This window comes from Streptomyces sp. NPDC093984 (genome assembly GCF_044764595.1).
Taxonomy (GTDB): Bacteria; Actinomycetota; Actinomycetes; order Streptomycetales; family Streptomycetaceae; genus Streptomyces; species Streptomyces cynarae.
Genome location: NZ_JBIWIM010000010.1, coordinates 227,736 through 268,906, shown reverse-complemented (window position 1 = coordinate 268,906; position 41,171 = coordinate 227,736). Strand labels below are relative to the sequence as shown.

32 protein-coding genes and 1 pseudogene are annotated in these 41,171 nt (G+C 70.7%); 17 read left to right on the top strand and 16 right to left on the bottom strand.

What is annotated here, in order from left to right:
- Together ACIRC0_RS30600 and ACIRC0_RS30595 are read right to left on the bottom strand one after the other, a co-directional pair.
- Positions 1-701 (bottom strand): maltotransferase domain-containing protein (locus tag ACIRC0_RS30600; RefSeq protein ID WP_403622349.1); only part of this gene is annotated, 701 nt, incomplete at its 3' end.
- Between the two features lie 233 nt (positions 702-934).
- Positions 935-2,137 (bottom strand): S8 family peptidase, encoded by a 1,203-nt coding sequence (locus tag ACIRC0_RS30595; protein WP_403622346.1) that lies wholly within the window; start codon positions 2,135-2,137, stop codon positions 935-937.
- A 408-nt stretch (positions 2,138-2,545) separates the two neighbouring features.
- On the opposite strand from ACIRC0_RS30595, the gene ACIRC0_RS30590 reads away from it, so the two are divergent.
- Positions 2,546-5,170, top strand: a complete 2,625-nt coding sequence (locus tag ACIRC0_RS30590) for a glycosyltransferase family 1 protein (RefSeq protein ID WP_403622343.1) — start codon at positions 2,546-2,548, stop codon at positions 5,168-5,170.
- A gap of 86 nt (positions 5,171-5,256) precedes the next feature.
- Here the strand turns inward: ACIRC0_RS30590 and ACIRC0_RS30585 are convergent, their stop codons facing one another.
- The 7 genes from ACIRC0_RS30585 to ACIRC0_RS30555 form a co-directional block, all read right to left on the bottom strand.
- Positions 5,257-5,763 (bottom strand): DUF1990 family protein, encoded by a 507-nt coding sequence (locus ACIRC0_RS30585; RefSeq protein WP_403622340.1) that lies wholly within the window; start codon positions 5,761-5,763, stop codon positions 5,257-5,259.
- A 66-nt stretch (positions 5,764-5,829) separates the two neighbouring features.
- Positions 5,830-7,488, bottom strand: a complete 1,659-nt coding sequence (locus ACIRC0_RS30580) for a M4 family metallopeptidase (protein ID WP_403622337.1) — start codon at positions 7,486-7,488, stop codon at positions 5,830-5,832.
- A gap of 241 nt (positions 7,489-7,729) precedes the next feature.
- Complete coding sequence (locus tag ACIRC0_RS30575) at positions 7,730-9,772, bottom strand: M4 family metallopeptidase (RefSeq protein WP_403622334.1); 2,043 nt, start codon at positions 9,770-9,772, stop codon at positions 7,730-7,732.
- A gap of 348 nt (positions 9,773-10,120) precedes the next feature.
- The gene (locus ACIRC0_RS30570; RefSeq protein ID WP_403622331.1) at positions 10,121-11,875 is read right to left on the bottom strand and encodes an ABC transporter ATP-binding protein; all 1,755 of its coding nucleotides are present in this window, start codon (positions 11,873-11,875) and stop codon (positions 10,121-10,123) included.
- Positions 11,872-13,602: an ABC transporter ATP-binding protein gene (locus tag ACIRC0_RS30565; RefSeq protein WP_403622328.1), complete on the bottom strand. Its 1,731-nt coding sequence runs from the start codon at positions 13,600-13,602 to the stop codon at positions 11,872-11,874. Before ACIRC0_RS30565 ends, ACIRC0_RS30570 begins: the two co-directional genes overlap by 4 nt.
- A gap of 50 nt (positions 13,603-13,652) precedes the next feature.
- Positions 13,653-15,521, bottom strand: a complete 1,869-nt coding sequence (locus ACIRC0_RS30560) for an ABC transporter ATP-binding protein (protein WP_403622325.1) — start codon at positions 15,519-15,521, stop codon at positions 13,653-13,655.
- On the bottom strand, positions 15,518-17,413 hold the full coding sequence (locus ACIRC0_RS30555) for an ABC transporter ATP-binding protein (protein ID WP_403622322.1): 1,896 nt from the start codon (positions 17,411-17,413) through the stop codon (positions 15,518-15,520). The genes ACIRC0_RS30560 and ACIRC0_RS30555 overlap by 4 nt, the downstream gene beginning before the upstream one ends.
- A gap of 287 nt (positions 17,414-17,700) precedes the next feature.
- Here ACIRC0_RS30555 and ACIRC0_RS30550 point away from each other — a divergent pair.
- Positions 17,701-17,884: pseudogene (locus ACIRC0_RS30550) on the top strand (response regulator transcription factor); the annotation flags it as partial.
- Positions 17,885-17,909: 25 nt separating this feature from the next.
- On the opposite strand, the gene glgX reads toward ACIRC0_RS30550, so the two are convergent.
- Positions 17,910-20,171, bottom strand: a complete 2,262-nt coding sequence (glgX, locus tag ACIRC0_RS30545) for a glycogen debranching protein GlgX (protein ID WP_403622319.1) — start codon at positions 20,169-20,171, stop codon at positions 17,910-17,912.
- Between the two features lie 151 nt (positions 20,172-20,322).
- On the opposite strand from glgX, the gene ACIRC0_RS30540 reads away from it, so the two are divergent.
- The 6 genes from ACIRC0_RS30540 to ACIRC0_RS30515 all read left to right on the top strand — a co-directional run bounded on the left by ACIRC0_RS30540 (position 20,323) and on the right by ACIRC0_RS30515 (position 26,887).
- Positions 20,323-21,537 carry an Ig-like domain-containing protein gene (locus ACIRC0_RS30540; protein WP_403622317.1) on the top strand — a complete coding sequence of 405 codons (1,215 nt, stop codon included), beginning with the start codon at positions 20,323-20,325 and terminating at the stop codon, positions 21,535-21,537.
- Positions 21,538-21,887: 350 nt separating this feature from the next.
- Positions 21,888-23,117, top strand: a complete 1,230-nt coding sequence (locus tag ACIRC0_RS30535) for an Ig-like domain-containing protein (RefSeq protein ID WP_403622314.1) — start codon at positions 21,888-21,890, stop codon at positions 23,115-23,117.
- Between the two features lie 87 nt (positions 23,118-23,204).
- A complete protein-coding gene (locus ACIRC0_RS30530) occupies positions 23,205-23,972 on the top strand; it encodes an enoyl-CoA hydratase-related protein (RefSeq protein ID WP_366028879.1) in 768 nt (255 codons plus the stop codon).
- A gap of 313 nt (positions 23,973-24,285) precedes the next feature.
- Positions 24,286-24,789, top strand: a complete 504-nt coding sequence (locus tag ACIRC0_RS30525) for an ATP-binding protein (RefSeq protein ID WP_403622311.1) — start codon at positions 24,286-24,288, stop codon at positions 24,787-24,789.
- A gap of 62 nt (positions 24,790-24,851) precedes the next feature.
- A complete protein-coding gene (locus tag ACIRC0_RS30520) occupies positions 24,852-25,718 on the top strand; it encodes a polysaccharide deacetylase family protein (protein ID WP_403622309.1) in 867 nt (288 codons plus the stop codon).
- Positions 25,718-26,887 (top strand): YncE family protein, encoded by a 1,170-nt coding sequence (locus tag ACIRC0_RS30515; RefSeq protein ID WP_403622306.1) that lies wholly within the window; start codon positions 25,718-25,720, stop codon positions 26,885-26,887. Before ACIRC0_RS30520 ends, ACIRC0_RS30515 begins: the two co-directional genes overlap by 1 nt.
- 7 nt (positions 26,888-26,894) lie before the next feature.
- On the opposite strand, the gene ACIRC0_RS30510 is transcribed toward ACIRC0_RS30515, so the two are convergent.
- Positions 26,895-27,530 (bottom strand): GNAT family N-acetyltransferase, encoded by a 636-nt coding sequence (locus ACIRC0_RS30510; RefSeq protein ID WP_403622378.1) that lies wholly within the window; start codon positions 27,528-27,530, stop codon positions 26,895-26,897.
- Between the two features lie 54 nt (positions 27,531-27,584).
- Between ACIRC0_RS30510 and ACIRC0_RS30505 the strand changes: the two genes are divergently transcribed.
- From ACIRC0_RS30505 to ACIRC0_RS30495, 3 genes are all read left to right on the top strand, one after another.
- Positions 27,585-28,496, top strand: coding sequence for a MerR family transcriptional regulator (locus tag ACIRC0_RS30505; RefSeq protein ID WP_403622303.1), 912 nt, complete (start codon positions 27,585-27,587; stop codon positions 28,494-28,496).
- A 60-nt stretch (positions 28,497-28,556) separates the two neighbouring features.
- The gene (locus ACIRC0_RS30500; RefSeq protein ID WP_200422491.1) at positions 28,557-28,769 is read left to right on the top strand and encodes an EF-hand domain-containing protein; all 213 of its coding nucleotides are present in this window, start codon (positions 28,557-28,559) and stop codon (positions 28,767-28,769) included.
- 91 nt (positions 28,770-28,860) lie between these two features.
- Positions 28,861-29,604 carry an NADPH-dependent F420 reductase gene (locus tag ACIRC0_RS30495; RefSeq protein ID WP_403622299.1) on the top strand — a complete coding sequence of 248 codons (744 nt, stop codon included), beginning with the start codon at positions 28,861-28,863 and terminating at the stop codon, positions 29,602-29,604.
- Between the two features lie 31 nt (positions 29,605-29,635).
- On the opposite strand, the gene ACIRC0_RS30490 is transcribed toward ACIRC0_RS30495, so the two are convergent.
- Both ACIRC0_RS30490 and ACIRC0_RS30485 read right to left on the bottom strand, forming a co-directional pair.
- Positions 29,636-30,193, bottom strand: a complete 558-nt coding sequence (locus ACIRC0_RS30490; RefSeq protein ID WP_403622296.1) for a glycoside hydrolase family 25 protein — start codon at positions 30,191-30,193, stop codon at positions 29,636-29,638.
- 97 nt (positions 30,194-30,290) lie between these two features.
- Positions 30,291-31,322, bottom strand: coding sequence for a phosphatidylinositol-specific phospholipase C domain-containing protein (locus ACIRC0_RS30485; RefSeq protein ID WP_403622293.1), 1,032 nt, complete (start codon positions 31,320-31,322; stop codon positions 30,291-30,293).
- Positions 31,323-31,910: 588 nt separating this feature from the next.
- On the opposite strand from ACIRC0_RS30485, the gene ACIRC0_RS30480 reads away from it, so the two are divergent.
- The 6 genes from ACIRC0_RS30480 (at position 31,911) to ACIRC0_RS30455 (ending at position 37,828) form a co-directional block, all read left to right on the top strand.
- Positions 31,911-32,195 (top strand): hypothetical protein, encoded by a 285-nt coding sequence (locus ACIRC0_RS30480; RefSeq protein WP_263232186.1) that lies wholly within the window; start codon positions 31,911-31,913, stop codon positions 32,193-32,195.
- Between the two features lie 4 nt (positions 32,196-32,199).
- Positions 32,200-32,556: a hypothetical protein gene (locus tag ACIRC0_RS30475; RefSeq protein ID WP_403622290.1), complete on the top strand. Its 357-nt coding sequence runs from the start codon at positions 32,200-32,202 to the stop codon at positions 32,554-32,556.
- Between the two features lie 242 nt (positions 32,557-32,798).
- Positions 32,799-33,089, top strand: a complete 291-nt coding sequence (locus ACIRC0_RS30470; protein WP_403622287.1) for a lactococcin 972 family bacteriocin — start codon at positions 32,799-32,801, stop codon at positions 33,087-33,089.
- Between the two features lie 129 nt (positions 33,090-33,218).
- Entirely contained in the window at positions 33,219-35,315 is a 2,097-nt protein-coding gene (locus ACIRC0_RS30465; RefSeq protein WP_403622284.1) for a hypothetical protein, read from the top strand.
- A gap of 52 nt (positions 35,316-35,367) precedes the next feature.
- A complete protein-coding gene (locus ACIRC0_RS30460; protein ID WP_263232190.1) occupies positions 35,368-36,018 on the top strand; it encodes an ABC transporter ATP-binding protein in 651 nt (216 codons plus the stop codon).
- A gap of 388 nt (positions 36,019-36,406) precedes the next feature.
- Positions 36,407-37,828, top strand: coding sequence for a glycosyltransferase family 39 protein (locus ACIRC0_RS30455; protein ID WP_403622281.1), 1,422 nt, complete (start codon positions 36,407-36,409; stop codon positions 37,826-37,828).
- Positions 37,829-37,961: 133 nt separating this feature from the next.
- Here the strand turns inward: ACIRC0_RS30455 and ACIRC0_RS30450 are convergent, their stop codons facing one another.
- The 3 genes from ACIRC0_RS30450 to gcvH all read right to left on the bottom strand — a co-directional run bounded on the left by ACIRC0_RS30450 (position 37,962) and on the right by gcvH (position 41,090).
- Positions 37,962-39,329 (bottom strand): L-serine ammonia-lyase, encoded by a 1,368-nt coding sequence (locus ACIRC0_RS30450; RefSeq protein WP_403622278.1) that lies wholly within the window; start codon positions 39,327-39,329, stop codon positions 37,962-37,964.
- 105 nt (positions 39,330-39,434) lie between these two features.
- On the bottom strand, positions 39,435-40,697 hold the full coding sequence (gene glyA / locus ACIRC0_RS30445) for a serine hydroxymethyltransferase (RefSeq protein WP_403622275.1): 1,263 nt from the start codon (positions 40,695-40,697) through the stop codon (positions 39,435-39,437).
- Positions 40,698-40,712: 15 nt separating this feature from the next.
- On the bottom strand, positions 40,713-41,090 hold the full coding sequence (gcvH, locus tag ACIRC0_RS30440) for a glycine cleavage system protein GcvH (protein WP_103837998.1): 378 nt from the start codon (positions 41,088-41,090) through the stop codon (positions 40,713-40,715).
- Positions 41,091-41,171: the final 81 nt, after the last annotated feature.

The window sequence follows — 41,171 nt, the reverse complement described above, 5'->3', positions numbered from 1 at the left end:
ACCACCAACGGCAACGGATCAGAAGACGTCACCAGTTCACGCAACGGATACCGCGCCAGCACCGCATCCACCTCAGGAGTCAACGCCGCCGCGAGGCGGGAGGCGGCCGGGCGGCCGGTGTCGCGCAGGGCACAGGCCGCGGCCAGCAGCACGTCCTGCCCGTCCTCGCCTTCGGGGACGCCGGTGGCCGCGCGCTCGTACAGCCGTGCGCCCTCCTCCAGGACGAGTTCGGTGTCCATTCCCGCGGGGATCTTGATCCCCGCGTGGTGGCGCCAGGTGCTGACCGGATCGCTCCACGCCTCCACGGCGTAGGTCCAGCGGCCCTCGCTCGGCAGGGAGACGGTGGCGCCCCAGCGGTCGGTGCCGGGGGCCAGTTCACGCATCGGTGTCCAGGGTCCCCGGCGGCCTTCGGCGTCGGTGAGGACGACGTTCGCGGCGACGGCGTCGTGGCCCTCGCGGAAGACCGTCGCGGAGATCTCGAACTCCTCACCGACCACGGCCTTGGCCGGGCGTCGGCCGCCGAGGACGAGGGGGCGTACGTCGAGGACGGGGATGCGTCCGAGGACGGGGCCGGTGTCCGGCGCCGGGCTCGGTCCCGCGTCCGAGGCGGGTTTCCGCTGGGCGGGGGGACCGGCGTCGGTGTGTCGTGCGGGGTTGGTGCCAGGTGCCGGGGGTGCCGGCGAGTGGTGCGTCGGGGGCATGACCGCTCCTGTCCGCGTCAACATGTCCGGGCGGATGGGGTGTCGGAAGGTGGGCCGGCGGGGTTACCGGGGGAGCCTTCCCGCAGTACGGGTGGGCATTCCGGCACTTTGTTAACTACTCACGCGTATGTCTACGTTCAAGACCGGCCGCATTCAGTACAGCCAAGAGGACCGGCCCCGCCCGTGACAAGGGGCGAGGCCGGTCAGCGTACGCGTGTCCGGTTAACCGGCGGTCAAGGATTGTCGACCTGGAGCAGCTTGTTGGGCGACCCGATGCCCGCTCCCTTGATCTTCCCGGAGACCGCCCGCCGTACGAGGGCCTGGCTCACCTGCGCCGGGGTGGCCTTGGGATGGCGGGCCAGATAGAGGGCGGCGGCGCCTGCGACGTGCGGTGTCGCCATCGATGTGCCGGAGAGTGTGGCGGTGCCGGTGTCGCTCGTGTTCGAGTCCGAGGTGATCGCCGCGCCGGGGGCGAACAGGTCCAGGCTCGAACCCCAGTTGGAGAAGCTCGCCCTGGCGTCCTTCCGGTCGCTGGCGCCGACCGTGATGGCCTGATCGACCCGGGCCGGGGAGTACAGGCCGGCCACGAGCCCGTCGTTGCCGGCGGCGACCGCGTAGGTGACGCCGGAGGCGATGGAGTTGCGCACGGCCGCGTCGAGCTGGGCGTTCGCGTAGCCGCCCAGGCTCAGGTTGGCCACCGCGGGCTTCCGCGCGTGCTTGGTCACCCAGTCGATGCCGGCGATGACCTGCGCGGTGGTACCGGAGCCGTTGTCGTCGAGGACGCGCACGGCGACGACCTCGGCCTGCTTGGCCACTCCGTACGCGGTGCCCGCGATGGTGCCGGCGACGTGAGTGCCGTGTCCGTTGCCGTCCTGGGCGGTCGCGTCGTTGTCGACGAAGTCCCAGCCGTAGCTCGCCCGGCCGCCGAAGTCCTTGTGCGAGATGCGGATGCCGGTGTCGATGACGTACGCCGTCGCGCCCGCTCCCGCCGGTTCGGGCCAGGTGTAGCCCTTGTCGAGCGGCAGGTTCGGCTGGTCGATCCGGTCCAGGCCCCATGAGGGCGGGTTCTTCTGGTAGTGGTCGAGCGCGACCCGGGTGTCCTGAACGACCGAGGCCACGCGGGAGTCCGCCGCGAGACGCCGGGCCTGCCGCTCGTCGACGGTCACCGCGTAGCCGTTGAGCGCACTGCCGTAGGTGTGGCTGATTCTCGCCCCGTACTTCTCGGCGATGCCCTTGCCGGCGGCCGACAGGGCCTCCGTTCCCCCCTTGAGCGTCACGATGTAGCTGCCGCTGACGGCGCCGGGAGCACCGGCGCCGAGGACGGTTCCTTCCGGGGCGGCCTGCGCGGGCTGTGCGACGGCCGCGAGCGCCGCGACCGTGGCGATGGTGGTCAGACCGCCCGCCCAGCGCAGACGCGCCTTTCTCGTCCGTGCCATGACTCGAGTTCCCCTCCCAACTCGGCGCGGCCCGGCCGCAGTTCGCGACCGGTACGCCGCCTGAAGCCTCTCGTGCGGGGGCGAACCGCCACAAGGTCGCCTATGCGTGGGGAATCGGCCATATCGGGGATGGCGGATGTGTAAAAGTTGCGTTGTTTTTAGGTCGGCCGGGGTGGAGAGTGACGGGTCCGCGTCTCAGCCGGGGACTGACCGCAAACAGCCCGTCCGGCCTTTGAGGAGGCCGTTCAGGCCGATCGGGTGTCTGGGGGACGGAGCCCCCCGGCGGCGGCCGCCGCACTCCCGGATGCCTACGAACCCGGCGGTAACCGCGCGGATGCCGTCGCCGCCACGGCGGAGCGCAGCGTACCGTCGGAGGCGCTACGTACGTCCTCCGTGAAGGTGGAATCCGTGAAGGCCATCCGCAGGTTCACCGTACGTCCCGTCCTCCCCGAAGCCCTCCAGCCGCTGAGCGACCTGGCGCGCAACCTGCGCTGGTCGTGGCATGCGGAGACCCGTGACCTCTTCCAGTCCGTCGACCCCGAGCGGTGGGCCGCCTCGGGCGGTGACCCGGTGCGGCTGCTGGGGAGCGTGCCGCCCGCCCGGCTCGCCGAACTGGCCGAGGACCGCCGCTTCCTGCGCCGCCTCACCGCGGCCGCCGACGATCTGCACGACTACGTCACCGGCGAGCGTTGGTACCAGTCCCAGGACCGGTCCTCCGGCCTGCCCGCCGCCATCGCCTACTTCTCGCCCGAGTTCGGCATCACGGCCGCGCTGCCCCAGTACTCGGGCGGCCTCGGCATCCTCGCCGGGGACCATCTGAAGGCGGCCAGCGACCTCGGCGTCCCGCTGATCGGCGTGGGCCTGCTGTACCGGCACGGCTACTTCCGGCAGACGCTCTCCCGCGACGGCTGGCAGCAGGAGCACTACCCGGTGCTCGACCCGCACGAGCTGCCGCTCACGCCGCTGAGCGAGCCGGACGGCACCCACGCCCAGGTCTGTCTCGGCCTGCCCGGCGGCCGCCGCCTCAAGGCCCGTGTCTGGCTCGCCCAGGTGGGCCGGGTACCGCTGCTGATGCTCGACTCGGACGTGGAGGAGAACGACTTCGGCGAACGGGGCGTCACCGACCGGCTCTACGGCGGCGGCAGCGAACACCGGCTGCTCCAGGAGATGCTGCTCGGCATCGGCGGGGTGCGCGCCGTGCGCACGTACTGCCGGCTGACCGGGCACCCCGAGCCGGAGGTGTTCCACACCAACGAGGGGCACGCGGGCTTCCTCGGCCTGGAGCGGATCGCGGAACTGTGTCAGGGCGGGCTCGACTTCGACTCATCTCTGGAAGCCGTGCGCGCCGGCACGGTCTTCACCACCCACACCCCCGTCCCGGCCGGCATCGACCGCTTCGACCGGGAGCTGGTGGCCCGCCACTTCGGCCCGGACGCCGAGCTGCCGGGCATCGACGTGGAACGGATCCTGCGGCTCGGCATGGAGACCTACCCGGGCGGCGAACCGAACCTGTTCAACATGGCCGTGATGGGGCTCCGCCTCGGCCAGCGCGCCAACGGGGTGTCCCTCCTCCACGGCAACGTCAGCCGGGAGATGTTCTCGGGCCTGTGGCCGGGCTTCGACGCCGACGAGGTGCCGATCACGTCCGTGACGAACGGGGTGCACGCGCCGACCTGGGTGGCACCGGAGGTGTTCCGGCTCGGCGCGCGGCAGATCGGCGCCGAGCGCACCGAGGACGCCATGACGGACGGCGGGCGCGAGCGCTGGGACGCGATCGCGGAGATCCCCGACCAGGACATCTGGGACCTGCGCCGGGTGCTGCGCGAGCAGCTGGTCCTCGAGGTCCGGGAGCGGCTGTACGCGTCCTGGCGGCAGCGTGGTGCCGGAACGGCGGAGCTGGGCTGGATCGACGGCGTCCTCGATCCGGACGTCCTGACGATCGGCTTCGCGCGCCGCGTTCCGTCGTACAAGCGTCTGACGCTGATGCTGCGCGACCCCGACCGCCTGATGGAACTGCTGCTGCACCCCGAACACCCGATCCAGATCGTGGTGGCCGGAAAGGCCCACCCCGCCGACGACGGCGGAAAGCGCCTGATCCAGGAGCTGGTCCGGTTCGCGGACGACCCGCGGGTGCGTCACCGCATCGTGTTCCTCCCCGACTACGGCATGGCGATGGCGCAGAAGCTCTACCCGGGCTGTGACGTGTGGCTGAACAACCCGCTGCGCCCGCTGGAGGCGTGCGGGACGAGCGGGATGAAGGCGGCGCTCAACGGCTGCCTCAACCTGTCGGTGCTCGACGGCTGGTGGGACGAATGGTTCCAGCCGGACTTCGGCTGGGCGATCCCCACCGCCGACGGCGCGGGCACGGACGAGGACCGGCGCGACGACCTCGAGGCCGCGGCGCTGTACGAGCTGCTGGAGCAGCGGGTGGCGCCGCGCTTCTACGAGCGGGGCCAGGGCGGGCTGCCGGACCGCTGGATCGAGATGGTCCGCCAGACTCTCATGCACCTGGGCCCGAAGGTGCTGGCGGGCCGGATGGTCCGGGAGTACGTGGAGCGCCTGTACACCCCGGCGGCCCACGCGCACCGGTCGATGACACCTCGGGCGGCGCGGGAGCTGGCGGGCTGGAAGGCGCGTGTGCGCTCCGCCTGGCCGTCGGTCACGGTCGACCACGTCGAGACGTCGGCCACGACGGCGACGGCGGAGCTGGGTACGACGCTGGTGCTCCGCGTCCGGGTCGGCCTCGGCGAGCTGGGGCCGGACGACGTGGAGGTGCAGGCGGTGGCGGGCCGCGTGGACATGGAGGACCGCCTGGAGGACGCGACACCGGTGCCGCTGAAACCGGCGGGCGGTCCGGATTCCGAAGGCCGCTGGCTGTACGAGGGACCGCTGTCCCTGGACCGCACGGGCCCGTTCGGCTACACGGTCCGGATCCTGCCGTCGCACCGGCTGCTGGCGTCGAGCGCGGAGCTGGGGCTGATGGCGGTGCCGTCGGAGGACGTGGTGGGGGCGGCGGGGGTGCTGATGCGGTAGGGGCCCGCCCAAGCAGAGCACCCGACAGGCAGGTAGTGGGCCGGCGACCGTGCGGCTGCGCACAACCGACTGCGCGGCCGCACGGTTCACTCGTCCGGATCCCCGCACAGCCTCCGCAGCACCGCCCCGCACCGCCGTGCGTACGCGTGCTGGAGACCCCGCGCGGCCGGCCCGCCCGCCCTCGTGTACCACTTGGCGGGCCGGCTGAAGGCCGTGATCGTCAGCCAGACCGTGCCGTCGCCCGTGCGGTCCACCACGAAGGACTCCTCGCCGCACTCCGGGTGGCCCGGCAGCGTGCCGTACGCCCAGCCGGCGCGGCGGGGTTCCTCGAGCGTCCAGACCACGCGGCACGGGGCCTTGATCATGCCGGCCAGGGTGATGGTGACGTCCACCCCCGGGGCCGCCCTGTCCTCGGTGACCGAGAGGCCGACGCCCATCGCCCGGTGCAGCTCCCAGGTCAGAACCGCCTCGGCGGCCCGGCGGAACACCTGTTCGCCCTCGCCGATGCGAGCACGGACGTGCAGCGGGCGGAAGCCCTCGGGGCAGTGGCCGGGCTCGCGGGTGGCGCCGACATCCGCGTAGGTGAAGGACATGCGCCCAGCCTAGGGCGGCCCCCGGCGTGACCTTCCCGCCGGGGGCCGCCGTGTCGGCCGCGCGTGCTAGTTCACGTTGACCGCGGACCAGGCCGCCGCCACCGCGTTGTACTCGGTGCTGCCGGAGCCGTACAGGGCGGACGCCGCGTTCAGGGTCGCCGTGCGGGCGCCCTTGTAGTTCGTCGTCGACGTCATGTACGTGGTCAGCGCCTTGTACCAGATCTGCAGCGCCTTGGCGCGGCCGATGCCGGTGACCGTGGAGCCGTTGTACGTCGGCGAGTTGTAGCTGACGCCGTTGATCGTCTTGGCGCCGCTGCCCTCCGACAGGAGGTAGAAGAAGTGGTTGGCGACACCGGACGAGTAGTGCACGTCCTTGCTGCCGACGCCGGAGGACCAGTAGTCGGCGGAGCCGCCGTCCTTGCTGGGCTTGTCCATGTAGCGCAGCGGGGTGCCGTCGCCGTTGATGTTGATCTTCTCGCCGATGAGGTAGTCACCGGGGTCGGAGGCGTTGTTGGCGTAGAACTCCACGCCGGTGCCGAAGATGTCCGAGGTCGCCTCGTTCAGACCGCCCGACTCGCCGCTGTAGTTCAGGCCGGCCGTGTTGGAGGTGACGCCGTGGCTCATCTCGTGGCCCGCCACGTCCAGCGAAGTGAGCGGGTGGGTGTTGCCGGAGCCGTCGCCGTAGGTCATGCAGAAGCAGCTGTCGTCCCAGAAGGCGTTGACGTACGCGTTGCCGTAGTGGACGCGGGAGTAGGCCGCCTTGCCGTCGTTCTTGATGCCGCTGCGGCCGAAGGTGCTCTTGTAGAAGTCCCAGGTCGCCTGGGCGCCGTAGGCGGCGTCCGCGGCGGCCGTCTGGTCCGTGGACGAGCTGGAGGCCGCCCCCGTGCCCCAGACGTCGTCCGAGTCGGTGAACAGGGTGCCCGTGGAGGAGCTGCTGCTGTGCTTCAGGTTGTACGTCTTGTGGCCGCCCCGCGTGGTGTCGTACAGCTGGTAGGTCGACCCGGACAGGGTGGTGTTCAGGGTGACCGTGCCCGAGTACAGGGTCTTGCCGGTGCCGGTCTCGATGCCCTGGTACTCGTACAGCTTCTTGCCGGTGGCCGCGTCGGTGATGACGTGCAGCTGGTTCGGGGTGCCGTCGTCCTGGAGGCCGCCGACGACCGTCTCGTAGGCGAGGACCGGCTTGCCGCTGCCCGCCCAGATCACCTTGCGGGGCGCGCTGTCGGCGGCGGTCTTGTCCGAGCCCGCGGCCTTGGCGACGGTCAGCGCCTGCTTCTCGGCCTTGGCGGCGGCGATCTGCGGCTTGAGCGAGGCCACCTTGACGGCCGCGCCGCTCGCTCTGGTCACGCCCTCGGTCCTGCCGGACTTGGAGTGGACGACGAGGTCGCCGCCGAGGACCGGAAGGCCGGCGTAGGTGCGCTCGTAGCGGGTGTGGACCGTGCCGTCGACGTCCTTGACGACGTCCTTGACGACCAGCTTCTCCTTGGCGCCGAGGCCTATCTGCCGGGCCGTCTCGGCGGCGTTCTCCTCGGCCTTCGCGATGAGCGAGGTGCGGGCCGCGGCGGACAGGTAGGTCGGGGCGGCGGCGAGGGGCGCCTTGCCGGCGGAGGCGGCCTGGGTCTGGGCCGAGGCGTTCGCGGTCAGGCCCGTGGTGAGGAGGGCTCCGGCGGCGACGGCGGTGGCGATGGCCAGCGTGGTGCGCTGGTGACGCGCGTAGCGGGGAGTCACACAAGCTCCTTCTGTGGGGGATTCCGGGCGGCGTGGGGTTACCGGCCGGATCGGTTGTGAAGTTGCGGTGCATGTGCGGCAGCTGTGGAAGCGTGCCACGAGGTCGCGTACATGTCAGGACCTCGAAGTGATGTTGGCCAAAAGTCGACTCGCAGGTGAACGTTGCGGGCATGTAAACGGGTCCGTCCCCGAGGTGGCCCACCTCGGGGACGGTGCCCTGTCCGCGCTGCTCAGGGGCGGTTTACGGGAAGGTCAGCTTCCAGCTGTTGAGCGTGCCGACGTCCTGCGCCGCCTGGTCCTGGACCTTCAACTTCCAGGTGCCGTTGGCCGTTTCGGAGGAGGCGTTGACCGTGTAGGTCGCCTTGACGTTGTCCGCCGAGTCGGAGGAGCTGAAGTTCTTCACGCGGTAGGAGGTGCCCGAGGGGCCGACCAGATCGATCACCAGGTCGCCGCGCCAGGTGTGCGTGATGTCGACGGTCACCTGGAGGTTGCTCGGCGCGTTTCCGGTCCTGCCGGAGACGGTGATCGACGATGTGATGGCGGGTCCGTTGTCCGGGATGGAGACCGGGGTCGTGTTCTCGTACGACGTGCCACCGCCGCCGCCACCGCCCGAGCGCGACCCGACCGCGACGGCCGCCCAGGCGTCCTGCACCGCCTTGTACTCGGCGCTGGAGGTGCCGTACAGCTCACCCGCCGCGGCGAGCGTGCCGGTGCGGGCGCCGGCGTAGTTGGTGGTCGAGGTGAACTTCGTGGTCAGCGCCCGGTACCAGATCTGCAGCGCCTTGTCCCGGCCGATGCCGGTGACCGGAAGCCCGTCCGACGTCGGCGAGTTGTAGCTCACCCCGCCGATGACCTTTGCGCCGCTGCCCTCCGACAGGAGGTAGAAGAAGTGGTTCGCCACGCCCGACGAGTAGTGGACGTCGAGGTTGCCCACGCCCGAGTACCAACTGTCGGCGGAGCCGCCGTCCTTGCTGGGCTTGTCCATGTAGCGCAGCGGGGTGCCGTCGCCGTTGATGTCGATCTTCTCGCCGATGAGGTAGTCACCGGGGTCCGAGGCGTTGTTGGCGTAGAACTCCACCCCGGTGCCCATGATGTCGCTGGTCGCCTCGTTCAGACCGCCGGACTCACCGCTGTAGTTGAGCCCCGCGGTGTTGGAGGTGACACCGTGGCTCATCTCGTGGCCCGCCACGTCGAGGGAGGTCAGCGGGTCGGCGTTGCCGGAGCCGTCCCCGTAGGTCATGCAGAAGCAGCCGTCGTCCCAGAAGGCGTTGACGTACGCGTTGCCGTAGTGGACCCGCGAGTAGGCCGCCTTGCCGTCGTTCCTGATGCCGCTGCGGCCGAAGCTGCTCTTGTAGAAGTCCCAGGTGACGGCCGCACCGTAGTGGGCGTCGGCGCCCGCGGTCGCGGCGTTGGACGTGGTGCCGTTGCCCCAGGTGTCGTTCGACTGTGAGAACAGCGTGCCGGTGCCGGAGGTGCCTCGGTTGAGGTTGTACGTCTTGTGTCCGCCGCGCGCGCCGTCGTTCAGCGTGTACGTCGACCCGGACTGCGTGGTGGTCAGGGTGACCTGGCCGCTGTACTGGGTGTTGCCGATGCCGGTCTCGACGCCCTGGTACCGGTAGAGCTCCTTGCCGGTGGCGGCGTCGGTGATGACGTGCAGTTCGTTGGGCGTGCCGTCGTCCTGGAAGCCCCCGACGACCGTCTCGTACGCCAGCACCGGCTTGCCGCTCGCCGCCCAGATCACCTTGCGGGGCGCCTGGTCCGCGCCGGTCTTGCTCGAGCCCGCGGCCCGGGCCACGGACAGCGCCTGCTTCTCCGCCTTCGCGGGGGCGATCGCGGGGGTCAGCGTGGCGACCTTGAGCGCGGCCTGCGTGGCCTTGACGACCTTCTGCGGCGCCCCCGACTTGCCCGTGTCGACGACCAGGTCGCCGCCGAGGACCGGAAGGCCGGCGTAGGTGCGCTCGTAGCGGGTGTGGAGCGTGCCGTCGCCGTCCTTGACGACGTCCTTGACGACCAGCTTCTCCTGGGAGCCGAGGCCGATCTCCCTGGCGGTGTCCGCCTTCGCCGCGTCGGCGTCGCGGATCAGCTCGGCGCGCTGCGAGGGGGAGAGCTTCAGGGCCGCGTGGGCGGGGTCGAACTTCCCGGCGGCGGGGCCGGCCGGTGCGGCGCTCGCGGCGCCCGACTGGACGGCGGCGGCGAGCAGGGCCGAGACGCCGACGAGGGCGACGGCGGCGGCGCGGCGGGAGGGGGTGTGGGAGGTGCGTCTGCGAGAGGAACTGCTTCTCAACACTGACTCCTTCTGCGTGGCCGCGGGTCGCGCGGCCAGGGGAGGCCGGACGGAGGGTGGGCCGTCCGGGCAGAACAGGGGCGGAACGCGGAACCAGGTGCGGGTGCGCAGTGCGTGAAGGGTGTCTCGGCCCGGCACAGCGGCCGAAGCTGTGGGGTAGCTGTGGAGGGCCGTGGGAAGCGTGGCAGAGAGCCAAGTAATTGTCAGGATCTCGTCAATAAGTTGGCTGGAAATCGTTCGTTGGCCGGTTGGTCACGTCCGATATACGGACTGTTCAGCCGATGTTGGAGAGATCGCCGGGTGGAGGCATTCGGCGGGCGGCGGCGTACGACGGCTGGACGCGTGGCCCTACGGCGCGCCCTCGCCGTGCCACGTCCGCCACAACGCCGCGTACGGCCCTTCCGCCGTCACCAGGTCCTCGTGCGTGCCCAGTTCCGTCAGGCGGCCGTCCTCCATCACCGCCACCCGGTCCGCGTCGTGGGCCGTGTGGAGGCGGTGGGCGATCGCGATGACCGTGCGGCCCTTGAGGACCGCCGCCAGTGCGCGCTCCGTGTGGCGGGCCGTCGTCGGATCCAGCAGGGCCGTGGCCTCGTCGAGGATCAGCGTGTGCGGGTCGGCCAGCACCACCCGGGCCAGGGCCAGTTGCTGGGCCTGTGAGCCGTCCGTGCGGCAACCCGCCGGCCCGAGCTCGGTGTCCAGGCCGTCCGGCAGCTCCCGCACCCAGTCGGCGGCGCCCACCGCGGCGAGCGCCGCCCACAGCTGCTCGTCCGTCGCGGACGGTTCGGCGACCCGCAGGTTGTCGCGGACCGTGCCGAGGAAGACATGGTGCTCCTGGGTGACGAGGACGACCTGGCGGCGCAGCCGCTCCGGCCCCAGGTCCGCGACCGGCACACCGCCCACCGTCACCGAGCCCCCGGTCGGCGCGTCGATGCCGGCCAGCAGCCGGCTCAGGGTGGTCTTGCCGGCGCCGGAGGGGCCGACCACCGCCAGCCGTTCCCCCGGCCGCACGGTCAGGTCCACCCCGCGCAGCACCTCGCCCCCGCGGTCGTAGGCGTAGCGCGCGTCCGTCACGTCGATCCGGTCGTCCGCCGGGACGGCCGGTGTGCCCTCCGGGTCGGCCTGCGGAGCCCGGGCGAGCCCCTCCACCCGGGCGAAGGACGCGCCGCTGCTCTGCAACTGCTCGACCCGCATCAGGATCTCGTCCAGCGGTGAGCTGAACTGCTGCAGATACACCGCCGCGGCCACCACCGACCCCAGGCTCATCACCCCGTGCGCGTGCAGCACCCCGCCGGCCAGCAGCACCCCGGCCACCGGGAGGACATAGGAGACCTCCACCACCGGGAAGAACACGGACCGCAGGGACAGCGTGTACAGGCGCCGGCGCCGGGAGACGTCCAGCGCGTCCCGGCTCGTCGCGACCCGCCGCTCCTGCAACCGGAACGCCTCCACCGTGCGCGCCCCGGACGCCGTCGCCGCCACGATCTCCGCGACCTGGGAGTTCGCCTCGCCCTCGGCGAGGTAGCCGTGCCTGGCCCGGCGCAGATACCAGCGCAGCACGCACCAGATGGGCATCAGGGCGAACACGCCGATCGCGCCGAGCAGCGGGTCGAGCGCGAAGACCGCGCCCAGCAGGAACAGCGCCTGCACGGTGTTGATCAGCAGCTCGGGGCCGGCGTCGCGCAACGTGGTGCCCACGGTGGCCACGTCGGCCGTGCCGCGCGCGGTCAGGTCCCCGGTGCCGGCCCGCTCCACCACGGACGCGGGCAGCGCGAGGACCCGGTCGACGAACTCCTCGCGCACGCGGGCCAGCGTCCGCTCCCCGAAGCGGTGCCCCACGTACCGGGCCCAGCGCGACAGCAGCAACTGCGCCAGCGAGCACAGCAGGATGCCGAGCGCCAGGCGGTCCACCGCACCGACGCCGCCCCCGGACCGGACCTCGTCGACGATCCGCCCGAGCAGCCACGGCCCGGCGAGCCCGGCCCCGGACGCCGCCGCGTTGAGGGCCAGTACGGCGGCGAAGGCCCGCACGTCGGCCCGCACCAGCCGGACGGCGGCCCGCCGCACGTCGACGGGTCCGGCCACGGGCAGCTGTCCCCGGCTCACGCCACGACCTCCTCGGCATCGGCGGTGTCGTCGTCCCGCGCCACCAGCGCCCGGTAGCCCGGCTCCGTCTCCAGCAGCCGCCGGTGGCTCCCGGTGGCCGCGACCTTGCCGTCGACCAGGTAGTGGACGGTGTCCGCGCGGTCCAGGACCAGCGGGGAGGTGGTGGTCACCACGGTCGTACGGCCCTCGCGCGCCTCCCGCAGCCGCTGCGCGACCGCGGCCTCGGTGTGCGCGTCCAGCGCCGACGTGGGCTCGACGGCCAACAGCACCTCCGGGTCGGCGAGCAGCGCCCGCACGAGCCGGACGCGCTGCCGCTGGCCGCCGGACAGGTTGCGTCCCTGCGCGTCGATCGCCGAGCCGAGCCCGTCCGGCAGGCCCTGCACGATGTCGTCGGCGACAGCGGCGTGCACCGCCCGCCCGATCGCCGCGTCGCCGACGTCCTGCGACTCCCGGGCGCCCGCGACCAGTTCGCGCAGCGTCCCGGCGAACAGGTCGGCCTCGTTGTCGGCGACGAGGATCCGCTCCCGCACCTGTGACAGCGGGATGTCGTCCAGGCGCACCCCGCCCCAGGTCGCCTCCGACGTAACGTACCGGCCCAGGCGGTCGACGACCGCCGCGGTGTCCGCGGGCCGCGCCCCGGCCAGGGCGGTCAGCCGCCCCGGCGGCACCCGCACCCCGGACTCCGGGTCGTGCAGCACGGACGGCTCCGGCGGAGCGTCGCGCGTGCCGTCGTCCGGCTCCGGCTCCAGCCGCAGCAGCCGTACGACGCGCCGGGCGGCCACCACGCCACGGCTGAGCTGGTAGCCGCACTCCAGGAAGAACGCCACCGGACGCACGATCACGGCGACATACCCGTACACCGCCACCAGCTCACCCACGGTGATGTCCCCCCGGGCGGCCAGCCGCGCCGCGAGCCAGGTCACGACGGCGAGGAACAGCGTCGGCAGCCCCACCCCGAGCGCCTGCATCCAGCTGGTCACCGACCCGACCCGGTACCCCTGCTCCCGCAGCCGCTGGGAGTCCTGGCGGAAGGCGTCGGCGAACAGCCCCTTGCCACCGAGGCCGTTGAGGACCCGCAGCCCGCCCGCGAGGTCGCCGATCCGGGCGGTCAGCACGCCCTGCCGCTCCCGGTACTCCGCCTCCGTGCCCTGCAACCGCCCCATCAGCGGCCCGACGATCAGGGCGATCACGGGCACGCCGAGCAGCACGACCGCGGCGAGCCGCACGGAGACCGACAGCAGCAGCCCGGCGACCACCAGGTACGCGACGACCGCGCCGACGCCGGGGCCCACGACGGTCAGGGCGCCGGCGATCGTGTGCACGTCGCCCACGCCGATCGTGACCACCTCACCGGCCCCGGCCCGCCGCGGCAGCGCGGCCCCCAGCCGGACCGCGTGCCCCACGACCAGCTTCACCGTGCGGAAGTTGGCGTCCATCCGCACCCGGGTCATCACGCGGTGCCGCATGATGCTCAGCCAGGCGTTGAACGCCCCGACCGCGAACAGCGCCGTGGACCACCCGGCGAGGGCGCCCATGTCACCCGGCCGAAGACCCTCGTCGACCGCACGGGCCATCAGGTACGGCGTCGCCGCCAGCAGCACCATCCAGACGCTGCCGAGCAGCGCCCCCGTGACGGACCGCCCCGGCTGCCGGGTCACCAGCCACCACAGGTACCGCCAGCCGCCACGACAGTCGGGCTCGCCGGGATCCTCGTACGTGTCGATCATCCGTCCCCGTCTCCCCGTCTCCCCGTCTCCCCGTTCGCCTCGGAAGGCGCTCACGCCAGGCTGTCCCGCCAGGCCCGGTGCAGATCCGCGAACCGTCCCGTCCCCGCGATCAGTTCCGCCGGGCTGCCGTCCTCGACGATGCGGCCGCCCTCCATCACGAGCACCCGGTCGGCGATCTCCACCGTCGACAGCCGGTGCGCGATCACCACGGCCGTACGGCCCCGCAGCACCGTCTCCATCGCCCGCTGCACGGCCCGTTCGCCCGGGACGTCGAGGGAACTGGTCGCCTCGTCGAGGATCAGCACCGCAGGGTCGGCAAGCAACGCCCGGGCGAACGCGACGAGTTGCCGCTGCCCGGCCGAGATGCGGCCGCCGCGTTTGCGGACGTCGGTGTCGTAGCCCTCCGGCAGCGCGGCGATGAAGTCGTGCGCGCCGATCGCCTTCGCCGCCCGCTCCATCTCCTCGCGGGTCGCGTCAGGGCGGCCGATCGCGATGTTCTCGGCGACCGTCCCGGAGAACAGGAACGCCTCCTGGGTCACCATGACCACTGAGCGCCTGAGGTCGGGCAGCGCGAGGTCGTGCAGGTCCACGCCGTCCAGCAGGACGCGGCCGTCGGTGGGGTCGTAGAAACGGGCCAGCAGCTTGGCGAGCGTCGACTTGCCCGCGCCGGTCGCGCCGACCACCGCCACCGTCTGCCCGGCCGGCAGGGTGAGCGAGAAGCGCGGCAGCACCTCGCCGCCCGTGCGGTACGCGAACCGGACCTCCTCGAAGACCACCTCGCGGCCCGGCCGGTCGCCCTTCAGCGGCGGAAGCTCGCTGGGATGGGCCGGCTCCGGCACCGACGGCCTCTGCGCCAGCAGCCCCGCGATCTTCTCCAGCGAGGCCGCGGCCGACTGGTAGGAGTTCAGGAACATGCCGAGCCGGTCGATGGGGTCGTACAGCCGCCGCAGGTACAGCACCGCAGCCGCCAGGACACCCAGCGCGAGGGAGCCCTCCGCCACCCGGTACGCGCCCCACAGCACGATTCCGGCCACCGCCGTGTTGGCCACCAGACGGGAGCCGGTGACATAGCGGGCCATCTCCAGGAGCGCGTCGCCGTTGGTCCGCTCGTGCCGCCGGTTCAGGACGCGGAAGTCGGCGTCGTTGGCCTCCTCCCGGCGGAACGCGCGCACCGGGCGGATGCCGTTCATGGTCTCCGCGAACTTCACGATCACCGCGGCGATCGCGGTCGACCGCCTGCGGAAGACCCGTCCCGCCCGGCGCCGGTAGAGCCGCACCAGCCCGTACAGCGGCACCATGGAGGCCACCGCGACCGCGCCGAGGCCCAGGTCGAGCCAGAGCAGCATCGCCGAGATGAAGACGAACGACAGGATGACCGTGACCAGTTCCTGAAGGCCCTCGCTGAGCAGTTCGCGCAGCGACTCGACGTCCGTCGTGGACCGCGAGATCAGCCGGCCCGAGGTGTAGCGCTCGTGGAAGTCGATGCTCAGCGCCTGCGCGTGGCGGAAGATGCGGCCGCGCAGGTCGAGCAGTACATCCTGGTTGACGCGGGCGGAGGCGATCGTGAACGCGTACTGCAGGACACCGGAGGCCGCGGCGGACAGCAGGTAGCCGACCGCCACCGCGATCAGCGGTCCGTGGTCGCCGTGCCGGAACGCCGGTACGGCGCGGTCGATGGCGTACGCCACCAGCAGCGGGCCCACCTGCACCGCCGCCTGCTGGAGCAGCAGCAGGACGCAGGTCAGGGCGGTTCGGGCCCTGAGCGGGGCGAGCAGCGAGCGCAGCAGCGCGGCGGTGGCTCCCGGGGGCGTGGGGAGGGCGTCGCGGTCGAAGGGGTCGTCGGAGGCGGCGGGGTCCGGGGCGGGTCCCTCCCGGTCCTGTTCCTCGTCGTTCGGCGCGGTCGTCGTGGGCGCCGTCATCGGGCCTCCTCGCTGTCCTGGGGGTGTGCGGCGTCTCCGGACATCAGATGGGCGTACTCGGCGTTGGTGCGCAGCAGTTCCTGGTGGGTGCCGACGGCGGCGATACGGCCGCCGGAGAGCAGGGCGACGCGGTCGGCGAGCAGGACGGTGGAGGGGCGGTGCGCGACGACCAGGGCGGTCGTGCCGTCCAGCACGCGGCGCAGGGCGACCTCCACCGCGGCCTCGGTGTGCACGTCGAGGGCGGAGAGGGGATCGTCCAGGACGAGGAAGCGGGGGGTGCCGACGACGGCGCGGGCCAGCGCGAGGCGCTGCCGCTGGCCTCCGGAGAGGCTGAGGCCCTGCTCGCCGACCTGGGTGCGGGTGCCGTGGGGGAGGGCGTGGGCGAAGTCGGCCTGGGCGACGGCGAGGGCGCGCTCCAGCTCCTCCTCGCCGGCGGTGTCGGGGGCGCCCATGAGGACGTTGGCGGCGACGGTGGCGGAGAAGAGGGTGGGTTCCTCGAAGGCGACGGCCACCTTGGAACGGAGCTCTTCTCGGGACATGGCGGTGATGTCGACTCCGTCGAGGGTGATGCGTCCCGAGGTCACCTCGTGCAGGCGGGGGATGAGCGCGGTGAGGGTGGTCTTGCCGCTGCCGGTGGCTCCTACCAGGGCCATGGTCTCGCCGGGGCGGACGTGGAGGTCGATGCCGTCGAGGATCGGCTGGGAGTCGGTCGGTGCGTCGGGGTAGCGGAAGGAAACGTTGTCGAACCGCAGGCCGTCGGGTTGCTCGGTGCTGGTGCTGCCCGGAGGTCGGTTCCGCAGCGCGGTGGTCCGCGGTCCCTCCCCCACTGCCTCGACGGCCTGGGAGGTGGCCCCGGCGCCCGCCGGTGCCGCCCCGGCGGCACGACTGCCCGCAGCTACCTCCGGCTCCTCGTCCATCACCTCGAAGTACCGCTCCGTGGCCGTCGCCGCCTCCTGGCTCATCGCCAGCAGGAAGCCGATGGACTCCACCGGCCACCGCAGCGCGAGAGCCGTGGAGAGAAAGGCCACCAGCGTTCCCGCCGACAGCCCGCCGTCCGCGACCTGCACCGCCCCGACGACCAGCGCCGCCCCGAGGGCCACCTCCGGCAGCGTCACGATGACCGCCCAGATCGCCGCCAGCAGCCGCGCCTTCGCCAGCTCCGTCCCGCGCAGCGTCCGCGACAGCTCCCGGAACGCCCGGGCCTGGCTGCGGTGCCGCCCGAACCCCTTGATGATGCGGATGCCGAGCACGCTCTCCTCGACCACGGTCGTCAGGTCGCCCACCTGGTCCTGTGCCTGCCGCGCCACCAGCGCGTACCGCCGCTCGAACACCGCGCACATCACGACGACCGGGATGCCGGGCCCCAGGACGACCAGTCCGAGGGTCCAGTCCTGGAGCAGCATGATGACCACACCCACCAGGATCGTCACGCCGTTCACCAGCAGGAACGTCAGCGGGAACGCCAGGAACTGACGCAGCAGCATCAGATCCGTCGTGCCCCGGGACAGCAACTGCCCGGACGCCCACCGGTCGTGGAAGGCGACCGGCAGCCGCTGCAGATGCCGGTACAGATCCGCCCGCATCTCCGCCTCGACGCGCGACAGCGGCCGCGCCACCAGCCACCGCCGCACCCCGAACAGCCCGGCCTCGGCGATCCCGAGCAGCAGCAGGTACAGCGCGCCGAGCCACACCCCCGCCGGGTCCCGGTCGGTGACGGGACCGTCCACCATCCACTTCAGGACGAGCGGGATCACGAGTCCCACGCAGGAGGCGACGATCGCGACGAACGCCGCGGTGAACAGCCGCAGCCGCACCGGGCGCACATACGGCCACAGGCGCAGCAGTGTGCGGACGGCGGAACGGTCGCTGGTGGTTGCACGTGTCGTCGGCATCAGTGCGAGCCTACGGATCGGCACTGACACTGCCCACCGAGTTTCGGCCCGCCCGAGGTCCACCGCTGGTCCTACGACCTGGGTGTTCGAGGAGCCGTACGATCCGGCGGCCACGCGGTCGTATCACCCCGTCAGCCGATCGGTTGATGCTCCTTCGAGCGGGACGGCCGATGTGCCGGACCCGGTCCGCCCGAGAACCTCGATGCATGACCAGCATGACCCGGACGACCGGGCAACCCGTCATCGAAGTCGACGCTCTGCGCAAGTCCTACGTGGTGAGGACGAGGACGGCCCGCGAACGGGAGGCTGGCGCTCGTCGCCAAGGGCACCTCCAACCGCGAGATCGCCCGCGTCCTGTTCATCAGCGAGGCCACCGTCAAGACCCACCTCACGCACCTCTACGCCAAGCTCGGCGTCAACGACCGCGCGGCGGCGGTGGCGGTGGCCTACGACCGGGGGATCCTCGGCTGACGGCCGCAGAGTCCGGGTCAGGCCCTCAGCCGGCGACCTTCAGCAGCAGCACCGCCCGGGCCGGCACCGTCACCGTCGCGCCCGCCCGGTACTCCGTCCCCGGCGCCTCCGCCTGTTCCTCGCGGGCGGTGTCCACGACCAGTTCGTAGCGCCCGGCCCACGGCGACCCCGGCAGCACGAAGCTCACCGGGCGGTCCCCGGCGTGCAGCACCGCGAGAAAGCTGTCGTCCACCACGGGTGCGCCCCGGGCGTCCCGGCCCGGTATGTCCCGGCCGGACAGATACATGCCGAGGGTCGCGGCGGGCGCGTACCAGTCGCGTTCCGTCATCTCCGCCCCGCGCGGCGTGAACCACGCCAGGTCCCTCAGGCCGTCCGCCGCCTGCGGTCGCCCGGAGAAGAACGCCCGGCGGCGCAGCACCGGATGGCGGTGGCGCAGCGCTATCAGACGGGACGTCAGGTCGAACAGCGCCCGCCAGCCGGGGTCGGCCGGCAGGCTCCAGTCCACCCAGCCGATCTCGTTGTCCTGGCAGTAGGCGTTGTTGTTGCCGCGCTGGGTGCGGCCCATCTCGTCGCCCGCGACCAGCATCGGCACGCCCGTCGAGAGCAGGAGGGTCGTCAGGAGGTTCCGCAGCTGCCGGCGCCGCAACGCCCGTATCCGCTCGTCGTCGGTGTCGCCCTCCGCGCCGCAGTTCCATGAGCGGTTGTCGTCGGACCCGTCGCGGTTGCCCTCGCCGTTGGCCTCGTTGTGCTTGCGTTCGTACGACACCAGGTCGCGCAGGGTGAAACCGTCGTGCGCGGTGACGAAGTTGACCGAGGCGTACGGGCGGCGGCCGCCCCACGCGTACAGGTCGCTCGACCCCGACAGGCGGTACCCGAGGTCCCGCACGTCCGGCAGCGCGCCCCGCCAGAAGTCCCGTACGGCACCCCGGTAGCGGTCGTTCCACTCCGTCCACAGCGGGGGGAACGCCCCGACCTGGTAGCCGCCCGAGCCCACGTCCCACGGTTCCGCGATCAGTTTGACCCGGCGCAGCACCGGGTCCTGGGCGATGACCGCGAGGAACGGGGAGAGCATGTCGACGTCGTGCATCGACCGCGCGAGCGCCGCCGCCAGGTCGAAGCGGAAGCCGTCCACGCCCATCTCCGTCACCCAGTAGCGCAGCGAGTCGGTGATCAGGCGCAGCACCTGCGGCTGCACCACGTGCAGCGTGTTGCCGCAGCCGGTGTAGTCCGCGTAGCGGCGCGCGTCGGACTGCAGCCGGTAGTAGCCGCGGTTGTCGATGCCCTTCAGCGACAGCGTCGGGCCCAGCTCGCCCGCCTCCGCGGTGTGGTTGTAGACCACGTCGAGGATCACCTCGATCCCGGCCGCGTGCAGCGCCTTCACCATGCGCTTGAACTCGCCGACCTGCTGGCCGGCGGTGCCGGTGGAGGCGTAGGCGGCGTGCGGGGCGAAGTAGCCGATCGAGTTGTAGCCCCAGTAGTTCCTCAGGCCACGGCGCAGCAGGTGGTCCTCGTGCGCGAACTGGTGCACGGGCAGCAGCTCGACGGCTGTCACGCCCAGCTTCACCAGGTGCTCGACCGCCGCCGGGTGCGCGAGGCCGGCGTAGGTGCCGCGCAGCTCCTCGGGGATGTCCGGGTGCAGGCGCGTGAAGCCGCGCACGTGCAGCTCGTAGATCACCGAGTCCGCCCACGGCGTCTTCGGGCGGTGGTCGTCCGCCCAGTCGTCGTCATCGTGCACCACGACGCCCTTGGGGACATGCGGCGCGGAGTCCCGGTCGTCGCGCACGGTGTCGGCGACGTGCTGGTCGGGCCAGTCCCGCACGTGCCCGTACACCTCCGGGGGCAGGGAGAACTCCCCGTCGACCGCGCGCGCGTACGGGTCGAGGAGCAGCTTCGCCGGGTTCCAGCGGGCGCCGGTCCACGGGTCCCAGCGGCCGTGCACCCGGTAGCCGTACCGCTGCCCCGGCATCACGCCCGGGACGAAACCGTGCCATATCTCGTGCGTCAGTTCGGTCAGCCGGACCCGGGTCTCCCGGCTCTGCGGACCCGGTCCGTCGAACAGGCACAGCTCGACCGCCTCCGCGCCCCCCGCCCACAGCGCGAAGTTGGTGCCCGCGACCCCGTCCGGGCCGGCCCGGAAGCGCGCCCCGAGCGGGGTCGGCGCACCCGGCCACACGGGCACCGTGGGCACCGGGCGCCGCCTGCCGTTCAGCACGGCGGCGGAGCGCGCGGACCGTCCCTCGCCCGCCCGCTCCTCCTGCACTGCCTCCTGCTCGGCTGCGCTGGACACGTACACGCCTCCCGCGGCTCGCGGAACGACGGGAAAACGGGTGCACGGCGTCCCGGCCGCGTACCCTCTCCCGTCGTCCTCCCCCCTGTTCTGCCCAGTGCGCGGCTCGCACTCACGTTTCCCGGGAGCGGCTGGGTCGTTGAGAAAAGTCGTGACGCACGTACACACGCGCGCGCGGCGCGCAGGCGCCGCACTGGCCGCGGCACTGACCTGGGCGGCCCTCCTGGCCGGCTGCACCGGCCATGGACTCGACGGCGTCTTCGGAAAGAATCCGGGGCCCGCGGACCTCATCCGGATCTCCCCCGACGACGGCAGCAGGTCCGTGCCCGCCGACCGGCGGCTGCGGGTGCGGGTGGCGAGCGGCCGCCTGGAGTCGGTGACCGTCGTCAGGTCCCAGGACGCCCGCCAGTCCCCGGTCCCCGGCCGCCTCTCGGCGGACGGCACCGTCTGGGAGCCGGACGACCCCCGCCTCGCCCTCGCCGCCCGGTACACGGTCGACGCGGTGGCCCTCGACGGCCACGGCCGCCGCTCGGCCCGCCACGCGACGTTCACCACCTACGTCCCGGAGCAGCGGTTCATCGGGTACGTCGTCCCGGAGGACCGATCCACCGTCGGCACCGGAATGATCGTGTCCGTTCAGTTCAACCGGCAGATCGAGAACCGGGCCGCCGTCGAGCGCGCGATCCGTGTGACCGCCAGCCCCGCCGTCGAGATCCGCCCGCACTGGTTCGGCAGGGACCGCCTCGACTTCCGCCCCGAGGACTACTGGAAGCCGGGCACCCGCGTCACCGTCACCCTGCGGCTGCGCGACGTGGAGGGAGCGCCCGGGGTCTACGGACAGCAGTACCGGACCGTCGCCTTCACCATCGGCCGCAGCCAGGTCTCCGTCGTGGACGCGGCCCGGCACACCATGCGGGTCCGCCGCGACGGCCGGCTGCTCGCCACCGTGCCGATCACCGCGGGCGCCCCGAAGACCACCACGTACAACGGGAAGATGGTGGTGATGGAGATGCTCCCGGTCACCCGCATGAACAGCCGCACGGTCGGCTTCGGCGGCGAGTACGACATCCCTGACGTCCCGCACGCCATGCGCCTGACCGAGTCCGGCACCTTCGTCCACGGCAACTACTGGGCCCCGGACGCCCCCGGGCACAGCAACGTCAGCCACGGCTGCGTGGGCTTGAAGGACGTCAGGGGCGGCGGCTCCGACACCCCGGCGGGCTGGTTCTTCGACCGCAGCCTCGTCGGCGACGTCATCGAGGTCGTGCACAGCGACGACAAGCAGGTCGCTCCCGACAACGGGCTCGGCGGGTGGAACATGAGCTGGAGCGACTGGACGGCGGGCGGGGCCGTCGACCAGCCCTGAACGGGCGGGTGTCAGCGGGAGTATTCGGCGTTTCGGGCATCGAAACGGACTTTCGCCCACGCCTTCGGCCACCGCGATGCAACCTCCGGCCGGTGACAAGCATCAAGTGCTATGGAACGAAGATGTTGCCCGCGATCACCCGAAAAGGTGACAGCCCGGCTCAGCAGCACGTCAGGGGGCGCATCCGGCAGTCGACGGTGCGCCTTCGCGCGGTCCCGAGTTGGGACTGAACAGTGACAGCGGCGGGGAGTCATGGGGCCGTGGCGTGTGATTGATTTGCGCAATGCGCGTGCGGGACGCGCTGGAGTGGGGGGCCTGAGTCGATCGGGCCGTGCGAGGGGAGAGGGAACGTGAACGGGCGACCCATATCGGGCGCGTCGGCCGGTGGGCGGGGACGTGGTGGGAAGAGATTCTCGGCGCTGATACTCGGCGCCCTCCTGCTGACCGCCACCGCGTGCGGCGGGGGAGGGGGAGGCGGTGACGCCAAGGACAAGGACGGCGGCAAGGCGGTGGCCAAGCAGTCGCAGGCCGTCGTCACGATAGCCCCGAAGGACGGCGCCAAGGGCGTGGACACCGGCGGTGCCCTCAAGGTGACCGCGGCCAAGGGCAGTCTCACCCAGGTCAGGGTCGAGGACCCCAAGGGCCACGAGATCGCCGGGACCATCACCGGCGGGGGTGCCTCGTGGACCCCGTCGACCCATCTCGCCGCGGCCACCACGTACAAGGTCCACGCGGTCGCCAAGGACGCCTCGGGCCGGACCTCCGCCGCGGACTCCTCGTTCACCACGCTCACTCCGAAGAAGACCTTCGTCGGCGTCTACACGCCCGACAACGGCTCCACCGTCGGCGTCGGCATGCCGTTCTCGGTCCGGTTCAGCCGGGGCATCACCCACCCGGCTGACGTCGAGAAGGCCATCACCATCAAGACCGAGCCCGCCGTCGAGGTCCGCGGCCACTGGTTCGGCAACGACCGCCTCGACTTCCGGCCCAAGGACTACTGGAAGCCCGGTACCAAGGTCACCGTGAACCTGAACCTCGACGGCGTCGAGGGCCGCCCCGGCGTCTACGGCGAGCAGGTCAGGACGGTGAGCTTCACCATCGGCCGCAGCCAGGTCTCCACCGTGGACGCCAAGGCGCACACGATGGTCGTCAAGCAGGACGGCAAGGTCGTCAAGACCCTCGCGGTCACCACGGGCAAGCCCGGCTACGAGACCTGGAACGGCCAGATGGTCATCAGCGAGCGCCAGGTGGTGACCCGGATGAACGGCGAAACGGTCGGCTACGGCGGCGAGTACGACATCAAGGACGTGCCGCACGCCCAGCGCCTGACCGACTCCGGCACCTTCATCCACGGCAACTACTGGGGCGGCGACGCCTTCGGCAACTACAACGCCAGCCACGGCTGCGTCGGCCTGCGCGATGTGAAGGGCGGCTACGACAGCTCGGTGGCGGCCGCCTGGTTCTACAACCACTCGATGCTCGGTGACGTCGTCATCGTGAAGAACTCCCACGACGCCACGGTCGCGCCCGACAACGGGCTCAACGGCTGGAACATGCCCTGGGACCAGTGGATCGAGTAACGGCCGATCCGCAGTGACCGGGCCCGGTGTGCCGCTGTGAGCGAGCACACCGGGCCCGCTGTCGTTAGTCCCCGTTAACCTCCTCCCATGACTGTGCATCTCGAAGTCGCCGAGGGCGTGGGCACCCTCCGCCTGGACCGCCCGCCGATGAACGCGCTGGACGTCGCCACCCAGGACCGGCTCAAGGAGCTCGCCGAGGAGGTCACGCGCCGCGAGGACGTGCGCGCCGTGGTCCTCTACGGCGGGGAGAAGGTCTTCGCCGCGGGCGCGGACATCAAGGAGATGCAGGGCATGGACCACACCGCGATGGTCCTGCGCTCGCGCGCCCTGCAGGACTCCTTCACCGCCGTCGCCCGCATCCCCAAGCCCGTCGTCGCCGCCGTCACCGGCTACGCCCTGGGCGGCGGCTGCGAGCTGGCGCTGTGCGCGGACTACCGCATCGCCGGCGAGAACGCCAAGCTGGGGCAGCCGGAGATCCTGCTCGGCCTCATCCCGGGCGCGGGCGGCACGCAGCGGCTGGCCCGGCTGATCGGCCCGTCCAAGGCCAAGGACCTGATCTTCACGGGGCGCCAGGTGAAGGCGGACGAGGCGCTGACGCTGGGGCTGGTCGACCGGGTCGTCCCGGCCGAGCAGGTGTACGCCGAGGCGCACGCCTGGGCCGCGAAGCTCGCCCAGGGGCCGGCGATCGCGCTGCGCGCCGCCAAGGAGTCGATCGACACGGGGCTCGAGACGGACATCGAGACCGGTCTCGCGGTCGAACGCAACTGGTTCGCGGGCCTGTTCGCGACGGAGGACCGGGAGCGCGGGATGCGCAGCTTCGTGGAGGAGGGGCCGGGCAAGGCGAAGTTCCTCTGAGGACCCGCCTGGAGGGCGTAACCTGAGAATTGTTCAGCAAGTTCCGCTGATCCACTCGCAGTTGACGCCGCGTCCCCTTTCGTGTCCCCCGATGGGGCGGATTATGGAAGCCTTAAGGCAACCTTAAGGCTGTCGCGCCGACCTCACCCGGTGATTGCCCCCAACTGGCCCGTTTCTGCAGGCCAGTTGGGGTGTCACCGGCCCCGGATTGCGGTTGGCATATGCCAGCCGAATGGTGAGGAATGTGTGCTTCCGGGGGGCGTATTCCGTCGTAACGACCCCGGGCCACCCTCCGGACGGCCATGATGGGTCCATGGCGGGGCTGGAGGGTATGGAGCCGCCGCGGCGGCACGGGGGTGCCACCGCGGCACGCTGGTCGCCTGCGGTCGAGGACGAACAGGCGCTCAAGGTAGTGGAGTTGTACGGCAACCCCGCCGAGGCCGATGTGCCGCTGCCGTCCCGGCCCGAATCCGCCGCCATCGCGCGCAGGCTCGCCCAGGTCGTGATCCTGCGGCAGTGGGGGCTCGGCCCGCGCATGACCGAGGACGCCGTCCTGCTCGTCTCCGAACTCGTCGGGAACGCCGTGCGCCACACCGGCGCACGTGTCTTCGGGTTACGGATGCGGCGGCGCCGCGGCTGGATCCGCATCGAGGTCCGCGACCCCTCCCGCGGACTGCCGTGCCTGATGCCCGTACAGGAACTGGACCTCAGCGGCCGTGGCCTGTTCCTCGTCGACAAACTCGCCGACCGCTGGGGTGTCGACCTGCTGCCGCGCGGCAAGACCACCTGGTTCGAGATGCGGGTCGCCGACCGGTGACCGCGACCCGCCCCTTCCATGAAAAGGTCAAATCGCCGATTTCGGCATCAAACCGTCCTTAAATGGGGAGAGTGACCACCCCCGTCCCTCCCCCCTCGTCCGACCGCGAGACCGACCGTGAGACGGACACCGCGCGCACGGTGCCCGGCCGCCGCGCGGCTCTGCGCGCGGGCGCGGGGCTCGCCGCCGCCGGTGCCCTCGCCGCCGCCTGTTCGCCCGGCGACACCGTCGTCCACCGGGCCCTCCCCTCCCGCGCCACCGGAAGCCCGCGCTCCGCCACCGGATCCCGCGTCCCGGTCGCCGCACCGGTTCCGCGCTCCTTCCCGGGCCGGCCCGCCCAGATCGCGAGCGGTCCACGCAACCGCCCCCGGGTCGCGCTCACCTTCCACGGCCAGGGCGACCCCTCCTACGCCAAGGCGATCCTCGATGCGGCCGAGAAGGCGGGGGCCAAGGTCACCGTCCTCGCGGTCGGCACCTGGCTCGACGAGCACCCCGAGGTCGCCGGCCGCATCATCGAGGGCGGTCACGACCTCGGCAACCACACCCTGCGCCACCTCGACATCAACGCCATGTCCGAGCAGCAGGCGTTCGCCGAGATCAAGGGATGCGCCGAGCGGCTGCGGCATCTCACCGGAGGCATCGGCGCCTGGTTCCGCCCGTCCCGGGCGCAGCGCGCCACGCCGCTCGTCGAACGCCTGGCCCGCCGCGCCGGCTATCCGCACATCCTGTCGTACGACGTCGACTCGCTCGACTACACCTCACCGGGCGCCGTCGCCGTCACCCGCAAGGTCACCGACGACATCCGCAACGGATCGGTGGTGAGCCTGCACTTCGGGTACCCGGACACGGTCGCCGCCGTCCCCGACATCCTGCACGCCCTCAAAGACCGCGGCCTGACCGCGGTGACCACCACGGAGCTGCTGAGCTGATGCATCCCTCGACCGCCACTCGTGTACTGATCGCCGGCGCCGCCCTCGCCGTGCTGGCCGGCTGCAGCAGCGGATCCCCCCACAAGAAGGAGGAGGACACCGCCTCCAAGGCCCCCGTCCGGCGCGCCCAGGCCCCCCAGGGACTGCCGGGCATGCCGCCCGTCCTGAACCCCAAGGACGTCTACGCCGCCGACCGCCCAGGGCAGCTCTCCCCGGTGGTCAAGGGCTTCCGGTCCCGGGTCTACGTACCCAACACCAACTCCGACACCGTCTCCGTCATCGACCCGAAGACCTACAAGGTCATCGAGACGATCCGGGTCGGCCGCCAGCCCCAGCACGTGGTGCCCTCCTGGGACCTGAAGACACTGTGGGTCAACAACGACCTCGGCAACTCCCTCACGCCCATCGACCCGAGGACCGGCGAGGCGGGCAAGCCGGTCGCCGTGCACGACCCCTACAACCTGTACTTCACACCGGACGGCAAGTACGCGGTGGTGATGGCCTCCAAGGACCGCCAGTTGGTCTTCCGCGACGCGCACACCATGAAGGTGAAGAAGGCCGTCCCGGTGAGCTGTTACGGCGTCAACCACGCCGACTTCTCGCTGGACGGACGCTACTTCATCGTCTCCTGCGAGTTCAGCGGGGAACTGCTCAAGGTCGACACCGAGAAGATGAAGGTGATCGGCCAGCAGAGGCTGCCCCACCGCGGTGCCATGCCCCAGGACGTCAAGATCTCCCCGGACGGAAAGAAGTTCTACATCGCCGACATGGTCGCCGACGGCATGTGGATCCTGGACGGCGACACCTTCGCCAAGCCGTCCTTCCTGCCCACCGGCAAGGGTACGCACGGGCTCTACGTCAGCCGCGACTCCCGGGAGATGTACATCTCCAACCGGGGCGAGGGCACCATCTCGGTCTTCGACTTCGAGGAGAACCGGCTGACCAAGAAGTGGCGCCTGCCGGGCGGCGGCAGCCCCGACATGGGCGGTGTCTCGGCGGACGGCAAGGTGCTGTGGCTGTCCGGCCGCTACAACTCCGAGGTGTACGCCATCGACACGGAGACCGGCCGGGAGCTGGCCCGGATCAGGGTGGGCAGCGGCCCGCACGGCCTCGCCGTCTACCCCCAGCCGGGCCGCTACTCGCTCGGCCACACGGGCGTCTTCCGCTGACGCCGCTCTAAGGCGCGAGGAGCAGCGCCTCCGCGCCGACCGGCAGGTACCCCGCCGCCTGGAACGCCCGCACGCTGCGGGCGTTCCCCGGCGCGATCTGCGCCCACACCGGCTCGGCGGCCAGCTGCCGGGCCGCACCCACCAGCCGCCGCCCCAGCCCCCGCTGCCGTACCCCCTCCTCCACCTCGACCGAGACCTCCAGCCGCCCGGCGACCCCGCGCCCCAGCACGAGCACGCCGCCGTCCGCCGCCCAGGCGCGCACGTCGTCGCGCCGCCGGCGGGCGTAGACGACCCGGGGATGGTCGGGCTCCTTGATCTCCTCCAGTGCGAGCGACGGCTCGCCCGGCAGGGGAGCTGCGACGAGGAGCGCGTCGATGGTCTCGGCTCCGCGTCCCGTCCGCTCCATGAGGGCGGCCAGGAACCGGGCGTTCATGGTGGCGGCCAGGGGATCGCAGTCGGCACGCCGCAACGTCTCCCGCACCCATCGCGGATCCTCGTCCGTGAACACGACGGAGTGCGCGGTGAAGGCGACGACCCCCGCGTCCCGGGGGGAGGGCTGCGGCACGACGGTCGTCCGGCCGTCCGGCGGCGGGAAGACGCCCCGTGCCGCCGCGTCCAGGATGTCCCGCAGACCCTCCGCCACCGCCACCGTACGCTCCTTGAGTCTCCACCCACTGGAAGGCCCAGACTCGCAGACGTGATCGACGACGGCACCGACCTTTTCACCATCGGCGACCTGGCCCGCGCCACCGGACTGACCGTGCGCACCATCCGCTACTGGTCGGACGAGGGCGTCCTGCCCCCGGTGGCCCGCTCCACGGGCGGCTACCGGCTGTACGACGCCGCGTCCGTGGCGCGCCTGGAGCTGATCCGCTCCCTGCGCGAGCTGGGCCTCGGCCTGGCAGACGTGCGCGGGGTGCTGGCGGGCGAGCGGACGGCCGCGGAGGTGGCGGCCGCGCACGTGGCGGCCCTGGACGCGCAGATCCGGGCTCTGAAGGTGACCAGGGCGGTGCTGTCGACGGTGGCGCGACGGGGTTCGAGTGCGGAGGAGATGACGCTGATGAACAAACTGGCGCGGCTGTCGGCGGCCGAGCGGCAGAGGATCGTGCAGGAGTTCGTGGACGAGATGCTCCACGGGCTGGACACCTTGGACCCGGAGATCCGGGAGCGGATGCGCCGTACGGCGGCCGACCTGCCCGACGACCCGACGCCCGAGCAGGTCGACGCCTGGGTGGAGCTGGCCGAGATGATGCAGGACCCGCGGTTCCGGGCGCAGATGCGCAGGGCGGCCGAGTTCAACGCCGCCGACCGGGGGCCCGACGTCCCCGCCGGGGCGTCCCTGTGGTTCGCCAAACGACTCGTCGAACTGGCGGGCGGGGCGCGGGAGCGGGGCATCGCGCCCGAGGCGCCCGAGGCCGACGCCGTGCTGCGGGACCTGCTCGGCGACACCGACCGGGCCGCTGTGCTGGAACGCATGGAGGCGGCCTTCGACGAGCGGGTCGCGCGCTACCGCGAACTGCTGTCCATCGTGAACGACCAGCCCCAGCCACCACACCAGGAGGAGTTCGCCTGGGTGGTCGCCGCACTGCGGGCTCGCGCGGGCCGTTAGTCTGACCTGCGTCAGTACGACGACACGACAGAACGCACGCGACACAAAAGGGGCGGACCGGTGGCGGACATCGAGGAAGCACGCAAGCACTTCGCGCGGATCGACGCGGACGGTGACGGTTTCATCACCGCCGCCGAGTTCAAGACCGCCCTGGCTCAGGAGGGCGACTGGAACGTCACCGAGGCGGTGGCCGAGGCCATCATCAAGTCCCGCGACCTCGACGGCGACAAGGTCCTGTCCTTCGACGAGTTCTGGGCGCACCTGAGCAAGTGACGCGATACGGGGGCGGCGGCCGTGCGGGCCGGCGCCCCTTCGTCGTCCCGGGTCTCACCGACGGACGTCACCCGTTCGCCCGCGGACCGGAATGGCGCGCCCTGTCCGGTGGTTGAGGACAGCCCCACAGGCTGTGCACGAACACCGATCCCCGGAAAGGGCGAGGCGAGTCATGAAGATCGGCATCATCGGCGCGGGCAACATCGGCGGAAACCTCACCCGGCGGCTCACCGCCCTCGGCCACGACGTCTCCGTCGCCAACTCCCGCGGCCCGCACACGCTCACCGAACTCGCCGAGGAGACGGGCGCGACCCCCGTCACGGTCGGCGACGCGGCCCGCGGCGCCGAGGTCGTCGTGATCACGATCCCGGTGAAGGCCGTACCGGACCTGCCGTCCGGGCTGCTGGACGGCGCGGCCGAGGGGGTAGCCGTGATCGACACCGGCAACTACTACCCGCAGCAGCGGGACGGGAGGATCGCGGCGATCGAGGACGAGGGCCTCACCGAGAGCCGCTGGACCGAACGGCAGATCGGCCATCCCGTGATCAAGGCCTTCAACGGCACCTACGCCCAAGACCTCCTGGAGCGCCCCCGCCCGGCCGGCGCCCCCGACCGCATGGCCCTTCCGGTGGCGGGTGATGAGGAGTCGGCGAAGGCGAAGGTCAGGGACCTGATCGAGGAGCTCGGCTTCGACACGGTGGACGCGGGCGGCATCGACGACTCCTGGCGCCAGCAGCCCGGCACCCCGGTGTACGGCCTGCGCGCCGGCGTCGACGAGGTCGCCAAGGCGCTGGAGCAGGCGTCGCCCGAGCGCCCTGCGGAGTTCCGCGCGTAGGCGTCGCCTCAGAGAAGCGGGCCGGCGTCGGTCAGGCGTCCCCGGCCCACTCCTTGAGCGCCGCCTTGCTGGAGAAGTTCGCCACGTTCCGGTCCACCGGGTCCGACGTGTACTGGTGGAAGCGCCACTGGGCCCTGATCCGGGGCTTGCCCGCGGTGACGTAGTCGGCGATCCACAGGCCGTCCCCGGCGTAGGAGGTGGTGTCGACGGTCAGCCAGAAGTTGCGGCTCGTGTAGAGGAGCACCCGGTTGTGCGGGCGGAGTTGCTTCACCTTGCGGATGAAGGCGTCCTTCTCCGCGTTGCTCGCGTGCGTCCCGTCGCCGGTGGTCTCCCAGTCCACGGCGAGCAGATCACCCGCCCTCTCCGGGGCCTTGCCGGCGAAGTACTCGGCCTGGGCGGTGATGTCACCCGGCCACAGGAAGTGGTAGAAGCCGACCACGCAGCCGGCGTCCCGGGCGGTCTTCGTCTGGGCGGAGAGTTTCGGGTTCACATACGAACGCCCCTCCGTCGCCTTGATGAAGACGAAGGAGAGGCCGTCCGTGTCGTACGCGGAGGACTGGTACGCGCTGACGTCGATGCCTCGCAGCATGGGGGCTCCCTGAAGAGGTGGTGGGGGAACAGACATCGACAGGGATCGATGCCTGTTGTCACCTTTGTACGGGTGGTATGCCCCCTGCGTTCGGACGTCAGCCCCGGTCGGCGGCCGAACTGAGGACCGACGCCGACTTCGCCGCCCAGTCGGAGGTGATCACACTGGCGTGGTCCCGGGCGAGCAGCGACAGGCGTGCCGCGACCTCGGCGTCCGTGGGGTCGGTGGACGAGATCGCGGGGGAGACGCCGGCCGCGCCGGTCATGATCAGGATGTAGTGGTTGTCGTCGTACCAGGCCGTGTCGTAGCCGTTGTTGACGTACGTCGCCGCGTCCCCGTCGAAGAACACGAACCACGGGCGGATGGAGGCGTCGTAGCGGCTGGTGCGCGGGTCGCCGGAGGCCGCGCCGAGGACCGCGGGGAAGGCCTGAGCCTTGGAGATGTTCCCGGCGGCGTACAGGTCGCGCAGGTGGTCGCCGTACTCCCGGTCGGTCCAGTAGTGGTCGAACGGGTTGTTCATCTCCACCGTGCCGGGGATGAGTTCGAAGACGACCTTGCCCTTGAGGGAGTCCCGGGACGGCCAGGCGTTCGCCTTCGCGGCGGCGTCGAGCGTGGAGTAGGAGGAGCCGAGCAGGTCGGACGGCTTGTAGACGATGCTGCCGAGCTTCTGCTGCACCAGCGCGTCGAATTCGTCGGGTCCGAGGCCGCCGTTGTTGTTGAAGCCGTTCTTCATCTCCACCTTGAAGACGATCGGCCGGTGGTCGGGGTGCAACTGGTGCCAGGCCGCGATGTTGTCGAGGCAACTGCCGAGGTCCTGGTTGCGGTTCTTGCTGTACAGCTCGCTCGGGGTCTTCGCGGCCTCGCAGTTGTTGTCGTCGCCGAACGGATTGCTGTGACTGACCCGCCAGCGCTTGCTGATGCTGTCGGTGTAGACGTCCAGTTCCAGAAGTGAGGCCCCCGAGTCGAGGGCCTGAGCGAAGTAGGTGTACTTGTCCTTCTCGTACGCGTTGTGCGTCCCGATCGTGGTCGCGTCCGCGAACGTGGGCGACGCCGCGTGGGCGTTCCCCGGCACCACCATCAGCATCGCGGCGGCACCCAGCAGCGCCGCCGACCGTCTCACCACACGCATGGGCCAACTCCCCTTCGTCGTCACCGAGTTGGCGGCAGCGTAGGAGAGGGTGGTTACCGTGCGGTAGCCCCTGGACGAAGGGTTGGGGGGCAACCGGCCGCTTGGTTCAGGAGAACGCAGTTCGCTCTGGCGGCAGGATCAAGCCGCATTGGCCGGAATTCCACCATCCCGTCAAGTGTGGTCCAGGTCACGCCCGTTCAGGTTGTGTGTAAAGCGGCGGCAATGTAGCTTCAAGATCGCCGCCTGACCAGTGGCAAAAATCGGGGTACAGCTTCATGATCGCCGCCCGACCAGTGGCGAGAATGCAAGATCGTGCTCAGCCGTGTGCGAGCACGTCGTCTGGCCTGTTGTGGGCCAAACCGGGGGAATTCTTCATGTCTTTCCATGATGACCGGCAGTGGCACAAGCCTTGCCGACGAGGGCGAGTGGGCAGTTCAGGCATCCGCGTCAGCGGCGGCTCTGCGGGCCTCCATCGTCGATAAGCCGACAGGAAATCAGCACGTCTCGGCAACCGGGCCGCATCATGCGCGGCCCGATGACGGTCAGTTGTGCCCCCTTACGGAATATCGATCCCTAGGAGAAACGCTTATGCGTAAGTTGTTCGCCGCCGGCCCTCTTGTCGCCACCGCCGTCGCGGCGCTGCTCTCCTTCGGCGCCGCCGCTCCCGCGGAGGCCGCGAGCGGATGGGCGGCGCATGTGCAATGCACCAAGATGCGCATCTCCGACAACACGGCCCATGGATTCGTCCAGGGGCACGGCGAAGCCAAGACGCAGCCGGACGCCTGGAAGGCGGCCATCAAGAACGCCAACGACCAGATGCCCACCGGCTACCGCGCAAAGCACTGCACGAAGAAGACGATCACGAGGATCTGATGCCATGAGGGCGCGCACTCTGAGGTTCGGTCTGTACGCGGACGAGCAGTGGCTCACATGGGTCAGGGAACTCGTCGAGGAAGCCGTGGCTTCCCGGAGCGCACGAATCGTCGGAGTGACCGTCGCACGCACCCTCCCCGGGAGCGACCTGACGACCTCGGACGTGTACGGCATCCTGGCGGAGCAGTGGGCCTGGGAGCATCCTGACCAGGACAGCGGCGCGCGAGAACCGGTCGAGCTGTGCGTCCGGTTGGTCTGCTCCCTGCGGACATGGCGAGCGATCCGCAAAGCGGTGATCAAGGCTTTGTGCCCGGAGGGCATGGAGCCCCACGCCTGCCGTGTTCCCTGGATCGCCGCCTGATCCGGTTCACGCATTCCGATGCCGCCGGCTCGATGCGGCCATGGATTTGCGCCATAAATTTCCGTTATGGGTTTCCGGTCTTTTACGCCTCGCCGGGCTATTTGCTGCGCACGGCGACCTGCTGTAAAAACCAGGAATTCCCGGCGATCGAATTCGGCAAGCAAAAGAATTGATCCAGCCGAGTCGCGGTCGTAAGATCGACGCGCCAGTCACGGCAAAATCAAACCGAAAAGGAATTGTTTATGAGAATCAAAGGCGGGCTCAAGGCGGTTGCTGCGGCCGGCGTCATAGTCATGGCCGCTGCCGCTCCCGCGCTGGCCAAGTCGGTCGACGTCAGCGGGGGTAGGTGGAGCTACGACGTGGGCGCGAACTACGCGTACTCGAACTTCTACCACAAGGTCAATTACCACTCGTCTTCCGTGCACGGTGCGATCTGGGCCTACAGCGGCTGCACCAAGAACGGGAAGTGGTCCAAGGCCTCGGTGGAGAAGTCGGACATCCGCAACGACGCGTTCTACGACGCCTCCTGCTGACACCCCTCCACACGCGGCCCCACGGGGTTGCCAGGCCTGACTGCGGGACGACTGCTGTCCCTCCCGCAGTCAGGCTTTTCACAGTACGTTCCCACGACGCGCTCCCGAGTGCCCGAACCTAGGTAACCGATGCTGCACCGAGGTATCAAGTTCGTCCACGCCGCCGTGCTGGTCATCTCCGCGATGACGGCCTTTCTGTTCGTGCGAGGGCTGGACGAGGAGTTGGTCCTTGGTAATTCGGCTCAGATCTGGGTGTTCGACTCCGACGATTCGGTGAGCGGCGCACAGGTGACCCGCGCCATCGCCTCGTTCTCGGTCGAGCACAGGGTCTCGGTGGCTCGTGAGCTGCCCGACACGAGGAATCCCGACGGTCGCCGACACCTGTATCTGACCTCGGGTGCACCGAAATCCGATGCCGCGTCGTGGCTGGACGAGGGCTACCCGGAGTTCAGCAGGCAGTACACGACGGACGTACACCCGATCGCCGATCTCGGACAGCGGGACCCTCGAGGTTACTACTACGTCTTCGGATCGTCCGAGGCCGCGAATGCCTTGGTCGCCGAGTTCGCGGATCTCGGCCTGCGTGCAAGCGTGCAGCACCCGTTCTCGTACCGCGAACTCGTCCTTCGATTCTCGGGCGGCGACCTGTTCCGGTCCTTCTTGGTGGTCGCTCTCGCCGCCGTGACGATGACCGGCGCAAGCGTGCTGCTGAGCGCGAAGGCGTACGCGGTACTGCGTCTGCAGGGCAAGTCCTTCCTGGACATCCTCGCCCGTGACCTCAGGCAGTTGGCGTTGTTCTGGTCGGTCGCAGCCGGTGCTGTGGCCGCCGTCGTGCTGGCTCTCCTCGGCTTCTACAACGGTCTCGCCTGGCTGGGGCTGTTCGCTGGGGTGACCGCGGCCCTCGCCGGCGTGCTCATGGTGCTGGTACTGGCCGCGCATGCCGCCGTGCTCGCGCTGACCTTCAGGGTCGAGGTACTGCGTGCACTCAAGGGCGAGCTGCCTGCCCGCGCGGCGTTCGTCTGCACCTACCTGGTGCGTATCCCCGCGCTGCTCCTCGCCCTCGGTATCGCCATGGACATCGCGCTGGCGGGCCAGGACGTGCTTGCGCGTCAGGCCGACCAGGACACCTACGCCAAGGTGGGCGACGCCGTGACCATCCGCCTCAACGGCAGCCTGGTGGGCCAGGAGGAGCAGGTGATCACGCAGGTGGGCCGGTGGCTGCGCCGGGCCGACGCGGCGGGCGAGATCATTGTCGCCGGGCGCCGCGATCTGCAGGACGCCTCCTCCGACGCGCACCTCCCGCAGGGCGAGATGCTCGTCGTCAACGAAACCTTCCTCGCCGAGCAGTCGGTCCTCGACCCGATGGGACGGCGCTACCCTCCGGTGGCTCAGGACGGGAAGGCGGCAGAGGCCCGTGCGGTGCGCGTCATCGTCCCCGAATCCCTCGGCCGCCACGCGTCGGACATCGGCGCGGCGGTCCCCGAGGTACTGGGCCGACTGGATCCGGATGTCCGTCGCCATTTGAGGGTGGAAACACTCCGAGCGCGAAGTGGCCAGAGCGTCTTCGGCTACAACTCCGGCGGACACCCGAACGAGGACCGGTCGCTGGTGCGTGACCCGGTCCTCGTCGTGGTGCCGAACGGCTCGAAGATCCTTACCGACGACACCTACACCGCGTTCGCCACCCAGGAGGGGATCGTCTTCCCCGACCCTGAGGATGCCCTGAACGCCATGGCGGCCGACAAGACCGGACTGGGAACGTATGTGACCTCCGTGCGCCCGGTCGGGCAGAGCGCCGCACTGGGGCTGAGGGACGCCGTCAACGGCCTCCGGCTGCGGCTCTTCAGCCTCCTCGCAGGTGTGGCCGTGCTCCTCGCCACCGGCATCGGCGTCTGCTTCATCCACGCGCGCAAGCACGCGCAGGCAGTCTTCGCGCAGCACATCAGCGGTTGGACATTCGCCGCAACCCACCGTTTCATCCTCGCCGTGGAAGGTGTCCTCGCGGCCTTCATCGCCTGGTGGGTGCCCATTCAGGTCTGGCAACAGCACCAGGAAGTCAGGGAGTTCACCTCCCGGGGCATTCCCGCGCCCTTCCCGCCCGTCCAGATCACCGCATCGGACCTCGGTGTCATCGCCGGGCTGGTCGTCACCGAAGTCTGTGCCGTGCTTCTCGCTCTCGCGGTGTTCCACCGGCGCATCGTGACGGACGGGGCTGCCGAGAGGTGAGCCGGCGCAGACGCATTCCCCCCACTCAGCAGGAGCACCCAGGAGCGTTGTCGTGATCGATATTGTCAAGCTGTCGAAGACCTTCGGCACCCGTACTCTGTGGTCCGATGTCACCGCCACCGTGAGCCGCGGCGAGATGCTCGCCCTTGTCGGCCCCAGCGGATCGGGGAAGTCCACCCTCCTCAACTGCATCGGGCTCCTGGACAAGCCGAGCGCGGGGACGATCCGTCATGAGGGAAAGGACATAACCCGCTTCGGCCGGGGCGAGATCCGCCGGTTCCGTCGCGATGTTCTCGGTTACCTCTTCCAGAGCTACGCCCTGATCGAGAACGCCACCGTCGCGGCCAACCTGGAGGTTGCCGTCAAGCCGCAGCGGACCCTGCGGGGCAATGCCGGTACGACCGTCGCCGAGGCCCTCGACCGCGTCGGCCTGGCGGGGCGGGAGAAGGAGAAGATCCACCACCTCAGTGGCGGAGAACAACAGCGTGTGGCGCTCGCCCGGCTCATGGTCAAGAAACCGGCGCTCGTGCTGGCCGACGAGCCGACCGGCGCCCTCGACCATGCCAACACCACAGTGGTCATCGACATCCTCCGGGAGATGAGCGATGCCGGATGCGCCGTTGTCATCGCCACCCACGACGACTACGTGCGCGACCGGTGCGACGCCGTCTACTCGGTCCACGAGAGTTCCCTTGTCGCTTGAGCGGCGACCCCGGCCGTCGATCACCCATCCGCCGGGCGCTTCGGCCACGGCGCCATGCTCTCGCACTGGCCCGTGGGCCAGAGAAAAACCGGACATGTACCGAAACAAGGTGAAGGCCGCTTCTCCTGCGGGTGGAACAGCCTCTGCGAACTCCTCCGCCGTCGCTCCACCGCTCCGTCGAGCAGCCTTTGTCACAGCCGTCACGCTCACGGTGGCCGCGGCCCTGCAACAGCTTCTGATCATCGTCGGGATGGGTGGCCGGCTGCCCGGGTGGCAACCCTGGCCGTACCTGCTCGGAGCCGCTCCCGCTTGGCTGCTGTGCCGTCCTCGCTGGTCAAAGGCCGGCGTACCGGCCTCTGTCCGGAGAACGCTGGCCCTGCTGCGGCGTGTGCCTGCCGCGGTGTACGTCGTGGGCGTACTGCTCCTGGCGTGCGGCGTCTGGGCGTGGTTGCAGGACGAAGAGCCCCACTTCGCCCACGAGGAAGCCGTCTACGCCAACAAGGCCCGCTTCTGGCTGGACGGCACCCCTGACGCGGGCTGGGGCCTCTACCGTCCCGTCGGGCTTCCGGCTCTCGGCAGGCTGGCGCTCGCCGTGCACGACGACGTCGGCGCCCTTCGCGCCGTCGCGCTGCTTCTGAGCCTGTTCACGCTGGCAGTCGTGTATCTGGTCGCCGCTCAGTGGCTGTCGCGCCGCCGGGCCGTCGTGGTCATGCTCTTGCTGCTCAGCGGACTCGGTTTCCTCCGTAGGCTCCCTGAGTTCCTCAACGACATAGGCGCCACCGGGCTGTTGCTCATCGTGGTGTTCCTCCTGGTCCGGACGCAGGAGAAGAAGAACTCCCGGGCGCTGCTCCTGCTGCCGTTCGTCACGCTGGCCGCTTTCTACCTGCGGTACGGAGTCGTCGGAAACCTGCTGGCGATCACATCGGCCGCCGTCATCGCCTATGGGCCCCGTGCCTGGCTCGCCCAAGGGCGGCGCCTGGGTCTCGCGGCGGTGATCCTGGTACTCGGCCTCCTGCCGCACTTCGTCTACGCGACCAGGACCACCGGCTCACCGCTGGGCATCATCTTCTGGGCGACCGATCAGGCCGAACGCAGATTCATAGGCGACGGCCTCGTCTACTACATCGCGATCTTCCCCTACCGCCTGGCCGGTGACTTGGGAGCCGTCGTCATGGCCGCGGGGCTCGTGGCGATGGCAGGGGCGGTACGACGACTGTGGCGTGCTCATCGTGCGCATGGCGGCGAACTGCGAGCGCATGACCGGCGAACCGCGTTTCTGGGCATGTCGGCCGTTCTGATCTGCGTCATCCTGGGACTCGCCACGGACGGAGAGCCCCGGTTCATATATCTCTCGGTCGTGCTTCTCACCGTTCTGGGGGTGTCCGAGACGGCGGACCGGGTCGGCCACTGGGCATCGGGAGTGCTTGCGGCCATAGCGGTCCTGACCGCGGTCACGGTGCTCGGAACCGCTCAAGTCGTCGCCCACGGCGCGATGCCGGGCCCCGAACGACTCGGTGCCTCCACCGTGCCTGTGGCCCGGCAGCTCGCCTCCGACGAGCCCTGTCTCCTGGTCACCGGATACGAGCCCGAGATGGGCTGGTACTCAGGGTGCGACGCGGTCACATACAGCCAGTACCGCCGGATGAAACCGCCCCCTCACACAAGGGTCAGCCTTGTGCTCTTCGAACGAGGGCGCTTGCAACCCGGCCCGGCAGCCCTGAAGCAGCTGATCGGCGGGCGTGGAACCACAACGCGAAAGATCCCCACCCGGGGAGCCGTCGGCGACGCAACGGTGATCACCCTGCACTGAGACCCGGCCGGGCGACCGACCACTGCCGCGCAGACGCTCGTGTGCTCCGTCATGACCGAGGGCCGGTCCCGGCAGCCATGACGGGCCATGTCGAGGGCTGTTCCCGCAGGCCTGTTCCTTCAGGCCCGGTGCTTCAGCACTCGATGATGTTGACGGCCAGCCCGCCCCGCGCCGTCTCCTTGTACTTGACGCTCATGTCCGCGCCGGTCTCCTTCATGGTCTTGATGACCTTGTCGAGGGAGACCTTGTGCGAGCCGTCGCCGCGCATCGCCATCCGGGCCGCCGTGACCGCCTTCACCGCGGCCATGCCGTTGCGTTCGATGCACGGGATCTGGACCAGACCGCCGACCGGGTCGCAGGTCAGGCCGAGGTTGTGCTCCATGCCGATCTCGGCCGCGTTCTCCACCTGCTCGGGGGTGCCGCCCAGCACCTCCGCCAGCGCGCCCGCCGCCATGGAGCAGGCCGAGCCGACCTCGCCCTGGCAGCCGACCTCCGCGCCGGAGATCGACGCGTTCTCCTTGAAGAGCATGCCGATCGCTCCCGCCGCCAGCAGGAAGCGCACGACCCCGTCCTCGTCCGCGCCGGGCACGAAGTTGATGTAGTAGTGCAGGACCGCCGGGATGATGCCCGCGGCACCGTTCGTGGGGGCGGTCACGACCCGGCCGCCGGCCGCGTTCTCCTCGTTCACCGCCATCGCGTAGAGCGTGATCCACTCCATCGCGCGGGCCGTCGCGTCGCCCTCGGCGCGCAGCTGGCGCGCGGTGACGGCTGCCCGGCGGCGCACCTTCAGGCCGCCGGGCAGGATGCCCTCCCGGGACATGCCCCGCGCCACGCACGCCTGCATGACCCGCCAGATGTCCAGCAGCCCGGAGCGGATCTCCTCCTCAGACCGCCACGCCCGCTCGTTCTCCAGCATCAGCGAGGAGATCGACAGGCCCGTCTCCTTCGTCAGCCGCAGCAGCTCGTCGCCCGTGCGGAAGGGGTACTTCAGGACCGTGTCGTCCAGCTTGATGCGGTCGGCGCCCACCGCGTCCTCGTCCACGACGAAGCCGCCGCCGACCGAGTAGTACGTCTTGGAGAGCAGCTCCTTGCCCTCGGCGTCGTACGCCCAGATCGTCATGCCGTTGGCGTGGTACGGCAGCGCCTTGCGGCGGTGCAGGATCAGATCGTCGTCGAAGGAGAACGGGATCTCGTGCTCGCCGAGTAGCTTCAGACGGCCCTTCGCCTTGATCGCCTCCACCCGCTCGTCGGCCGTCTCGACGTCCACCGTGCGCGGGGAGGCGCCCTCCAGGCCGAGCAGGACCGCCTTCGGGGTGCCGTGACCGTGGCCGGTCGCACCGAGGGAGCCGTACAGCTCGCAGCGCAGGGACGCCACCGACGCCAGCAGTTCCTCGTTGCCCAGCCGGAGGGCGAACATGCGGGCCGCGCGCATCGGGCCGACCGTGTGGGAGCTGGACGGGCCGATGCCGATCGAGAACAGGTCGAAGACCGAGACGGCCACGGGTGACTCCTCGCTACGGGGGTGGTGCAAAAGGGGGTGCTACAGGGGTGCGGGCACCGCGCACGCCGGTACTCCCAGTGTGCGCGGTGCCCCGCAAAAGGTGACTTACTTGTTCAGACCCGGGTACAGAGGGTGCTTCTCGGCCAGGGCCTTGACCCGGGCCTTGAGCCCCTCCGCGTCGTAGGACGGCTTCAGCGTCTCGGCGATGACGTCCGCGACCTCCGCGAAGTCCTCGGCGGTGAAGCCTCGGGTCGCCAGGGCCGGCGTGCCGATGCGCAGGCCGGAGGTGACCATCGGCGGGCGCGGGTCGTTCGGGACCGCGTTGCGGTTGACCGTGATGCCGACCTCGTGCAGGCGGTCCTCGGCCTGCTGCCCGTCCAGCTCCGAGTCGCGCAGGTCGACCAGGATCAGGTGCACGTCCGTGCCGCCGGTCAGGACGTTCACTCCGGCCTCGCGCGCGTCGGCGGCCGTCAGCCGCTCGGCGAGGATCTGCGCACCCTCGACGGTACGGCGCTGGCGCTCGCGGAACTCCTCCGACGCGGCGACCTTGAAGGACACCGCCTTGGCCGCGATCACGTGCTCCAGCGGGCCGCCCTGGAAGCCGGGGAAGACGGACGAGTTCAGCTTCTTCGCGAAGTCCTTCTTCGCGAGGATGATGCCGCCGCGGGGGCCGCCCAGCGTCTTGTGGGTGGTGGAGGTGACGACGTCGGCGTACTCCACCGGGTTCGGGTGCAGGCCCGCCGCGACGAGACCGGCGAAGTGCGCCATGTCCACCCACAGGTAGGCATCGACCTCGTCCGCGATCCGGCGGAACTCGGCGAAGTCCAGCTGCCGCGGGTACGCCGACCAGCCCGCGATGATCACCTTCGGGCGGTGCTCCTTGGCGAGCCGCTCGACCTCGGCCATGTCGACCAGGCCGGTCTCGTCCACGTGGTAGGCGACCACGTCGAACTGCTTGCCCGAGAAGTTCAGCCGCATCCCGTGGGTCAGGTGGCCGCCGTGCGCCAGGTCCAGGCCGAGGATGGTGTCGCCGGGCTGGGCCAGCGCGAACAGGGCGGCCTGGTTGGCGGAGGCGCCGGAGTGGGGCTGCACATTGGCGTACTCCGCGCCGAACAGCTCCTTGAGCCGGTCGATGGCGATCTGCTCCGTGACGTCGACGTGCTCGCAGCCGCCGTAGTAGCGGCGGCCGGGGTAGCCCTCGGCGTACTTGTTGGTGAGGACCGAGCCCTGCGCCTCCATGACCGCCAGCGGGGCGAAGTTCTCGGAGGCGATCATCTCGAGGGTGGACTGCTGGCGGTGCAGCTCGGCGTCGACCGCTGCGGCGACCTCCGGGTCGAGCTCGTGCAGGGACGTGTTCAGGAGGGTCATCTGCGGGTGCGCTCCTCAGCCGGCGATGTGGGCGTCGTACTCGTCGGCGGACAGCAGGTCGGCCGGCTCCTCGGACACGCGCACCTTGAACAGCCAGCCACCCTCGAACGGCTCGGAGTTCACCAGCGACGGGTCGTTGACCACGTCCTCGTTGACCTCCGTGATCTCGCCGGTGACCGGGGAGTACAGGTCGCTGACCGACTTGGTCGACTCCAGCTCGCCGCAGGTCTCGCCCGCGGTCACCGTGTCACCGACCTCCGGGAGCTGGACGAAGACGACATCGCCGAGCGCGTTCGCCGCGTGCTCCGTGATGCCGACCGTCGCGACGCCGTCCTCGGCGTCCGACAGCCACTCGTGCTCCTTGCTGTAGCGCAGCTGCTGGGGGTTGCTCATGGCCTGAATTCTCCTGTACGCGGGGGAGTGGTGGTGAAGGGAGTACTGCTGGAGACGTGCGTGAGCCCGGCGGAGGTGCGC

Bases quoted from the DNA above. Each gene is read 5' to 3' on its own strand.
- ACIRC0_RS30595 (WP_403622346.1), bottom strand. From the start codon at position 2,137: ATGGCACGGACGAGAAAGGCGCGTCTGCGCTGGGCGGGCGGTCTGACC.
- ACIRC0_RS30585 (WP_403622340.1), bottom strand. From the start codon at position 5,763: ATGTCCTTCACCTACGCGGATGTCGGCGCCACCCGCGAGCCCGGCCAC.
- ACIRC0_RS30565 (WP_403622328.1), bottom strand. From the start codon at position 13,602: ATGATCGACACGTACGAGGATCCCGGCGAGCCCGACTGTCGTGGCGGC.
- ACIRC0_RS30560 (WP_403622325.1), bottom strand. From the start codon at position 15,521: ATGACGGCGCCCACGACGACCGCGCCGAACGACGAGGAACAGGACCGG.
- ACIRC0_RS30555 (WP_403622322.1), bottom strand. From the start codon at position 17,413: ATGCCGACGACACGTGCAACCACCAGCGACCGTTCCGCCGTCCGCACA.
- ACIRC0_RS30530 (WP_366028879.1), top strand. From the start codon at position 23,205: ATGACTGTGCATCTCGAAGTCGCCGAGGGCGTGGGCACCCTCCGCCTG.
- ACIRC0_RS30525 (WP_403622311.1), top strand. From the start codon at position 24,286: ATGGCGGGGCTGGAGGGTATGGAGCCGCCGCGGCGGCACGGGGGTGCC.
- ACIRC0_RS30520 (WP_403622309.1), top strand. From the start codon at position 24,852: ATGGGGAGAGTGACCACCCCCGTCCCTCCCCCCTCGTCCGACCGCGAG.
- ACIRC0_RS30515 (WP_403622306.1), top strand. From the start codon at position 25,718: ATGCATCCCTCGACCGCCACTCGTGTACTGATCGCCGGCGCCGCCCTC.
- ACIRC0_RS30495 (WP_403622299.1), top strand. From the start codon at position 28,861: ATGGCGCGCCCTGTCCGGTGGTTGAGGACAGCCCCACAGGCTGTGCAC.
- ACIRC0_RS30490 (WP_403622296.1), bottom strand. From the start codon at position 30,193: ATGCTGCGAGGCATCGACGTCAGCGCGTACCAGTCCTCCGCGTACGAC.
- ACIRC0_RS30485 (WP_403622293.1), bottom strand. From the start codon at position 31,322: ATGCGTGTGGTGAGACGGTCGGCGGCGCTGCTGGGTGCCGCCGCGATG.
- ACIRC0_RS30480 (WP_263232186.1), top strand. From the start codon at position 31,911: ATGCGTAAGTTGTTCGCCGCCGGCCCTCTTGTCGCCACCGCCGTCGCG.
- ACIRC0_RS30475 (WP_403622290.1), top strand. From the start codon at position 32,200: ATGAGGGCGCGCACTCTGAGGTTCGGTCTGTACGCGGACGAGCAGTGG.
- ACIRC0_RS30470 (WP_403622287.1), top strand. From the start codon at position 32,799: ATGAGAATCAAAGGCGGGCTCAAGGCGGTTGCTGCGGCCGGCGTCATA.
- ACIRC0_RS30465 (WP_403622284.1), top strand. From the start codon at position 33,219: ATGCTGCACCGAGGTATCAAGTTCGTCCACGCCGCCGTGCTGGTCATC.
- glyA (WP_403622275.1), bottom strand. From the start codon at position 40,697: ATGACCCTCCTGAACACGTCCCTGCACGAGCTCGACCCGGAGGTCGCC.
- gcvH (WP_103837998.1), bottom strand. From the start codon at position 41,090: ATGAGCAACCCCCAGCAGCTGCGCTACAGCAAGGAGCACGAGTGGCTG.